64 protein-coding genes (2 of these 64 cut by a window edge) are annotated in these 55,137 nt (G+C 67.7%); 28 read left to right on the plus strand and 36 right to left on the minus strand.

The annotated features are described in order from the left end of the window. Positions 1-766, plus strand: partial view of a DUF1214 domain-containing protein gene (locus CQY20_RS09345; RefSeq protein ID WP_097939804.1) — the 3' portion only. 344 nt of this gene lie to the left of the window's left edge; the window shows 766 of its 1,110 coding nt (coding positions 345-1,110); its start codon lies beyond the left edge, outside the window; its stop codon occupies positions 764-766. Between the two features lie 93 nt (positions 767-859). On the opposite strand, the gene CQY20_RS09350 is transcribed toward CQY20_RS09345, so the two are convergent. Continuing rightward, on the minus strand, positions 860-1,726 hold the full coding sequence (locus CQY20_RS09350) for a 1,4-dihydroxy-2-naphthoate polyprenyltransferase (protein WP_097939805.1): 867 nt from the start codon (positions 1,724-1,726) through the stop codon (positions 860-862). Between the two features lie 82 nt (positions 1,727-1,808). Between CQY20_RS09350 and CQY20_RS09355 the strand changes: the two genes are divergently transcribed. The 6 genes from CQY20_RS09355 to CQY20_RS09380 all read left to right on the plus strand — a co-directional run bounded on the left by CQY20_RS09355 (position 1,809) and on the right by CQY20_RS09380 (position 7,208). Beyond that, positions 1,809-2,024, plus strand: coding sequence for a hypothetical protein (locus CQY20_RS09355; protein WP_097939806.1), 216 nt, complete (start codon positions 1,809-1,811; stop codon positions 2,022-2,024). Further along, on the plus strand, positions 2,021-2,800 hold the full coding sequence (locus CQY20_RS09360; protein WP_174814752.1) for an S-methyl-5'-thioadenosine phosphorylase: 780 nt from the start codon (positions 2,021-2,023) through the stop codon (positions 2,798-2,800). Before CQY20_RS09355 ends, CQY20_RS09360 begins: the two co-directional genes overlap by 4 nt. After that, complete coding sequence (locus CQY20_RS09365; RefSeq protein WP_097939808.1) at positions 2,797-3,828, plus strand: NAD-dependent epimerase/dehydratase family protein; 1,032 nt, start codon at positions 2,797-2,799, stop codon at positions 3,826-3,828. Before CQY20_RS09360 ends, CQY20_RS09365 begins: the two co-directional genes overlap by 4 nt. Before the next feature lie 126 nt (positions 3,829-3,954). Beyond that, positions 3,955-5,250 (plus strand): PE-PPE domain-containing protein, encoded by a 1,296-nt coding sequence (locus CQY20_RS09370; protein WP_097939809.1) that lies wholly within the window; start codon positions 3,955-3,957, stop codon positions 5,248-5,250. A 40-nt stretch (positions 5,251-5,290) separates the two neighbouring features. After that, a complete protein-coding gene (locus CQY20_RS09375) occupies positions 5,291-6,076 on the plus strand; it encodes an alpha/beta hydrolase (protein WP_097939810.1) in 786 nt (261 codons plus the stop codon). A gap of 13 nt (positions 6,077-6,089) precedes the next feature. After that, complete coding sequence (locus CQY20_RS09380; protein WP_097939811.1) at positions 6,090-7,208, plus strand: NAD(P)H-dependent flavin oxidoreductase; 1,119 nt, start codon at positions 6,090-6,092, stop codon at positions 7,206-7,208. Here CQY20_RS09380 and CQY20_RS09385 read toward each other — a convergent pair. The 5 genes from CQY20_RS09385 to CQY20_RS09405 form a co-directional block, all read right to left on the minus strand. After that, entirely contained in the window at positions 7,197-7,637 is a 441-nt protein-coding gene (locus CQY20_RS09385) for a DUF5990 family protein (protein WP_097939812.1), read from the minus strand. The genes CQY20_RS09380 and CQY20_RS09385 overlap by 12 nt on opposite strands. Positions 7,638-7,707: 70 nt before the next feature. After that, a complete protein-coding gene (locus CQY20_RS09390) occupies positions 7,708-8,145 on the minus strand; it encodes a nitroreductase family deazaflavin-dependent oxidoreductase (protein ID WP_174814690.1) in 438 nt (145 codons plus the stop codon). Between the two features lie 101 nt (positions 8,146-8,246). Then, positions 8,247-8,894: a cytochrome b gene (locus CQY20_RS09395; protein WP_097939814.1), complete on the minus strand. Its 648-nt coding sequence runs from the start codon at positions 8,892-8,894 to the stop codon at positions 8,247-8,249. 20 nt (positions 8,895-8,914) lie between these two features. Next, entirely contained in the window at positions 8,915-9,940 is a 1,026-nt protein-coding gene (locus tag CQY20_RS09400; protein WP_097939815.1) for a sensor histidine kinase, read from the minus strand. Next, complete coding sequence (locus CQY20_RS09405) at positions 9,927-10,610, minus strand: response regulator transcription factor (protein ID WP_097939867.1); 684 nt, start codon at positions 10,608-10,610, stop codon at positions 9,927-9,929. The genes CQY20_RS09400 and CQY20_RS09405 overlap by 14 nt, the downstream gene beginning before the upstream one ends. Before the next feature lie 99 nt (positions 10,611-10,709). Between CQY20_RS09405 and CQY20_RS09410 the strand changes: the two genes are divergently transcribed. The 3 genes from CQY20_RS09410 to CQY20_RS09420 are packed head-to-tail and all read left to right on the plus strand — an operon-like array spanning position 10,710 to position 12,650. Next, entirely contained in the window at positions 10,710-11,366 is a 657-nt protein-coding gene (locus CQY20_RS09410) for a glycosyltransferase family 2 protein (protein WP_371871028.1), read from the plus strand. Further along, positions 11,363-12,019 (plus strand): TIGR04282 family arsenosugar biosynthesis glycosyltransferase, encoded by a 657-nt coding sequence (locus CQY20_RS09415; RefSeq protein ID WP_097939817.1) that lies wholly within the window; start codon positions 11,363-11,365, stop codon positions 12,017-12,019. The genes CQY20_RS09410 and CQY20_RS09415 overlap by 4 nt, the downstream gene beginning before the upstream one ends. Position 12,020: 1 nt before the next feature. Further along, entirely contained in the window at positions 12,021-12,650 is a 630-nt protein-coding gene (locus CQY20_RS09420; protein WP_097939818.1) for a methyltransferase domain-containing protein, read from the plus strand. Here the strand turns inward: CQY20_RS09420 and CQY20_RS09425 are convergent. From CQY20_RS09425 to CQY20_RS09435, 3 genes are all read right to left on the minus strand, one after another. After that, complete coding sequence (locus CQY20_RS09425; RefSeq protein WP_097939819.1) at positions 12,647-13,147, minus strand: hypothetical protein; 501 nt, start codon at positions 13,145-13,147, stop codon at positions 12,647-12,649. The genes CQY20_RS09420 and CQY20_RS09425 overlap by 4 nt on opposite strands. After that, complete coding sequence (locus tag CQY20_RS09430) at positions 13,147-14,406, minus strand: molybdopterin-dependent oxidoreductase (RefSeq protein ID WP_097939820.1); 1,260 nt, start codon at positions 14,404-14,406, stop codon at positions 13,147-13,149. The genes CQY20_RS09425 and CQY20_RS09430 overlap by 1 nt, the downstream gene beginning before the upstream one ends. A gap of 75 nt (positions 14,407-14,481) precedes the next feature. Then, positions 14,482-15,837, minus strand: a complete 1,356-nt coding sequence (locus CQY20_RS09435; protein ID WP_097939868.1) for a hypothetical protein — start codon at positions 15,835-15,837, stop codon at positions 14,482-14,484. 63 nt (positions 15,838-15,900) lie between these two features. Between CQY20_RS09435 and CQY20_RS09440 the strand changes: the two genes are divergently transcribed. The 3 genes from CQY20_RS09440 to CQY20_RS09450 all read left to right on the plus strand — a co-directional run bounded on the left by CQY20_RS09440 (position 15,901) and on the right by CQY20_RS09450 (position 18,255). Then, on the plus strand, positions 15,901-16,740 hold the full coding sequence (locus CQY20_RS09440; RefSeq protein WP_097939821.1) for a GNAT family N-acetyltransferase: 840 nt from the start codon (positions 15,901-15,903) through the stop codon (positions 16,738-16,740). 50 nt (positions 16,741-16,790) lie between these two features. Continuing rightward, positions 16,791-17,381 (plus strand): TetR/AcrR family transcriptional regulator, encoded by a 591-nt coding sequence (locus CQY20_RS09445; protein ID WP_097939822.1) that lies wholly within the window; start codon positions 16,791-16,793, stop codon positions 17,379-17,381. A 112-nt stretch (positions 17,382-17,493) separates the two neighbouring features. Next, positions 17,494-18,255, plus strand: a complete 762-nt coding sequence (locus CQY20_RS09450) for an SDR family NAD(P)-dependent oxidoreductase (protein ID WP_097939823.1) — start codon at positions 17,494-17,496, stop codon at positions 18,253-18,255. On the opposite strand, the gene CQY20_RS09455 is transcribed toward CQY20_RS09450, so the two are convergent. The 3 genes from CQY20_RS09455 to CQY20_RS09465 are packed head-to-tail and all read right to left on the minus strand — an operon-like array spanning position 18,242 to position 20,724. Next, positions 18,242-19,705, minus strand: a complete 1,464-nt coding sequence (locus CQY20_RS09455) for a lipase maturation factor family protein (RefSeq protein ID WP_097939824.1) — start codon at positions 19,703-19,705, stop codon at positions 18,242-18,244. The two genes, CQY20_RS09450 and CQY20_RS09455, sit on opposite strands and share 14 nt — an antisense overlap. Positions 19,706-19,738: 33 nt before the next feature. Next, positions 19,739-20,065 (minus strand): hypothetical protein, encoded by a 327-nt coding sequence (locus tag CQY20_RS09460; protein ID WP_097939825.1) that lies wholly within the window; start codon positions 20,063-20,065, stop codon positions 19,739-19,741. 44 nt (positions 20,066-20,109) lie between these two features. Further along, positions 20,110-20,724 (minus strand): pyridoxamine 5'-phosphate oxidase family protein, encoded by a 615-nt coding sequence (locus CQY20_RS09465; RefSeq protein WP_097939826.1) that lies wholly within the window; start codon positions 20,722-20,724, stop codon positions 20,110-20,112. 95 nt (positions 20,725-20,819) lie between these two features. Between CQY20_RS09465 and CQY20_RS09470 the strand changes: the two genes are divergently transcribed. After that, entirely contained in the window at positions 20,820-21,164 is a 345-nt protein-coding gene (locus CQY20_RS09470; protein ID WP_097939827.1) for a DUF3140 domain-containing protein, read from the plus strand. Positions 21,165-21,172: 8 nt separating this feature from the next. On the opposite strand, the gene CQY20_RS09475 is transcribed toward CQY20_RS09470, so the two are convergent. From CQY20_RS09475 to CQY20_RS09505, 7 genes are all read right to left on the minus strand, one after another. Further along, positions 21,173-21,685 carry a hypothetical protein gene (locus CQY20_RS09475; RefSeq protein ID WP_097939828.1) on the minus strand — a complete coding sequence of 171 codons (513 nt, stop codon included), beginning with the start codon at positions 21,683-21,685 and terminating at the stop codon, positions 21,173-21,175. Between the two features lie 23 nt (positions 21,686-21,708). Beyond that, positions 21,709-22,806, minus strand: coding sequence for an o-succinylbenzoate--CoA ligase (gene menE / locus CQY20_RS09480; protein WP_371871027.1), 1,098 nt, complete (start codon positions 22,804-22,806; stop codon positions 21,709-21,711). Between the two features lie 47 nt (positions 22,807-22,853). After that, entirely contained in the window at positions 22,854-23,156 is a 303-nt protein-coding gene (locus tag CQY20_RS09485; RefSeq protein ID WP_097939830.1) for a DUF3349 domain-containing protein, read from the minus strand. 14 nt (positions 23,157-23,170) lie between these two features. Continuing rightward, positions 23,171-23,461: a hypothetical protein gene (locus CQY20_RS09490; RefSeq protein ID WP_097939831.1), complete on the minus strand. Its 291-nt coding sequence runs from the start codon at positions 23,459-23,461 to the stop codon at positions 23,171-23,173. After that, positions 23,458-24,669 (minus strand): inorganic phosphate transporter, encoded by a 1,212-nt coding sequence (locus CQY20_RS09495; protein WP_097939832.1) that lies wholly within the window; start codon positions 24,667-24,669, stop codon positions 23,458-23,460. Before CQY20_RS09495 ends, CQY20_RS09490 begins: the two co-directional genes overlap by 4 nt. A gap of 95 nt (positions 24,670-24,764) precedes the next feature. Continuing rightward, a complete protein-coding gene (locus CQY20_RS09500) occupies positions 24,765-25,136 on the minus strand; it encodes a VOC family protein (RefSeq protein ID WP_097939833.1) in 372 nt (123 codons plus the stop codon). Positions 25,137-25,188: 52 nt separating this feature from the next. Continuing rightward, the gene (locus CQY20_RS09505) at positions 25,189-26,073 is read right to left on the minus strand and encodes an SDR family oxidoreductase (protein WP_097939834.1); all 885 of its coding nucleotides are present in this window, start codon (positions 26,071-26,073) and stop codon (positions 25,189-25,191) included. 300 nt (positions 26,074-26,373) lie between these two features. Here CQY20_RS09505 and CQY20_RS09510 point away from each other — a divergent pair, with 300 nt between their 5' ends. Next, positions 26,374-27,360: a TerC/Alx family metal homeostasis membrane protein gene (locus CQY20_RS09510; protein ID WP_234816166.1), complete on the plus strand. Its 987-nt coding sequence runs from the start codon at positions 26,374-26,376 to the stop codon at positions 27,358-27,360. A gap of 48 nt (positions 27,361-27,408) precedes the next feature. Here the strand turns inward: CQY20_RS09510 and CQY20_RS09515 are convergent, their stop codons facing one another. From CQY20_RS09515 to CQY20_RS09525, 3 genes are read right to left on the minus strand one after another with little or no spacing between them, the layout of a single operon-like run. Next, positions 27,409-28,320: a 1,4-dihydroxy-2-naphthoyl-CoA synthase gene (locus tag CQY20_RS09515; RefSeq protein WP_097939836.1), complete on the minus strand. Its 912-nt coding sequence runs from the start codon at positions 28,318-28,320 to the stop codon at positions 27,409-27,411. After that, entirely contained in the window at positions 28,317-28,760 is a 444-nt protein-coding gene (locus CQY20_RS09520) for a nitroreductase family deazaflavin-dependent oxidoreductase (protein ID WP_097939837.1), read from the minus strand. The genes CQY20_RS09515 and CQY20_RS09520 overlap by 4 nt, the downstream gene beginning before the upstream one ends. Before the next feature lie 56 nt (positions 28,761-28,816). Then, positions 28,817-29,524: an HAD family hydrolase gene (locus CQY20_RS09525; RefSeq protein ID WP_097939838.1), complete on the minus strand. Its 708-nt coding sequence runs from the start codon at positions 29,522-29,524 to the stop codon at positions 28,817-28,819. 36 nt (positions 29,525-29,560) lie between these two features. Between CQY20_RS09525 and CQY20_RS09530 the strand changes: the two genes are divergently transcribed. After that, on the plus strand, positions 29,561-30,259 hold the full coding sequence (locus tag CQY20_RS09530; protein ID WP_234816168.1) for a PIG-L deacetylase family protein: 699 nt from the start codon (positions 29,561-29,563) through the stop codon (positions 30,257-30,259). Here the strand turns inward: CQY20_RS09530 and CQY20_RS09535 are convergent. Both CQY20_RS09535 and fadD8 read right to left on the minus strand, forming a co-directional pair. After that, the gene (locus CQY20_RS09535; RefSeq protein WP_097939869.1) at positions 30,256-31,497 is read right to left on the minus strand and encodes an RNA polymerase sigma factor; all 1,242 of its coding nucleotides are present in this window, start codon (positions 31,495-31,497) and stop codon (positions 30,256-30,258) included. The genes CQY20_RS09530 and CQY20_RS09535 overlap by 4 nt on opposite strands. Positions 31,498-31,576: 79 nt before the next feature. Then, the gene (gene fadD8 / locus CQY20_RS09540; RefSeq protein WP_097939840.1) at positions 31,577-33,178 is read right to left on the minus strand and encodes a fatty-acid--CoA ligase FadD8; all 1,602 of its coding nucleotides are present in this window, start codon (positions 33,176-33,178) and stop codon (positions 31,577-31,579) included. A 101-nt stretch (positions 33,179-33,279) separates the two neighbouring features. Here fadD8 and CQY20_RS09545 point away from each other — a divergent pair, with 101 nt between their 5' ends. Then, complete coding sequence (locus CQY20_RS09545) at positions 33,280-33,540, plus strand: DUF3253 domain-containing protein (protein WP_097939841.1); 261 nt, start codon at positions 33,280-33,282, stop codon at positions 33,538-33,540. A 39-nt stretch (positions 33,541-33,579) separates the two neighbouring features. Here CQY20_RS09545 and CQY20_RS09550 read toward each other — a convergent pair whose 3' ends face one another. Next, complete coding sequence (locus CQY20_RS09550) at positions 33,580-34,047, minus strand: YciI family protein (protein WP_097939842.1); 468 nt, start codon at positions 34,045-34,047, stop codon at positions 33,580-33,582. Between the two features lie 200 nt (positions 34,048-34,247). Here CQY20_RS09550 and CQY20_RS35135 point away from each other — a divergent pair, with 200 nt between their 5' ends. Beyond that, entirely contained in the window at positions 34,248-35,015 is a 768-nt protein-coding gene (locus CQY20_RS35135; RefSeq protein WP_109789721.1) for a hypothetical protein, read from the plus strand. 73 nt (positions 35,016-35,088) lie between these two features. Continuing rightward, entirely contained in the window at positions 35,089-36,693 is a 1,605-nt protein-coding gene (locus CQY20_RS09560) for an amidohydrolase (protein WP_097939843.1), read from the plus strand. On the opposite strand, the gene CQY20_RS09565 is transcribed toward CQY20_RS09560, so the two are convergent. Further along, positions 36,681-37,310: an SOUL family heme-binding protein gene (locus tag CQY20_RS09565; protein WP_097939844.1), complete on the minus strand. Its 630-nt coding sequence runs from the start codon at positions 37,308-37,310 to the stop codon at positions 36,681-36,683. The two genes, CQY20_RS09560 and CQY20_RS09565, sit on opposite strands and share 13 nt — an antisense overlap. An 8-nt stretch (positions 37,311-37,318) precedes the next feature. After that, the gene (locus CQY20_RS09570) at positions 37,319-38,170 is read right to left on the minus strand and encodes a PPE family protein (RefSeq protein ID WP_097939845.1); all 852 of its coding nucleotides are present in this window, start codon (positions 38,168-38,170) and stop codon (positions 37,319-37,321) included. Between the two features lie 119 nt (positions 38,171-38,289). Here CQY20_RS09570 and CQY20_RS09575 point away from each other — a divergent pair, with 119 nt between their 5' ends. Beyond that, entirely contained in the window at positions 38,290-39,264 is a 975-nt protein-coding gene (locus CQY20_RS09575) for an o-succinylbenzoate synthase (protein WP_371871026.1), read from the plus strand. On the opposite strand, the gene CQY20_RS09580 is transcribed toward CQY20_RS09575, so the two are convergent. The 3 genes from CQY20_RS09580 to CQY20_RS09590 are packed head-to-tail and all read right to left on the minus strand — an operon-like array spanning position 39,235 to position 40,573. After that, a complete protein-coding gene (locus CQY20_RS09580; protein WP_163701382.1) occupies positions 39,235-39,486 on the minus strand; it encodes a hypothetical protein in 252 nt (83 codons plus the stop codon). The genes CQY20_RS09575 and CQY20_RS09580 overlap by 30 nt on opposite strands. Before the next feature lie 5 nt (positions 39,487-39,491). Then, positions 39,492-40,352: an oxygenase MpaB family protein gene (locus tag CQY20_RS09585; RefSeq protein ID WP_097939847.1), complete on the minus strand. Its 861-nt coding sequence runs from the start codon at positions 40,350-40,352 to the stop codon at positions 39,492-39,494. Then, entirely contained in the window at positions 40,349-40,573 is a 225-nt protein-coding gene (locus tag CQY20_RS09590; protein ID WP_097939848.1) for a hypothetical protein, read from the minus strand. The genes CQY20_RS09585 and CQY20_RS09590 overlap by 4 nt, the downstream gene beginning before the upstream one ends. A gap of 120 nt (positions 40,574-40,693) precedes the next feature. On the opposite strand from CQY20_RS09590, the gene CQY20_RS09595 reads away from it, so the two are divergent. Both CQY20_RS09595 and CQY20_RS09600 read left to right on the plus strand, forming a co-directional pair. Then, the gene (locus CQY20_RS09595) at positions 40,694-41,668 is read left to right on the plus strand and encodes a GlxA family transcriptional regulator (RefSeq protein ID WP_174814689.1); all 975 of its coding nucleotides are present in this window, start codon (positions 40,694-40,696) and stop codon (positions 41,666-41,668) included. A gap of 22 nt (positions 41,669-41,690) precedes the next feature. Further along, positions 41,691-42,428, plus strand: coding sequence for a DJ-1/PfpI family protein (locus CQY20_RS09600; RefSeq protein ID WP_097939850.1), 738 nt, complete (start codon positions 41,691-41,693; stop codon positions 42,426-42,428). 37 nt (positions 42,429-42,465) lie between these two features. Here CQY20_RS09600 and CQY20_RS09605 read toward each other — a convergent pair whose 3' ends face one another. Further along, positions 42,466-43,629 (minus strand): FAD-binding domain, encoded by a 1,164-nt coding sequence (locus tag CQY20_RS09605; RefSeq protein ID WP_097939851.1) that lies wholly within the window; start codon positions 43,627-43,629, stop codon positions 42,466-42,468. Between the two features lie 83 nt (positions 43,630-43,712). Between CQY20_RS09605 and CQY20_RS09610 the strand changes: the two genes are divergently transcribed. From CQY20_RS09610 to CQY20_RS09620, 3 genes are read left to right on the plus strand one after another with little or no spacing between them, the layout of a single operon-like run. Next, the gene (locus tag CQY20_RS09610; protein WP_097939852.1) at positions 43,713-44,489 is read left to right on the plus strand and encodes an alpha/beta fold hydrolase; all 777 of its coding nucleotides are present in this window, start codon (positions 43,713-43,715) and stop codon (positions 44,487-44,489) included. A 9-nt stretch (positions 44,490-44,498) separates the two neighbouring features. After that, positions 44,499-46,139: a 2-succinyl-5-enolpyruvyl-6-hydroxy-3-cyclohexene-1-carboxylic-acid synthase gene (menD, locus tag CQY20_RS09615; RefSeq protein WP_097939871.1), complete on the plus strand. Its 1,641-nt coding sequence runs from the start codon at positions 44,499-44,501 to the stop codon at positions 46,137-46,139. After that, complete coding sequence (locus CQY20_RS09620) at positions 46,136-46,678, plus strand: DUF3592 domain-containing protein (RefSeq protein ID WP_234816169.1); 543 nt, start codon at positions 46,136-46,138, stop codon at positions 46,676-46,678. Before menD ends, CQY20_RS09620 begins: the two co-directional genes overlap by 4 nt. Here CQY20_RS09620 and CQY20_RS09625 read toward each other — a convergent pair. Further along, positions 46,636-47,343, minus strand: a complete 708-nt coding sequence (locus CQY20_RS09625; protein WP_097939853.1) for a DsbA family protein — start codon at positions 47,341-47,343, stop codon at positions 46,636-46,638. The genes CQY20_RS09620 and CQY20_RS09625 overlap by 43 nt on opposite strands. A gap of 132 nt (positions 47,344-47,475) precedes the next feature. Here CQY20_RS09625 and CQY20_RS09630 point away from each other — a divergent pair, with 132 nt between their 5' ends. Continuing rightward, the gene (locus CQY20_RS09630) at positions 47,476-48,603 is read left to right on the plus strand and encodes a glycosyltransferase family 4 protein (RefSeq protein ID WP_097939854.1); all 1,128 of its coding nucleotides are present in this window, start codon (positions 47,476-47,478) and stop codon (positions 48,601-48,603) included. Here the strand turns inward: CQY20_RS09630 and CQY20_RS09635 are convergent. The 3 genes from CQY20_RS09635 to CQY20_RS09645 form a co-directional block, all read right to left on the minus strand. Then, positions 48,561-50,567: an aconitate hydratase gene (locus tag CQY20_RS09635; RefSeq protein WP_097939855.1), complete on the minus strand. Its 2,007-nt coding sequence runs from the start codon at positions 50,565-50,567 to the stop codon at positions 48,561-48,563. The two genes, CQY20_RS09630 and CQY20_RS09635, sit on opposite strands and share 43 nt — an antisense overlap. A gap of 69 nt (positions 50,568-50,636) precedes the next feature. Continuing rightward, positions 50,637-51,593, minus strand: coding sequence for an esterase family protein (locus CQY20_RS09640; RefSeq protein WP_097939873.1), 957 nt, complete (start codon positions 51,591-51,593; stop codon positions 50,637-50,639). Between the two features lie 117 nt (positions 51,594-51,710). Next, the gene (locus CQY20_RS09645; protein ID WP_097939856.1) at positions 51,711-52,535 is read right to left on the minus strand and encodes an SDR family oxidoreductase; all 825 of its coding nucleotides are present in this window, start codon (positions 52,533-52,535) and stop codon (positions 51,711-51,713) included. 70 nt (positions 52,536-52,605) lie between these two features. Between CQY20_RS09645 and CQY20_RS09650 the strand changes: the two genes are divergently transcribed. Continuing rightward, complete coding sequence (locus CQY20_RS09650; protein ID WP_097939874.1) at positions 52,606-53,295, plus strand: demethylmenaquinone methyltransferase; 690 nt, start codon at positions 52,606-52,608, stop codon at positions 53,293-53,295. 469 nt (positions 53,296-53,764) lie between these two features. Here the strand turns inward: CQY20_RS09650 and menJ are convergent, their stop codons facing one another. After that, the gene (gene menJ / locus CQY20_RS09655) at positions 53,765-54,985 is read right to left on the minus strand and encodes a menaquinone reductase MenJ (protein ID WP_097939857.1); all 1,221 of its coding nucleotides are present in this window, start codon (positions 54,983-54,985) and stop codon (positions 53,765-53,767) included. Between the two features lie 21 nt (positions 54,986-55,006). Between menJ and grcC1 the strand changes: the two genes are divergently transcribed. Then, a protein-coding gene (gene grcC1, locus CQY20_RS09660; protein ID WP_174814688.1) for a nonaprenyl/(2E,6E)-farnesyl/geranylgeranyl diphosphat synthase crosses the window boundary here: on the plus strand, positions 55,007-55,137 show its 5' portion. It continues 877 nt past the right edge of the window; the window shows 131 of its 1,008 coding nt (coding positions 1-131); its start codon is at positions 55,007-55,009; its stop codon lies off the right edge, out of view.

Here is a 55,137-nt window from a genome sequence, read left to right on the forward strand (position 1 = left end):
ATACAACGAGCCGTCGCCGGGCGCATGGTCCGACCGCATCGTCGCGCACATCCGCGACGACGACATCGACGTCGACGCCGAGGGCAACTTCTCCTTCGATCTCGGCCCCACGCCCGAGGCCGCCGTGCTGATGACCCGCGACTACCAGGCCGACCCGCGCGCCGGACGCCAGGTGCGCTGGGAGATCGAGGCGCTCGACGCGCCAGACCCGTTCCGCCGCAGCGATGCCGAAACCGCCGTCGCCCTACGCGCGAGTGCGGCGTGGATGAAGACGATGTTTGCGATCCTGCCGCTGGCTGTCGGCGCTCGTGTCGACGACGCGCACTCCCACGGCCACGAAATCTCGCAGGCCGCAAACGAATTCGCCGAGCCGTATCAGGTGCCCGACGCCAACTTCGGCTGGTCGGCGCGCGACGCCTGCTACGCGTACGGCAGCTTCGTGCTGGAGGAGGACGAGGCGCTGGTCATCACGCACCGGCCGCCGCCGTGCCGGTTCTGGAATCTCGTCGTGTGGAACCAGTTCATGGCCACCCCAGGCGTCGACGACGCCCGCAGTTCGGTCAACGGTCACACCGCGGTGCCCAACTCCGACGGCTCGGTGACGGTCGTGCTGTCGCGCAGCATCACCCAGCACCCGAATTCGCTTACCACGCTTGACTATCCGCGCGGCAACCTCGCATTCCGCTGGTTTCTCGCCGACGAGCTCCCGGCCCGGCCGACAGTGCAGCTGGTCAAGCTGGCCGACGCGCCGACGGCCGTCACCTAGCGCACAGGGGCGCCAAACCCCCCGCGAGCAGACACTAAGGCCCGCAAAACCCCAGGAACAAGCGGACACGAGCGTCTGCTCGCGCGGGAAAAATCACAGGCCCAGCGCCAGCGCCACCGCGATCGCCCACACCAGCATCGTCAGCCCGGTGTCGCGCAGCACGGGGATCAGCGCGGGCCCGACCTGGCCGCCGCGCACCGGACGCGCGGCCCGCCACGCCAGCGGGGCGGCGAGCAGGCCGACCGCACACCACGGCGTCGCGAGCATCAGCACCAGCGTCATGACCAGGGCCAGCGCCAGCAGCCCCTGATACAGCAGCCGAGTGCGCGCGTCGCCCAACCGCACGGCCAGCGTGATCTTGTCGGCCTCGCGGTCGGTGGGAATGTCGCGCAGATTGTTGGCGACCAGCACCGCCGACGACAGCGACCCGATCGCGACGGCCGACGCCAGGCCGACCCAGTCGACCCGCAGCGCCTGCGTGTACTGCGTGCCCAGCACCGCGACGAGGCCGAAGAACACGAACACCGCGACCTCGCCGAACCCGAGGTAGCCGTAGGGCTTCGAGCCGCCCGTGTACAGCCATGCACCCGCGATGCAGACGCCGCCGACGATGATCAGCCACGGCGCGCTGGCGAGTGCGAGCGCCACCCCGGCCACGCCGGCCACGCCGAAGCTCACCAGCGCCGCCGTCAGCACGGAACGCGGTGTGGCCAGCCGGGATCCGACCAGACGCAGCGGGCCTGCGCGCACGTCATCGGTGCCGCGGATGCCGTCGGAGTAGTCGTTGGCGTAGTTGACGCCGACGATCATCGCGACGGCGACGACCAGCGCCAGCAGCGCCTTCCACCACACCGCGGCCTCGAGCCAGGCCGCCGCGCCGGTGCCGGCGATCACGGGAGAAATGGCGTTGGGCAGGGTGCGCGGGCGGGCGCCCTCAACCCATTGCGCGACACTGGCCACGGCCTCATCGTTTCATGACGCCCGCGCGGAGTGACGACAGACACATTGTCGGGCCGTCGGTCGCGGGTCGAAGCTGAAACATATGGGACAAGACCGACTGAGCATGGGCGAGATTCGCAAGGATGCCGTCCAGGAGACTGTCCAGTCCGTGGCCATGACCATCGGTGAGGTGACCACCATCGTCACCACCGCCGTCAAGGACGTCGCCGACGCGATCGGCGGCCTGGCCACCGACGTCTTCGAGATCCGCGAAGGGGTCCGCCGGGCACGGGAGCGCGCCGAAGCCACAATGGACTGATGCTCGGAGTCATCGGCGGCAGCGGTTTCTACTCGTTCTTCGGCTCGGACGCGCGGACCGTCAACCTCGACACCCCGTACGGACCGCCGAGCGCTCCGATCACCGTCGGCGTCGTCGGCGAGCATGAAGTGGCGTTTCTCCCGCGCCACGGCGCCAAGCACGAGTTCTCGCCGCACACCGTGCCGTATCGGGCCAACATGTGGGCGCTGCGCGCGCTGGGCGTGCGGCGCGTCTTCGGGCCGTGCGCTGTGGGCAGCCTGACGCCCGACCTCGGGCCGGGCGCGATGGTGGTGCCGGATCAACTGGTCGACCGCACGCGCGGCCGCGAGGACACGTACTTCGATTCGGGCGGTATCCATGTGGAATTCGCCGATCCATACTGCCCGACGCTGCGCGCCGCGGTCACCGGTCTGCCCAGTGTCGTCGACGGCGGCACCATGGTCGTTGTGCAGGGCCCGCGGTTTTCCACCCGCGCCGAAAGCCAATGGTTCGCGCAGCAGGGTTTCACGCTGGTGAACATGACCGGCTACCCCGAGGCGGTGCTGGCGCGGGAACTGGAAATGTGTTATGCCGCAATCGCTTTGGTGACTGACGTGGATGCCGGCGTTGCCGTCGGCAGCGGCGTGCGGGCGGTCGACGTGTTCGCCGAGTTCCAACGCAACCTGGTGCCGTTCAAGAAGTTGGTGCACGAGGCGATCGACCAGGTGGCCTCGGAGAGGGCGTGCACGCACTGCCTGCCCCACGAAGGCGTCGAGCTCCCGTTCGACCTGCCATGAAAGTCCTCGTCACCGGCGCGGCCGGCTTCATCGGATCGCGGGTCGTGGCCGCCCTGACCGACCGGGGTCACGACGTCGTCACGGTCGACGCGATGCTGCCCGCCGCGCACGGCCCCGGAGCCGAGCCGCCCGAAGGGGTGCAGCGCATCGACGTGCGCGACGCCCGCGCGGTCGCCAAGCTGCTCGACGGCGTGGACGTGGTCTGTCACCAGGCCGCGGTGGTGGGCGCCGGGGTCGACGCCGGTGATGCGCCGTCCTACGCCAGCCACAACGACTACGGCACGGCGGTGCTGTTGGCGGAGATGTTCGCGGCGGGCTGTCAGCGGCTGGTGCTGGCGTCGTCGATGGTGGTGTACGGGCAGGGCCGGTACCGCTGCGTGGAGCACGGCATCGTCGACCCGCTGCCGCGCACGCGCGCCGACCTCGACGCGGGGGTGTTCGAGCATCGCTGCCCGATCGGCGGCGAAGAATTGAAGTGGCAGCTGGTCGACGAGGATGCGCCCCTGCGGCCGCGCAGCCTCTATGCCGCCAGCAAGGTCGCCCAGGAGCACTACGCGCTCGCGTGGGCCGAGTCGACGGGCGGCTCGGTTGTGGCGCTGCGCTACCACAACGTCTACGGGCCGTACATGCCGCGCGACACCCCCTATTCCGGTGTCGCGGCGATCTTCCGGTCCGAGCTCGAAGCCGGCGATGTGCCAAGGGTTTTCGAGGACGGCGGACAGATGCGCGACTTCGTCCACGTCGACGATGTCGCGGCCGCCAACGTCGCCGCCATCGAAGCCGACACCACCGGTTTCGCCGCGGCGAACGTGTGCTCGGGCAAGCCGATATCGATTCTCGAGATGGCAACCGAGTTGTGCGAGGCGCGCGGAGATGCCGCACCGGTGGTGACGGGCCAGTACCGCAGCGGCGACGTGCGGCACATCGTCGCGAGCCCGGCGGGTGCCGCCGAGTTGCTGGGATTTCGAGCCGTGGTGGACCCGCGCGACGGTCTGCGCGAGTTCGCATACGCGCCATTGCGGGGCTAACCAGCGCGCTTACCAAAGTGTGCGCTAGATGGATGGCCGCGAATCTGCGGCCGTGCTAGTTTTTGCCAGTCTGGGCCACTCGTTGACCAGCGTTTCCATTGGGTTGGGTTGAGGAGAGGCGCTCCCGTGTCAGGTAAGCACCACAAAAAATCGCGCATCCGGTCGACTGCCGCAAAGCGCGCAGGCACTGGTCTGGCCGCCGTCGCCGTCGGCGCCACCAGCGTGGCCACCGCCATCGTCACCGGGACTGCGCCGGCGATCTCGCCCGCGGTAGAGCTGATGGCGCTGATCACACCGGCCAACTCGACGTCGCAGATCTTCGCCGGCACCGAGTATTACGGAACCGATTACGCGAACTCGCAATACGTTCCGCCGCGCGTGCTGGTCCCGTTCTTCTTCGGCCCGCGCGGTATCGCTGACGCGATCGCCGCCGCTGACGACGACCCGAAGCGCACGGCCGTGATCTCGTCGGGTTGGGGCGCCGGACAGACCGGGACCGCGCTCGGGCTGCTCGGCGACGACGGACTCGAGAACGTCGATCTCGTGATCCTGGACAACAACACCAACCGTGCCGGTGGCGGCTTCTGGACGACGTACTGGCCGTTCGCGCCGCTGCTGCTGACGTCGAAAGCTGCGTCACCGAACGACTTGGACGTCACCGTCTGGGACGTCGGCTACGAATACAACGTCAACGGCAATGCCGTCACCTACCCGCTCAATGTGGTGTCGGACGTGAACAGCCTGGTGGCATATGTCTACGGATACGGCGCGCAGGGATCGGCGCGGCTGCCAGACGACCTCCAACCGGGCGTGCACTACATCGTTTCGCCCAACGGCGCCGTCAGGGAAGTGGCGCTTGGTCCTGGTGTCACAACCACATACGTGACGTTCGAATCCGATGGCCTGCCCGTGGTTCGGCCGCTGCGGCTGATCCCCGGTGGCGACATCCTGGCTGACACCCTCGAACCCGCACTGACCGAGATCGTGAACGCCGGATACAAGGACAACACACCCATTCCAGACGATCCGACGGTCGAGCGGCCGATGGGCCTGGGCATCTCCGAGAGCACCACGGCGCTGAACAACCTCCCCGGTGCAGTGCGAACGGGCCTGCGGGACGGCGCGCAGACCGCCGCCGAGGACGTCGCGAACCCGAGCAACTTCGTCACCAAACCGCTCGACGAGTTCCGCAAGCTGCCGCTGATCTCGACGCTGCCGAATTCCACGGTGTCGAACAACAACTCGACGCTGCGCTCGACGGATCCCGACGCCAAGAAGACCACCACCACGTCGTCGAAGCAGCGGCCGCGGCCGTTGAAGAAGATCGCCGAGAACGTCCGTTCGTCGCTGCGCAAGCTCACAGGTGCGGACAAACACAACCCGGCGGCGCAGTCGGAGAACGCGGGCAGCGACGACTCGTAGACGGCGGCGGGTTCTCGCCACAGCGCTTATCGTCGCGCTTGTGGTAACCGCACTGATCGTCGCGATCCGCGCCCAGCAGCGGCGGCTGATCTATTTCCCGTCGCCGGGTCCCGTGCCGTCGGCGGCGACGCTGCTGCCGCGTGGACGCGACGTCGTTCTCGAAACCGAGGACGGAATCCGTTTGGGCGCATGGTATCTGCCCGTGCGGGAGCAGCCTGGACCTGCGGTCGTGGTGTTCAACGGCAACGGGGGAGACCGGTCGCTGCGGGCCGGGCTGGCCGCCGGCCTGGCGCGTCTCGGCCTGTCGGTGCTGCTGTTCGACTACCGCGGCTACGGCGGCAACCCCGGCACGCCGTCCGAGAAGGGCTTGGCCGCCGACGCCCGCGCGGCACAGGCATGGCTGGCCGAACAGCCCGCCGTCGACCCGGCCCGAATCGTGTACTTCGGCGAATCGCTCGGCGCCGCAGTCGCCATCGGTCTGGCGATGGAACGACCGCCGGCCGCCCTGGTACTTCGCTCGCCGTTCACGTCGCTGGCCGAGGTCGGCCGCGTGCACTACCCGTGGCTGCCGGTCGGCTGGCTGCTCGTCGACCGCTATCCGTCCATCGACCGGATCGCGTCGCTGTCGGCACCGATCATGATCATCGCCGGCGACCGCGACGACATCGTCCCCGAGCGTTTGAGCAGGAAACTCTACGACGCAGCGCCCGACCCCAAACGCTATTTCGTGGTGCCCGGCGCCAACCACAACGATCCCGAACTCGTCGACGGCGACCGCATGCTGGAGGAGGTCGGCAGGTTCCTGTCGGAAGCGGGCCTGCGATAGTGATACTGGACGGATGAAGCCCGCAATCTGTGAGAAGTTCGGCATCGACTTCCCGTTGTTCGCGTTCAGCCACTGCCGCGACGTCGTCGCCGCGGTGACCAACGCCGGAGGCTTCGGCGTTCTCGGCGGAACGGCGTTCACCCCCGAACAACTCGACAAGGAACTGTCGTGGATCGACGAACAGGTCGGCGGCAAGCCCTACGGCCTCGACCTGATCGTGCCCGCGACCTACGAAGGCAAGGGCGAGAAGATCACGTCGTCCGATCTCGCTGCCCGCATTCCCGACGACGTGCGCGGCTACATCGCCGACGTGCTCGCCGCCCACGACATCGAGGCCGACCCGAAGCCGTTCGCCGGCGGCTCCTCGCTGGCGGGCACCACCGGCCGGGAACTGCTCGAGGCGGCGATGAGCCACCCCATCAAGCTGATCGCCAACGCGCTCGGGGTGCCGCCGGACTACATGATCGAGGCGGGCAAGGCGAACGGCATACCCGTGGCGGCGCTGGTCGGCGCCAAGGAGCACGCCGTCAAGCAGGTCGCCGCTGGCGTGGATCTCATTGTCGCGCAAGGCACAGAGGCCGGCGGCCACTGCGGCGAGGTGACGACGATGGTGCTCGTCCCCGAAGTCATCGAAGCCATCGACGGCGCGGTTCCCGTTCTTGCCGCCGGCGGCATCGTCACCGGCAGGCAGATGGCCGCGGCCGTCGCGATGGGCGCCGACGGCGCGTGGACGGGATCGGTGTGGCTGACCACCGAAGAGGCCGAGACGGCGCCGTACACCGTGCAGAAGTTCCTGGCGGCGTCCTCGCGCGACACCATTCGGTCGGCCGGTCGCACGGGAAAGCCTGCGCGGCAACTGAAGTCGGACTGGACCGACGCATGGCTGCCCAATGACGGCGGCCACAAGCCGTTGCCGCTGCCGCTGCAGTCCATGGTGGCCGAGCCCGTCATCCGCCGAGTCGACATGCTTGCGGCACAAGGGCATCAGGGCGCCCAGGCGCTGGCGACCTATTTCGTCGGCCAGGGCGTCGGGCTGATGAACAAGGTGAAGCCGGCGCGGGAGGTCGTCCGGGAGTTCATCGAGGACTACCTCGCCGCGACGGAGCGGCTGAGCAACTCGCTACCCGACTGACCACTCGATCACCGGCGGCCGTACAGCCGCGCACAGCGGTTGCCCCTTGCCGTCGGTGAGCCGCAGCCGCCCGATCAGCAATCCCGACTCGATCACCTTCCGCCATACGTCGTCCGGCACGTCGGCCAGCATCAGCTTGGCGCGACGGAACATGTCCATGCCGCCGTCGGCGTCGAGGCTGCCCCAGTTGAGGTAGATGAAGCGATCGCCCGGCGGCCCCTGGATGTACGGGCCGCGGATGTCGTCGCCGCTGACCGTGCAGTCGATCGTCCACGACACCTCGGCAGCGTCGCCGGGTTGCAACTCCAGCAGCGACGGCGGCCTGCGGCTGGTCTGCACGCCGACGTGGACGTTGGAATAGCCGGGGAAGTTGTGGCCGGGCGGGCACTCGCGACCGGGCAGGTCGGTGCCGACGATGCGGATCTGCACCCGTCCATTCTTGCGATTTCGGCGCGCAAACGTGCGCTCAGCGCCGTTTTGCGCGCCGAAATCGCCGAAATCATGTGTAAGTGATGCGCACCGAGATGGGGTCGCTCTGCAGCGCCCGCATGCCCAGCGCCGTCGCCGACTGGCTGAGCTTGCTATGGCCGCCGAAGCTGCGGGCCCTGGCGACGACATCGTCGTCGGGTACGAAAGCGGCTGTGCCCGTGCGCCATTCGTTCCCTACGCGCACGTTGGGGTTGGCGGTGATGTTGTGTGCCCAGCCGGCGCGGCGGCCGTGTTGAGAGATGACCCAGACGCCGGTGTCGTCGGCCCGGCCGGTGAGCGGTACCCGCCGCGGTAGCCCGGTCTTGGCGCCGACGGTTTCGAGTTCGACCACCGACGACGCCCGCACGCCGATCTTGTCGAGTGCGGCCACCAGCGGATTGAACATCAGGCGACCGAGCTGTCGTTCGAACCGGAACTTCCGCACTGCTTTGCGAGTATCGACGGCCATGAGCTGCACCCTCCGATGGACCATTCTTGGTTAACGACAATAATAGAATAATCTATCAAGAACAAGTGTGAGCCGCACCACGACCAATAAGGAGCGAAAACTCAGACCATCCGCCACAGCTGCCCGTCGCGCCGCACCACCGTGTGCCGCAGCACCAGTCCCACGTGCACCGCGATCACGAGCAGAAGCACCACCTGCGCGCCGATATGTGCTGCCAGCCAATCGATATCGCCGAAGATCAACAGCAGACCCGTGAACGGCACCACGAACAGCATCGTCAGCAGCAGTTTCTCCAGCACCGTCTCGAGCCTGCGTTCACCTGGCTCGAGATACGGCGCCCACGGCGGCAGCGGCGTGAACGCCCGCCACAGCACCCGCGCCATTCCGAGCAGCAGGATCGAAAGCCCCAGCAGCACATGGATTTCCGGCAGCGACACCCCGTCGGTCAGAAACCTGCCGGAGAACACATCGGTGAACGCCGCCGACATGTACTCGTCGCGGCGGGCATCGAGGTCTTCCTCCAGGCGCTCGATCTCGACCTCGAACAGCTCCTCGAGGCCGCGGTCTTTTGCCACGTCCTTGCCGATGTCCTCCAACGCGTCGATGCGGGCCTTCTCGCGGTCCAACGCCGCGTCGTCGGCCTCCATCGTCAACCCGACCAGGAACTGCCCCACGATCGCGAACACCGTCAACCAATGCAGGAACTTGGTGACGGCGCCATAGCCGTGTTCGCCGTTCCGCAGGCGCATACGCCCGAAGCTAGCCGAATTCAGTCGGCTGCCAGCGGCAATCGCACCTCGAAGCGCGCCCCGGTGTCGAGGTTCCTCGCCGACAGGGTGCCGCGATGCGCCTGCACCAGACCCGCCGCAATGGCCAGCCCGAGTCCCGACCCGCTCGGCAGCGACGAGTCCTCGCGCGGCACCCGCCCGTTGGAACCCCGATAGGAGACGTCGAAGACCCGCGGTAGATCGGCCTCGTCGATGCCCACGCCGGTGTCGTCCACGCGGGCCCACGCACACTCCTCATCGGAGCCCAGCGCCAACGCGACCCTGCCGCCCTCCGGTGTGTGCGCGATCGCATTGGCCACCAGATTCGACAGCACCCGCACCAGCGCGCGGTCGCTGCCGACCACCCGCACCGGTTCTGCGGGCAGGTCCGCCGTCAAGACCACGCCCGCCCGCTCGGCGGCGATGCGGTGTGCATTCATCACATCGTCGACAACCTCGTCGAGCGCCACCTTGTCGAACGCCGGCTGAATCGCGCCTGCGTTGATCTTCGACATCTCGAACAGGTCGTCGACCATCTCCGACAGTCGAATCGACTCCTGCTCAATGTGTTTGGCGTGCGAGCGGATCTCGTCGTCGGGTACCAGCCCGTCGGCGATCGCCTCGGACACCGCGCGGATCCCGGCCAACGGCGTGCGCAGGTCGTGGCTGACGAACGCGACCAGCTGTCGGCGCGACTGCTCGGCGGCGCGTTCGGAGTCGAGGATCTCTTGCTCCCACACCGTGCGGCGGGCCTGGAAGCGGGCCAACATGACGGCCGCAGGGATCGTCACGACTGACACGATCACCAGCACCACGGCCGTGCGCTCGAACGTCTCGGTCACCATGAACCCGCTGGCGCCAAGCACACCGGTGAATGTCGCCAGCGTCGGGATCAGCACCAGCGCTCCCATGCTGACCGCCAGCGACCAGGACCGCGCGAGCCGGATGATCAGCGCGCCGGCGACCACCACCGGCACCGAACACGCCAGCGCCCAGCCGACGATCTCCCAGATCTCATGCGACGGCACTCGAGCTCCACAGGTAGCCGCGGCCCCACACCGTCTGCACCCGGTGCTGGTCGCCGAGTTTGGTCCGCAACCGCTTGACGTGCACGGTCACCGTGGACAGGTCGCCGAACTCCCACCGCCACACATGCTTGAGCAGTTCCTCGCGGGAGAACACCGTGTCGGCGTGGGTCATGAAGAACAGCAGCAGGTCGAACTCGCGGTTGGTGAGGCTGACCGGCTCGCCCTTGACTGTCACCGCCCGCGACGCGGTGGACACCGCCAGCTCGCCCGCGTTCAGCTCCACCGGTGTGACGCCGAGCGGCGCCGGTGCGCGGCGTAACACCGAGCGCACCCGAAGGGCCAGTTCGCGCGGGCTGAACGGCTTGGTCAGGTAGTCGTCGGCGCCGGCCTCCAATCCGGCGATCCGGTCGTCCTCCTCGCCGAGCGCGGTCAGCAGAATGACCGGCACCGTGTAGTCGCCGCGCTGGCGCAGGCTGCGGCATAACGCCATACCGTCCGGACCGGGCATCATCACATCGAGCACCGCGACGTCGATCCGCTCGGAGCCGAGCAGCCGCAGGGCCTCGTTGCCGTCGCGCGCGATCGCGACTTCCAGGCCGTCCCGTTCCAGATAGCGGCGCACGACGTCGCGAACGACGGCGTCGTCGTCGGCGATCATCACGCGCGTCACAATCTCCGAGATTAGCCGGAAGCCATCTGTCACCTGCACGGATGTCACGCTTTCGTCACCGTTGGCGTTGGTAACCGCCAGCCACCTCGCCTAGGTTCGATGGGTATGGCCGATGTGACGGTGGTGTTGCCCTGTCTCAACGAAGCGGCCTCGTTGCCGGGTGTGCTTGCCGCCGTGCCGTCGGGGTATAGCGCCTTGGTGGTCGACAACAACAGCACCGACGGCACCGCCGACGTGGCCCGCAGGCACGGAGCGGCGGTGGTCTCCGAGCGCCGTCCCGGCTACGGGTCGGCGGTGCACGCCGGGGTGGAGGCGGCGACGACGCCGATCGTCGCGGTCATCGACGCCGACGGGTCGCTGGATCCCGCGGAGCTGCCTGCGCTGGTCGACGAGGTCGACCGCGGCGCCGACATGGCGATCGGGCGACGACGCCCGGTGCCTGGTCTGCGCTGGCCCTGGCATGCGCGGCTGGGCACGGCGGTGGTGTGCTGGCGGTTGCGCAGTCGTTACGGCCTGCCGGTGCACGACATCGCCCCGATGCGGGTGGCCCGTCGCGATGCCCTCCTGGGGCTTGGGATCGCCGACCGTCGCGCCGGTTACCCTGTCGAACTGATGGTGCGTGCAGCGAAGGCTGGATGGACGGTTGTCGAACGCGACGTGCCCTACGGACCGCGCACAGGCGGAAAGTCAAAGGTAAGCGGATCGCTTCGCGGCAGTATCAATGCGGGACTGGACTTTTGGCGAGCGATCACGTGATCCCCGTCACGCTCGTGGTCATCGCGAAGGCGCCGGTTGCGGGTTTCGCCAAGACCCGCCTGGCGGCGTCCGTGGGCGATCATGCGGCTGCCGACATCGCCGCGGCGGCCCTGCTGGACACGCTCGACGCCGTCGACGCCACTCCCGTGCAGGACAGAGTGGTGGCGCTCACCGGTGATCTGGATGCCGCCAGCGGTAGCGCCGAAATCCGTTCGCGCCTCGATGATTTGCGGGTTGTCGATCAACGCGGCGACGACTTCTCGGCGCGGTTGGCCAACGCGATCATTGATGCGGCGGCTGAGCGTCCGGTGTTGCTGATCGCATCCGACACGCCGCAGGTGACCGCGGGCCTGCTGACCGACTGCGCACAGGCATTGACCCACACCGACGTCGTCTTCGGCATGGCCCGCGACGGCGGCTGGTGGCTGCTCGGTGTCGCCGAGCCGTCGATGGCCGACTGCCTGCACACCATTCCGACATCACGCTCCGACACCGGTCCCGCCACCCTGGAAGCATTGCGCGAGAGGGGTTTAGCCGTGACGCTGGTGGCAGAACTGTCCGACGTCGACACCGTCGACGACGTCGACATCGTCCGCGCCGACTGCGCACCCGACAGTCGATTCATCAACGCGATCAAGGCCGCGGGGCTCTGACATGCTGGGCAATCTCTACGACCGCGCGCTGGACGGTGAGCGATGCTGGGTGCGGCATGACGACGGCCGGCTGCGCCAGTTGCCGGTCCGCAGCTGGCTGGGCGGCCACCACGCCGACCGCCAGTTCGACAACGCGGTGCTGAGACTGTGCTCGGGGCCGACGATCGACTTGGGTTGCGGTCCAGGTCGTTTGGTGGCGCGCCTGATCAAGCGGGGTGTGCCCGCACTCGGCGTGGACCAGTCGGCCACTGCGGTGGGATTGGCTCGCCGCAGCGGGGCGCCTGCGCTGCTGCGCGACGTGTTCGATCCGCTGCCCGCCACGGGCCGCTGGGAGACCGTGCTTCTGGCCGACGGCAACGTCGGGCTCGGCGGTGACCCGTGGCGAGTGCTGCGCCGCGCCGCGGAATTGCTCAGACGCGGCGGCCAGTGCATCGCCGAATTCGATTCGACGAGTTCGGGAGTCAACTCCGGATGGGTGCGGTTGGAATCGGCGCGCACGATCGGTCCGTGGTTTCGGTGGGCGTCGGTCGGCATCGATTGCGCGGCGCGGTTGGCCGACGACGTCGGCATGGCGCTGACCGGCATCCATCCGATCGGCGGCCGCGTCGTCGCCAGCCTGGCGCAGGCCTAGCCTCTACTCCTTCGCGCCAAGGTGAGCCGGATCGCGTAGGTCACCGCGGAAGCCGCGAACATGGCCGCGGTCAACAACAACCAGCGGCCAAGGAACGGTTCCTGTGTCTGGCCGGTCGCGGCCGCATACGTCGGTGCGCCCTGCTCGATGATTCCGGGCAGAAACATCAGCAGCGTCAGCCCGGCGCCCAGCAGCGGTGTCCGCACATAGTTCAGCACCGGCACCGCCGACGTGCGCGGTGCGGGCCGAATCCTGTTCGCGGCGACGAGGATACGGTCGATCAAAGCGTAGATAGGGAACAGCACGAGGTCGTGGGCGATGATCGCGGCGGCGAACCACACCACAATCGACTGCCACCAGGTGTTCGGGTTCCACAGCGTTATCGGCTTGATGGTGATCACGACATAGGCGAACAACGCGAATCCGGCGACGAGCGTCAACAGGTGCAACGGGTTCGAGCCGTACACCGCGCGGAACCGATCCAGTGCGGTGCGCATCAGGCGGGCCGAAATTCGATGGACGCCACCCATTTGGTGTTGTGTACACCGGGCAGACCGGGAACGATGATCCGCGCCGGGTAGCCGTGGTCCGGCGAAAGGTCTGCACCGTTCACACCAAGGGCCAGAAGCGAATCCGGATGCAGCACCTGGTTTGCCTGCAGGGTGGCGCGGTTGAATGCGCCGAAGCGCTCGACGGACCGCACGAACGCCGACGCCGGGTTCGACACGCCGGCGAGTTCAGCCAAGTCGCGCAGCCGCACACCGGACCAGGTCTCCGTCGTCGACCAGCCCTCCACGCAGGCGATCGGCAGTCGGGCGGTGTGTTGGGGCATCGCGGCAAGCGCGGCGCGGTCGAGCGTGACCGCAGAGGGGCCACCGCTCAACGTGACTCGCCACTGCGGACCGGTGGCCTCCGGCCTGATTCCCGCAGCCCACGCGGTCCGGTTCACCTGGAAGTCGTTCGGCCCGTCACCACGGGTGCGGCCGCGCGGCAACAGGATCGCCGCTTTCCGCGTGACGCCGCCGATGGTCTGGCCCGCCGTGATGGCCGCGATGAACAGCGCTCCGCCGCCCACCAGTGCGAGCGCGCCGCGGCGGCTGACCGTAGGCGGTGTCGGATCGGCGGCCACCAATCCGTCGGGCTCGTACGGCTCGGGAAGCGTATCGGTTCGGTTGGTGCGCAGCACCTCTCGCATGGACATCGACCGCAGGCCGGCCCACATGCGGGGAAGCTTGATCGCGATGTGCGCCAGGAAGCCGGCGATGAATACCCACGCCCCGTAGTAGTGCGCGGTGTAGAAGCTGAACCCGAAGATGTAGTCGTATTGGATGTTCAACACGCCGGTGATGATCTCGAACAGGATGCCGCCGACCAGCATCACCAGCGAAATACGTTCCAGCAGTTGGGCGATCGACCGTGCCGGCGGCCAGGCGAAGAGCCGCGGGATCACCGACCACAGCTTGGCCAGCACGACGGGAATCAACACCAGGCCGAGGCCGACGTGCACGCCCTGGTTGAGGCGGTAGATCCACGCAGGTTCGGTCGGCCAGTCGAACGTCGGCAATTTCAACCATCCGACGTCGCCGGGAATGGCCTGGCCGAACTGCGGGCCGTAGGCGATATAGGACAGCAGGCCGGTGATGATCACGATCGGCAGCGCGACCAACAACACCGAGCCCAACACCGACGTCAGCCACGGTCCGCGCAACGGGCTGCGCCAGCGCGCAATCCGCTGGACCAACCGTGGGCTCGCCATTCCCCGATTATCCCGACGCAGCGCGCCCGGAGCTGGGATCGTCACGGTTTGGTAAGAACCGTTGGTAAGAACCGGTCACCAGTTGGTCAGGATGAAGCTGTTCAACGCGATCGCCCCGACGACGTTGAGGCTCAACCAGAAGCGGTGCGACTGTGGCGGCAGCAGGGCGCCTGCCGCCGTCAGCCAGATGGTGAACGGCAGCCAGATGCGTTCGGTCTCGGCCTTGCTCAGCATGCTCAAGTCGGCGCACAGGATCGCCAGCAGCGCACCCAGTATCAACAGCCGCAGCCCGGGACTCCTGCGCATGGCGGCGATGTCGAACGCGCGGCCGATGCCTGCCACGCTGCCGAGGCCGATTGCGCACACCACCGACGCCAGGTTGGCCCACGACCAGTATTGGAACGGCCGGTCATTCGCGATGCCCTGCCAATACCGTTCCTGCACAAGCTGATAGCCGTCGAACCACCAGAAGCCGAACGCGAAGAACACTCCGACGACGAAGCCGGCCGTCAGCGCGGCGGGTATCAGGGTGCGCAGCGCGGTCTGCCAGTCGACGGAGGTGGCCATCACGGCCAGGGCCAGAAACGAAATCAACGCCAGGCCGTAGTTCAGAAACAACGCCCAGCCGAGCAACAGGCCGGCCCCGCCCGCGACCAGCAGGGGCACCCGCACCTGCTGTTTGACCGCCAGCGCCAGCAGCGCGATGCCCCACGCCGCGACTCCGGCGAAATAGCCGTCGGCCGATACCGCGATCCAGATGGCGGTCGGGGCCACCGCGACAAACGGTGCGGCCATCCGAGCGGTGGCGTCGTCGGTGAGGGCGCGCACGGCGACGATCACGGCCGCGGCCGCGCTCGACCCCACCAGCAGGCACAGCAGCCCTGCCCAGGCGCCGCCGCTGAGCCCGATCCGGTCGAGCCAGACGAATGTCAGCAGCGCGCCGGGCGGATGCCCGGACACGTGGGTGATCCAGGAATCCGGCTGGTAGTCGAGGATCCTGCGGGAGAAGCTGCTGAGCGCCTCGGGGATGTCGGTGACGGTCGGCACCTGCCGCAGATACTCATGGCGCGAAGTGAGCCGGCCCGCGAAACCGCGCTGCCAGCCGTCGATCATGGCCAGCGAGAACGCCCACGCGCACGAGGTGGCCCAGGCGACCAGCACCAGCGCGCGCCACGGCAGCCGTTGCGCGCCGGCGGGCCCCCACATCACCGCGGCGATGCCGATGAGAATCGCCGCCGGTGTGCCCCACCCGACGTGGGCCTTCCACCAGCCGAAGATCGGAGCGGTATCGGCAAAGCTCTGAAACCGGGCCGGGCTGGCGTTGATCAGCGGCGTGACGATCCCGAGATGCAGGTGCGGCACGACGAACGCGGCCACCACCAGCACCACGGCGACGGCGACCGCCACTGTCTCCTTGCGACCGATCTGCAGCCTGGACACGACCGCCAGCGTAGGGCGTGGCGCGCAAAACATGTCGCGTTGATCGGGCCGCTGATGTCTCATAGTCGGGTGCCCGATCCCCTGTTCTGCAGTGTCGCGTTGGCTGCGCGCATCGAGCGCGCCGAGGCCCAGTCGATCGCGGCGGGCACCGACGCAGCCCGCCGTCGAAATCCGGTCGGCGCGTTCGTGACACCCGTCGCGGGCGGCTTCGCGTGTTTCGGCGAGGACGGTCTGCCGTTCAACAAGGTGGTGGGTCTGGGCTTTGACGGCGTGCCAAGCCCGCAGGAACTCGAGCAGATCGAGCGCGCGTACGCGGCGCGGTCCGCCGCGACGCAGGTCGAGTTGGCCAACCTCGGCGACCCGGAGATCGGCGCTTTGCTGACCGAGCGCGGCTATCACCTTGTGGCGTTCGAGAACGTCCTGGGCAGGACGCTGGACGACGTAAGACCCGGCGTCGACGTGATCGAGGTGCGTCGTGGCCTCGACGACGAACTCGACGCCTGGGTCGAGGTGGTGACGACCGGCTTCGCGCATCCCGACGACCAGGGCGTCGCCACGCACGAGGACTTCCCCCGCGACATCGTGGAGCGCGCCGAACGCGACATGGTCGCCACGGGCGCGCAGACGTATCTGGCGCTGCGCGACGGCGTCATCGCCGGCGGGGCAGGGTTGCGCGTGACCGACGGGGTGGCGCAGCTGGTCGGAGCGGCCACCGCGCCGGAACACCGCAGGCGTGGCGTGCAGTCCGCGCTGCTGGCGAAACGGCTCGCGGATGCGGCCGCGGCCGGCTGTGACATCGCCGTCGTCACCACGGCGCCGGGATCGAAATCACAACAGAACGTGCAACGCCAGGGATTTCATCTGCTCTACACGCGAGCGGTGCTGGTGAAGTGAACGCGTCTAGATACGGAATAATCGTTCCACAATCGACGTAACGTGGTGGTATGGCACGTCCACGCAAGTTCGACGAAGACGACGTCGTCGCCGCCGCCCGCGAAACGTTCTGGACCCGCGGATACACCGCGACCTCGGTCGACGACCTGACCGAGGCCACCGGATTGGGAAAGGGCAGTCTCTACGGCGCGTTCGGTGACAAGCACGGCCTGTACGTGCGCGCGCTCGACGACTACATCACCTCGGCCCTGCGGGGCGTGCAAGCAGAACTGCGCGACCCCGACGTCAGCGCCTTCGAGCGACTGACACGACACATCCGCGGCCAGCTGAAGGCGATAAACGCCGACAAGAACCGTCGCGGCTGCATGATGGCCAAGGGCGCGGCCGAACTGGCCGCCGTCGACGACGTCGTCGAAAAGAAAGTTGAACGCGCATACACGATCTGGCGCAACGAACTGGTCGCCTGCATCAAGGAGGCGCAGCGCGACGGCGCAATCGCCGCCGAACGCAATCCGCAAGCGCTGGCCACCGCGCTGCTGGCCTTCATGCGCGGCCAGGAAGCCCTGCACAAGGGCGGCGCCAAGCCGACTCAGCTCAAGGCCGCCGCCGAAGAGATGATCGCGCTGATCTCGGCAGCCTGACCACCGAACGCAAGTTTTTCCGAACAACGAAGGAATAACCGGACCCCGCACGGTGTCCCTACCTTTGTCCATGTTCTTGACCGAATGGTCCATAACACAGAGAGGCCCGACGATGGCACTTCTGGAAGGCAAGACGGCAGTCATCACCGGCGGCAGCACCGGAATCGGATTCGCCACCGCGAAGCGTTTCGTCGATGAGGGCGCCTACGTCTTCATCACCGGCCGCAGGCAAGCCGAACTCGAAACCGCGGTGAAGGAACTCGGCGACAACGCCGTCGGTGTGCAGGGTGACGTCAGCAAGCCCGAAGACCTCGACCGGCTCTACACCGCGGTGGCCGACAGCGGCCGTCGCCTCGATGCGGTGTTCGCCAACGCCGCGATCATCGACACGGCCTTCATCGGCCAGATCACCGACGAACACCTCGACACGCTCATCGACATCGACTTCAAGGGCGTCGTCCACACCGTCCAGAAGGCGCTGCCGCTGCTCAACGACGGCGGGTCGATCATTCTCAACGCGTCGACCGCCGCCGCCCGCGCCGCCGACGGCACCGGGGTGTACGGCGCGATCAAGGCCGCGGTCCGTTCGTTGGCCCGCACCTGGGCAAGTGAGCTGCGGGGCCGCATGATTCGCGTCAACGCGGTCAGCCCCGGCGCAACCGACACGCCAGGCATGGACGGGTTCGCCCAGATGATGTTCCCCGGACCTGACGCGTACAAGCGGCTCACCGAGAGCCAAATCAGCGGCGTGCCGATGGGCCGCTTCGGAACACCCGAAGAAGTCGCCAATGCCGTCGTCTTCCTGGCCTCAGACCTCAGCAGCTTCACCACCGGGGCCGACATCCCCGTCGACGGCGGGCTCAACCAAATCTGAACAACCGTCGCAGCGTCCGCGTTTCGTCGAGGGACAGCGGCGCCAGATACACACCGATGAGTTCGCGTTGCCACCACACGCGCTGGGACATCAGTTCGCGGGCCGTGCTGAAGCGGTACCGGTACAGCAGGCCACGCACATAGGTCGGCGGCTCGTCGGGGAACGGGTTGGTCCGCAGCAACTTCACGATGCCGCGCTCGTTGGTCAACAGGCCGCGGCACAACGGAATCAGCCACGGCTGGGCGTAGGCCGGTGAGAGCGGTACGAACCACATCAGCCAGTCGAGCCGCAAGTGGTACGGGCTCCACTGGCGGGGCATCCGGCGCACGTTGCCCGGTTTGCCCTTGAATTCGTACTCCTTCCAGACGGTTTCGTCGGAGACGACGGTGTCGGAGGTGCCTTCGAGGATCAACTCCGCGCGTGTGCGGGTGATGCTGCCGAAGGCGCCGTAGGCATTGACCATGTGCAGCGGGTCGAAGGTGGTGTTCATGCGTTGCCTGCGGGAGACCAGGTTCTTGGCCGGATTCCAGCTGAGCACCACCACCACCGCGGTGTAGGCGATGACCAATGCGGCGTACCAGTAAGGCTGGCCCGCAGGCACATTCGTCGGCTCGGCGATGCGGAACACCTTCGCGGCGGTCGAGGTGTCGATGACGCTGGCGGCCAGGATGATGGTCAGCCAGTTCAGCCACGCGTAGTTACCCGAGAGCACCAGCCAGAACTGCGTCACCACGATGATCGCGGCGGCCGCACTGGCGATGGGCTGCGGCGCAAACAACCCGAACGGCACGATCAACTGCGCGAAGTGGTTGCCCGCCACCTCCACCCGGTGCAGCGGGCGCGGCAGCCGGTGGAAGAACCAACTCAGCGGGCCCGGCATGGGCTGGGTCTCGTGGTGGTAGTAGAGGCACGTCAGGTCGCGCCAGCACCGGTCCCCGCGCATCTTGATCAGGCCGGCGCCGAACTCGACACGGAACAGCAGCCACCGCGTCAACCACATCGGGAGCACCGGCGGGGCCACCTCGTCGTTGCCGAGGAACGCCACCAGCAGGCCGGTTTCCAGCAGCAGCGACTCCCAGCCGAACGAGTACCAGATCTGGCCGACGTTGACGATCGACAGGTACATCGCCCACAGCAGCAGCCACAACAGGATGGCGGCCCACAGCGGCACGAGGTCGGCCAGGCCCACCACCATCGCGGCCGACAGCGCGGCCCCCGTCCAGCACACGGCGGCGAAGAACCGGTCCGAGTAGTACAGGTGGAAAACGCTCGGCGCAGACCGAAAAGACCGCAGCGCCAGGTACTCCCGCACGGGCAGCATCCCGCGCTCGCCGATCAATCCGCGGAACTGCCGGGCCGCGCACACGAACGCCAAGACGTAGACCGCGGCCACGCCGCGCTCCAGGATCAGCCTGCCCCACCACCATTCGGGCGCCGTCAGCCAGTCCATCGGTCAGCTCCCAGCAGCTACTCGAGCCACTCGTCAACCTTGAAAGGTCACCGCCAAAATGATGAACCCGATAATGAAAAGCGTCCAGGAGATCGCAGGCGCCACCCACCCGCGGGGGTGCCGTGCCGTGAAGAACGCGAGCGCGATCGTGACGATCGCCAGCACCGGCGCACCGTAGGTGATCAGGCCGAACAGGAAATCCCCTGGTCCAGGGGGGCACGTCTGGTCGGTGCACCCTGCGGTGCCCATCACCTGCATCAACGAATAGACCTCGACGACCGCGGCACCGATGATCGTCGACAGCGCGAGGACCCAGTTGACCACGGTCCGTTTACGGTCCGTGCCAGTGTCTGACGTCATGATCGCCGCGTACCCGCAGCCACGACGCCGAAACAAGCGGCGCGCTAGTACAGCACCTTGCGCACGTTGTCCTCGTCGTAGTGCTTCTGCAGCTCCTCAAAGCTCATGTCGGACCGCATCGCCTTGACGATCTGTGCGACCGACGGCACCGCGGCGGGATTCCAGCTGTCCGGATTCCACGCGTCGGCCCGCAGAAACGCCTTGGCGCAGTGGAAGAACACCTCTTCGATGTCGACCTCGAGCGCCAGGATCGGCCGCTTGCCCTGCACCGTCATCGCATCGAAGTAGTCCGCCTCGGCGACGATGCGCGCCGACCCGTTGATCCGCAGCGTGTCCCCTCGGCCGGGGATCACGAAGATGGTGCCCACCCGCGGGCGCGCCAGGACGTTGAGGTAGCCGTCCACCCGCTTGTTGCCAGGCCGCTCGGGGATCGCGATCGTGGTGTCGTCGATCACGTGGACGAAGCCGGGAGGATCACCTTTCGGGGAGACGTCGACGCGGCCGGCGTCGTCCGTCGTCGCCACGAATACCAGCGGGGTGTGCGCCACCCAGTCCCGCTGCACGGCGGACAGTCGGGGCGCCACTTTGTTGGCCACATAAGTGTTCGGGTGTCCGACGATGGCCCGCAGTTCATCGATCGTGCTCACTTCTCGGCGCATCGCTCCATTCTGCGCAATCGTCGTCCTGCGGCGGGCGCTACCCCTGATTAGCGCTGCTGGGACGCGGGTAGCCGGGCCGTGAGTGGAGGTGAATCATGGGCAAGCATGTCGAGGTAGACCCCGCGCTGTGGGAGGAGTTTCACCGCGTGGTCAACATGACGTCGCGTGAGCTGATGGAGTGGCTGCGCACGCGGTCGGCCGGCGAGGACACCGAACTGTTCCCCGACCAATCCGGCTCGCAGACCGCCAGACACGTCGTCGAGATCCTGCAGAAGCGCCGCGGCGACATGACCGCCGACGACGAGCGGATCATGCGCAAGGTGGTCGACCGCATCCACGCCGAGCGCAGCGCCGACATGGAACCGACCGCGGGCGATGAGGCCTGGCGGCACCGGATGATGACCATCGGGCACGACCCGCTCAAGCCGGTCCCGTCCTGACGGGCGGCCTACAGCGGACGGCAGGTAGGGATCAGGCCCGAATAAGCAACGGCGGGCATGCCGTCCACCGTGACGAATTCGGTTCCCGGCGACCAGGTGTCGCCGGGCTGAATCCACGGCGGTGCGTCGTGCGGATAGGCGATGGTCAAATCGGTGAAGAATTGAACGTTCCGCGGGCACTCGGCGTTCGGCGCCGTGACGGGGTTCCACGCGTGCACGACGATCGGGTTCCTCAGCGTGCGACCCTGCGCGCAGTTCGGTTGGCATTCGACCGCGACGTCGGTGCCGGTGCCGCGCGCGCCGTCGGATCCCCAGCTGGTCCACGTCATGTCCGTCATCACGCCGGTGCCGTCGCAGTTGTAGGCGAACGACGCGGGCCGCTGCTGCGGCGGTTTGGCCGGGTCGTAGCACATGCCGATGGCGAAGGTGGTGCCGTCGTCGTCGGCGGGCTCGGCGAGCGCGGCAGGGGAGCCGATGAGCAGGGCGAGCGCGGTGGCGGCTATCGCAACTGTGCGGACCATTTCCGGATGCTAGCTCAGCGGGCTCAGCGGCCGAACTGCGCGGCCAATCGGCGGCGGTCGATTTTGCCGATGCCGCGCCGCGGCAACGCGTCGACGAGGTGCACCTCGCGAGGCGCGGCGGTGGGGTCCAGCAGCGCCCCGACGTACTTGCGCAGTTCGACCAGCGTCGGTGGCGGATAGTTGGCGGCCGCGACTACGGCGGCGACGACGCGTTGACCGAGCCGGTCGTCGGGCACACCGAACACCGCGCATTCGGCCACCCGCGGATGTGACGACAACGCGTTCTCGACGAGATGCGGGAAGACGGTCAGGCCGCCGGTGCTGATCGCGTCGTCGGTGCGGCCCAGCACGCGCAGTCTGCCTGAAGTGTCAAGGGCGCCAACGTCATCGGTCAGGAACCAGCCGGGCTCGGCGAAGGGGTCGTTCTCGGGCGGGTTGCGGTAGCCCTTGGCCAGCGTGGCGCCGCCGAGCGCGATCCGCCCGTCGGAGCCGACCCGCACTTCCACACCGTCCAGCGGCACACCGTCATAGACACAGCCGCCTGCGGTCTCACTCATGCCGTACGTCCGCACGACCGAAATCCCTGCCGCTGCGGCCTTTTCGGCGATCTTGGTGGGCATCGGCCCGCCGCCGATCAGCACCGCGTCGAGTTCGGCCAGCGCGGCGCTGGCCGCCGGGTGCGACGATGCTTTGTCCAGTTGCGCGGCGACCAGTGAGGCGTATCGGCGCCCGCTGCCCATCGCCGCGACCGCCGCGGGCAGGTCGGCCGGATCGAATTGGGCGGGCAGCGCGACCGGCGTGTTGCCTGCCAGCACGCCGCGCACCAACACCTGCAGGCCTGCGATGTGGTAGGCGGGCAGCGCGAGCAGCCATTGTCCGGGCCCGCCGAGCCTGCGGTGGGTGGCCTCGGCGCTGGCCGTCAGCGCTGCCGCGGACAGCATCGCGCCTTTCGGTGTACCCGTGGTGCCCGATGTCGATACGACGACGGCGATGTCGTCGTCGATATCCTCACCGACGCGCAAAGCCGTTGTCAGCAGCTGGGTTTGACGCTCGTCGTTGGCCGGGACCGGCAGCATCGCGGGGATTCGGCCTGCCAAAATGCCTTCCACCGTCGGCAGCACCGACAAAGCCGACGGACCCGTCGGGACTGCGACAGGGTGTAGGACGGCTATTCCGGCTCCTCTACGTCTCGCGGGTCGTCAAGCGGCCACCCCTTGGTGGCCAGCCGCTGCCGTACCCGCTCGACATCGCTGGGTGACGGCAGCTCGTCGGTGATCTGGGTGATCAGCACGCCGATGTCGATGTGGTCGAACTCGCCGCGGTCCATCAAGTCCTGGGCGACGGCCTTCACCTCGTCGTCGGTCAGCCGTCGCTTCAACAACGCAAGCAGCGGGACGCGGTCGGGCCCCGGAACCCCTTCCGGATATCCAGCGTTCAACCAAGCCACGATCTTTGAGAGAAATGCGTTCACAACTGCCTGCGAGTTTACTTCGGTTCCGCGCCGAGGATGTACCAGCCGGTTTGGTGGCCGATGAAGTCACGGGCAATGAACAACACACCGATGACGACGGCGGCAAGGACGACGGCGAAGATCGCCCAGGAGACCGCGATCAGCAGCGGATGGCGCTGCTCGGCGGTCCCGTCGTGCCGCAGCGTGCCGACGCCCTCGGCGTTGATGCGGACCGCCAGCGCGAACAAAGCAGGCAATCCGGCGCCGACCAGCAGACCGGCGACGACGATCTGGGAGACGGCGGTGTAGTTGAACCAGGCACTCACAGCGCTTGCCTCTCATGCGCTTCGGGCTCTGCCACCGCTGGCAACACGGTGGGCAGCGGCAGTTTGTCGGCCGCGGTCCCGGAGGTCAGGGTGCCGTCCCAGTCGGCGTTGACGTTGGTCGGCTCGATGGGCGCCTTGCGCGACTGCAGCCAAATCGCGAGGGCGACCGCAATGAGCATTGCGAAGCCGATCGACGCGCCCGCGAACCCGCCGATGCCGTGCACGACGAAATAGGTGACGGCGCCGACGAGACCGGCCGACGGCAGCGTGATCAGCCATGCGGTGGCCATCCTGCCCGCGACGCCCCAGCGCACCTCGGCGCCGGGCTTGCCGACGCCGCTGCCCAGGATCGAACCGGTGGCGACGTGGGTGGTGGACAGCGAGAAACCGAAATGGCTGGACAGCAGAATGATTGCCGCAGAAGAGGTGTCGGCCGCCATGCCCTGCGGGGACTTGATCTCGACCAGGCCCTTGCCCAGCGTGCGGATGACCCGCCAGCCGCCGAAATACGTGCCCAACGCGATCGCGACCGCGCAGGACACGATCACCCACAGCGGCGGCATGTGATCGGATTTCTCGGCCGCGCCGTAGGAGATCAGCGCGAGGAAGATCACGCCCATCGTCTTCTGAGCGTCGTTGGTGCCGTGGGCGAGTGAGATCAACGACGCCGAGCCGATCTGGCCGTAGCGGAACCCGCGGATGGCCTTCTCCTCCGGGATTCCGCGGACCGCGCGGTAAACCAACCAGGTGCCGACACTGGCGACGAGGCAGGCGATCAGCGGGGCGCACAGCGCAGGGATGATGACGGTGGACACCACGCCCTTCCAGATGACGCCGTGGCCGCCGACCGCGGCGATCATCGCGCCGACGATGCCGCCGATCAGCGCGTGCGACGAGCTGGACGGGATGCCCAGCAGCCAGGTCAGCAGATTCCACACGATGCCGCCGACCAGGCCGGCGAAGACCAATTCCAGCGTCACCAGCCCCGACTCGACCAGGCCCTTGGCGATGGTCGCCGCCACGGCGGTGGACAGGAACGCGCCGACCAGGTTCAGCGAGGCTGAGAGGGTGACGGCGGCCTTCGGCTTGAGGGCGCCGCTGGCGATCGATGGGGCCATCGCGTTCCCGGTGTCGTGGAAGCCGTTGGTGAAATCGAACGCCAACGCCGTGATCACGACGATGATCAGCAGGAACAGCTGAAGGTCCACGGCTGAATTCTCTCGTTAGGCGAGATCTTTTGTCGAACTAACCGACAAAGAAATCCCTGGTCAACGCTAACTAGACGGTTGATGTTCGCCTCCCGTTAACCTCGGCTGTCCCGTCGCAGCGGATGTGTGTCGGGAACCTGCACGAATATCAGGGTCACTCCGTCGGGATCGGTTAGGTGCATCTCATGTAAACCCCATGGCTCCTGGCGGGCTTCCCGCGTGATGGGAACCCCGCGGTCAGCCAGTTCCCTTTGGACGGCGTAAAGGTCGCGCACCTGCAACCACAACGTGCCGCCGGCGTTGGGTTCGCCGTGGTCGGCGAGTTCGATGAGCGATTGACCTGCGTAGAAGACCGTTCCGCCGCTGTATTCGCGGGCGATGGCGAGTCCGAGTTCGTCGCGGTAGAAGCGCAGCGAACGTTGGTAGTCGGCCGGCCGGAGGAGCATCCGGCTGGCCAGGATCTCCATGGTGTTTTGTTTATCACGTCGCCCGCCCGATGCGGCCGCGACACGGTCGGCCTCACCGGCTCGGCTGCACGCGTTGGCGCCGCATCAGGGCGGTGACCCAGCCGGGGGCGACGGTGTCGAGCGCCTTGGCGGTGACGGCCATCCGCGGCGCGATGCGGATCGGCCGGGTGCGCGCCGCAGTGACCATCCAGTCGGCGGCCTCGGCCGCGGTGAGCGCCGGCAGCCCCTCGTAGGCCTTCGTCGGCGCGATCATCGGGGTGGCCACCAGCGGGTAGTACAGCGTCGTCGAGTGCACACCCTTGTGCGCCCATTCGGTTTCGATGACCCGACTGACCGCCGACAGCGCCGCCTTCGACGCGTTGTAGACCGAGAACAGCGGCGAGGACTCGCTGAACACGCCCCAGGTGGAGACGTTGATGATGTGGCCGTCGCCGCGTTCGAGCATGCCGGGCGCCAGCGCGCGGATGAGCCGCAGCGGGGAGTAGTAGTTCAGGCTCATCGTGCGTTCGACGTCGTGCCAGCGGTCCAGCGACTCGGCCAGCGGGCGGCGGATCGACTTGCCTGCGTTGTTGATCAGGATGTCGACCGCGCCGATCTCCTTTTCGACGCGGGCGGCGAGCGCGTCGACGGCGTCGAGGTCGGACAGGTCGCAGTCGATGGCCAGCGCGTCGCCGCCGTCGGTGAGGATGCGGTCGGCGACCTCGTCGAGCAGGGCTTTGCGCCGAGCCACGAGCACGACGGTGGCGCCGCGGCGGGCGAACTTCTGGGCGGCCGCTTCGCCGATGCCCGATGAAGCGCCGGTGAGCAGGATGCGCTTGCCCTCGAGGTCGACCTCGTCGCGGTCGGGCCGGTACAGCATCAGTTGCGGGGCGATCGGCGGCCGCATGCTGGCCAGTACCAGCTCGTCGGCCAGCCGCCGCAGCGGGCTCTTACTCACCCGAGGAGTGTATGGACCGTCGGCACCCGTGCAGTGTATGGACCGCCAAACGGCATTCCCGCAGGCCCCTACCCGCACTTCTGCTGCATGGATTCCGCCTCGCGACGTTAGGGCGTGCCCCAACGCGACAAGTTCTGCTTCGTGGACTAAAGTTCTGCCAGTCAGTGAAGGGGAGTATTCCTCCCGCGGCACGCGTCGTCATCACGGAAGGCCTGGCCTTCCCGGCGGTGCCGGTCGCAGGTAGCGCCTGCGGCGGAAGAGACCTTCGGACCGATGCAGCATGCCGTCCGGAGGTCTGTCGTGATTTCTGTTGTCTCGCCGCTGGTTTGGGCCATCACCGTGGTCGCGTTGGTCGCCATCATCGTGGTCGACCTGGCGGTGATCGGCCGTCGACAACGGACCGTCAGCGCCAAGGACGCCGTGCGCTGGGTGACGGTGTACATCGGGCTGGCCGTGGCGTTCGCCGTGGGGCTGTTCATCTTCGCGCCGGGCGCGAGCGGGCAGGAATTCGTCGCGGGCTACATCACCGAGTACAGCCTCAGCGTCGACAACCTGTTCGTCTTCATGATCATCATGTCGCGCTTCGCGGTGCCCGCGCTGGCGCAGGACAAGGTGCTCTACATCGGGATCGTGTTGTCGCTGCTGCTTCGCGCCGCGTTCATCTTCGCGGGCGCCGCGGCGATCGCCGCCTGGAGTTGGGTGTTCTACATCCTCGGCGGTTTCCTCGTCTACACCGCGGTGCAGCTGGCGATCGAGAACTCCGACGACGAGCCCGACTTCCACCAGAACCCCGTGTTGCGGCTGCTGCACCGATTCCTGCCGCTGAGCGAGGATTACGACGGCAGGCGGTTGATTACCCGCGTCGAGAAGCGCCGCATGTTCACCCCGCTGGTGATCGTCATCGCCGCGATCGGCATGGCCAACGTCGTGTTCGCCCTCGACTCGATTCCGGCGATCTTCGGGCTGACGAACGACGCCTACATCATCTTCACCGCCAATGCACTGGCGCTGATGGGCTTGCGGCAGTTGTACTTCCTGATCGGCGGACTGCTCGACAGGGTCGTCTACCTCAGCAAGGGATTGGCGGTCATCCTCGGCTTCATCGGCGTCAAGCTCATCATCGAGGCGTTGCACCACAGCCATCTCGACCAGGTCGGCAATTTCCATCTGCCCGAGATCGGCATCGTGACCTCACTGCTGTTCATCGTCATCACGCTGACCATCACGACGGTGCTCAGCCTGGTGAAGACCAGCCGCGACGCCCGTCGCGCTGCCGAGGCCGAGTGATTTCGGCGCGCTAACGTGCGCTGAGCGCCGGTTAGCGCGCCGAAATCGCTAGAAGTAGCGCGGGAACCGGCTCCAGTCGGGGTCGCGCTTCTCCAGGAACGCGTCGCGGCCCTCGACGGCCTCGTCGGTCATGTACGCCAATCGCGTTGCCTCACCGGCGAACAGCTGTTGGCCGACGAGCCCGTCATCGGTCAGGTTGAACGCGTACTTGAGCATCCGGATGGCCTGCGGCGATTTGCCGTTGATCGCCGCGGCCCACTCCAACCCGACGGACTCGAGCTCGGCGTGGTCGACGACTTCGTTGACCGCGCCCATGGCGTGCATCTGCTCGGCGGTGTAGGGCCTGCCCAGGAAGAAGATCTCGCGGGCGAACTTCTGGCCGACCTGCTTGGCCAGATACGCGCTGCCGAAACCGCCGTCGAAGCTGCCGACGTCGGCGTCGGTCTGCTTGAAGCGGGCGTGCTCGCGGCTGGCCAGGGTCAGGTCGCACACCGCGTGCAGGCTGTGCCCGCCGCCGGCGGCCCAGCCGTTGACCAGACAGATGACGACCTTAGGCATGAACCGGATCAGTCGCTGCACCTCGAGGATGTGCAGCCGTCCGGCGCGCGCGATGTCGACCGTGTCGGCCGTCTCCCCGGATGCGTACTGATAGCCGGTGCGGCCCCGAATACGTTGGTCCCCACCGGAACAGAACGCCCAGCCGCCGTCCTTCGGCGACGGCCCGTTGCCGGTCAACAGCACGACGCCGACGTCGGGGGACATGCGGGCGTGGTCGAGCACGCGGTAGAGCTCGTCGACGGTGTGCGGCCGAAAAGCGTTGCGTACCTCGGGTCGGTCGAACGCCACCCGCACGGTGGGCTGCGGCGTCCCGTCGACGACGTGGCGGTGATACGTGATGTCAGTCAGCTCGAAACCGTCGACCGGCTGCCAGATCTTGGGGTCAAAGGGGTTGTCGCTCATGCGTTTACCGGTTCGACTCGGAAGACGGGGCAGGTGCCGGCCAGCGCCTCGAACTCGTCTGGGTTCGGTCCGGTGACCAGGCCCGCGTTCTTGATGAAGCTGACGCCGGTCGGCACCCTCACCGGAAACTCCCGCAGCAGCGGACGCGCCTCCTCGGCAGGCAGTTCCACCATCCGGACGCGCTCGGCGCGGCGGCCCTGATGCAGGGTGGCCTCTCCCGCGGCGCGGACGTTGGCGGCCCAATCGGAGCCGGGAACGCCGCCGACGACGTAGCGCTTGCCGTCAACTTCCATCGGGGTCACGGGTGTCGACCGCGGCTTGCCGGTCTTGCGGCCAGGAACAGTCAGCACCACAGGGCCGGGGCTGAGCCCCAGCTTCTGCACGGCGATCATCACCTTGTTGACGTACTTCAACCACCACGGCAACGGAGTGTCGGACATGAGGGAAACGCTACGCGATCGGGCGCGGCGGCTTGTCACACCGATATGGCGGCTTGTCACACCGATATGTCGTAGCGAGCCAACGCGCGCCGCAGGCCGTCCGGCCGCTGCGTCGTCGGCAACGGATCGACCAGCACGAATCCGCAGCCCAGCGCGCGGGCGCCGCCGTCGGCCTCCTCGCTGTCGCCGACCATCACGGTGTACTCGGGCGCCACTTCCAACCGCGTCAGCGTGGTTTCGAAGATCGCAGCGCTGGGCTTGATCGCGCCGACTTCGAACGACAGCACGAACTCGTCGACGTCGTCGGCCGCGCCGATCGCCTCGAACGCGGGCCGGACATCGAACGCGATGTTGGAGACGACCGCCGTCTTGATCCCCTGCCGGCGCAGGGACTTCAGCACCTCGGCGGTGTCCGGGTAGGCCGTCCACGACGCCGGGTCGATCACCCGCGCGTACAGGTTCTCGGCGTGATGGTCGGGCATCCCGGACTGTCGCAACACATGCAGGTAGGCCTCCCTGTGCAGATGCGGTTCGAGGTCGCGGTTGACCCAGGCCTTGTACGCCTCCGGCGTCATCTCGACCGATCGGCCGGTCGGCGCGGTCAGGCGTCGCATCAGTTCGGCCTGGACGTGCCCGTCGACCTCGCGCTCGTCGACTTGCATGCCCTCGAACCAGCTGTCGTCCTCTTCGAGGCGAAACAGAGTGCCGGAGAAATCGAATAGCACGGCACGCGGTTGCACACTTCGAATACTGTCACGCTCCATGCGAATGAATTCCGCCGCACCGGCTATCCCATGGCCGTGGTCGAGCCATTGACCAACACCGCGCGGCTGGCCGAGCGGCCGATCAGCAGCGGCGGAACTCCGATGCAAGCATGGACGAGCTGGCATCGCCAGTTTCCTCCGCTGCACCTTGAACACTGCCCTGCGCTGGTCTTGGTCGCTGCGCATCCCGATACCGAGACCATGGGATTGGGGGCGACGGCGGCGTTGCTGGCCGGACACGGCGTCGTCGTACAGGTGGTCGCCGTGACCGATGGCGAGACGCCGGGCGCGCAGCAGCGCGACGAACTCATCGCCGCGGCCAAGCGTCTCGGTTTGGCGCGACCCATCTTCCTCGGCATTCCGGCGGGCGAGGTCGCTGACAACGAGGAGCGGTTGGAGATCGAAGTCGAAGCCTTGCTGGCGGAAGCTGCTCCCGGCGCGTGGTGTGCGGCGAACTGGCGCGCCGACGGGGACGCCGACCACGAGGCGACGGGCCGCGCCGCCGCGGAGGCCGCAAAGGACACGCCCGCGGTGTACATCGAGTATCCGATGTGGATGTGGCACTGGGCGATTCCGGACGACGGCGCTGTGCCGTGGCACCGTGCCAGGCGTGTGCACTTGACGACCAACGCCGAGGTAGCGAAAGTCACTGCGCTGCAATGCTACTCGAGTGGCATGTTGACACGGGATGTCATTCAGCGGCAGATGGCCGTCGGCGAGATCGTGTTCGTCTAGCCCGCCTGACGGGCACGAGCGGCTTTGGCCAGCAACACTTCTCGCTCGCGGTCGTTGTCGGTGAGTTCGGCGGCGCGGCAGAACTCGTCGGCGGCCTCGGCGTTGCGGCCGAGCCGGGCCAACAACTCGCCCCGCACACTGGGCAGCAGGTAGGACCCGTCAAGGCCGGTCAGTTCGTCGACGATCGCCAGCCCGGCGGCAGGCCCGGACGCCATCGACACCGCCACGGCCCTGTTCAGCGCCACCACCGGCGACGGCGCGATTTGGATCAGCCCGTCATACAGCGACACGATCCGCTTCCAGTCGGTGTCGGCGGCGGTCGGCGCGGTGGCGTGGCATTCGGCCAGCGCCGCCTGCAACGCGTACGGGCCCCAGCCGGTGCCGCGCTTGTCGATGGCGTCGGCGGCGCGCTGCAGCGCGGCGACCCCGCGATTGATCTGGGCGCGGTCCCATCTGGTGCGGTCCTGGTCCTCCAGCAGGATCGGTTTCCCGTCGGCGTCGGTGCGCGCACCGAACCGTGACGACTGAAATTCCATCAGCGCCACCAGCCCGTGCACTTCGGGTTCGTCGGGCACCAGCGCGGCCAGCACCCGGCCCAGGCGCAGCGCCTCGCTGCACAACTCGTCGCGCACCCACCGCTGCCCGAACGACGCCGAATAGCCCTCGTTGTAGATCAAATAGATCACCGACAGCACCGCCGACAGCCGCTGCGGGTATTCCGAGCGGTCCGGCACCTCGAACGGCACGTCCGCGGCGGCCAGCGCCTTCTTCGCGCGGGTGATCCGCGCCGCGATCGTCGGCGTCGGCGACAGAAATGCCCTCGCGATCTCCTCGGTGGTCAGCCCGCCGACGATCCGCAGCGTCAACGCGATCTGCGCCTCCCGCGACAACACCGGGTGCGCCGCGATGAAGATCAGCCGCAGCACGTCGTCGTCGATGCGGTCGGGATCCCAAGGGGGCTCGTCGATTTGGGTTTCCAGATCGCGGGCCAGCGTCGCGTACTTGGTGTCGAGATTCTCTTGGCGACGCCAGAAGTCGATGGCCTTGCGTTTGGCGACGGTGGTCAGCCAGGCGCCGGGGTTGCGCGGCACGCCGGCGTCGGGCCACTGCATCAGCGCGTCGACCAGCGCCTCCTGCGCCAGATCTTCGGCCAGGCCGACGTCGCCGACGGTGCGCGTCAGCGTCGCGACGATCTTGGCGGCCTCCATCCGCCACACCGCGTCGACGGTCTGGCGCATCTCGGTCGTCGGCACGTGCCCATTGTGCCTACGCCCGCTTTCAGCGACGGTCACCCTTCCACCGCTCGCGAGAAAAGAATCAGCCGACGGCGCGGTCGGCGCCCTGCCAGAACTGCGCGCGCACGGCCTTCTTGTCCGGCTTGCCCAGCGCGGTCACCGGCAGCGAGTCGACGACGATCACCTGCTTGGGCGACTGCACCGAACCCTTGCGTTCCTTGACCGCGGCCTGAATCTCGGTCGTCAGCGTCGCGATCGCCGCGTCGTCGTTGGGGGCCTCCGGCCGCAGCACGACGACGGCCGTCACCGCCTCGCCCCACTTCTCGTCGGGTGTGCCGATGACGCACACCTGCGCGACCGAAGGATGTTCGGCGATAACGTCTTCCACCTCGCGCGGGAAGACGTTGAAGCCGCCCGTGACGATCATGTCCTTGGTGCGGTCGACGATGTACCAGAAGCCGTCCTCGTCTTCACGGGCCAGATCGCCGGTGTGCATCCACCCGTCGCGGAAGGTCTCGGCCGTCGCCTCCGGCTTGTTCCAGTACCCGCCGGCGACCAGCGGGCCGCTGACGCAGATCTCGCCGACTTCACCTTGGGGCACCGGCTTTCCGTCCTCGCCGAGCAGCGCGGTGCGGCAGAACACGGTCGGGCGTCCGCACGAGGTGAGCCGCTTCTCGTCGTGGTCGCCCTTGGCCAGATAGGTGATCACCATCGGCGCCTCGGACTGGCCGTAGTACTGCGCGAAGATCGGGCCGAACCGGTCGATCGCCTCGCGCAGCCGCACCGGGTTCATCGCTGAGGCGCCGTAGTACACGGTCTCCAGCGACGACAGGTCGCGGGTGTGCGAGTCGGGATGGTCGAGCAGCGCATAGATCATCGACGGCACCAGCATCGTCGCCGTGATCTTCTGCTCCTCAATGGTTTTCAGCACTTCGGCCGGATCGAACTTGGTCAGCACGAACAGCTGTCCGCCCTTGATGATGGTCGGCACGAAGAACGCTGCGCCCGCATGCGACAGCGGGGTGCACATCAAAAAGCGGGGCCGCTCGGGCCATTCCCATTCGGCGAGCTGGATCGTCGTCATCGTGGTGATCGACTGCACCGTGCCGATCACGCCTTTCGGCTTGCCCGTGGTGCCGCCGGTGTAGGCCATGCCGCCGATGTGGTCGGGCGGCAGGTCGGCGGCGACCAGCGGCCGCGGCGGATACTTTGCGGCCTCGGCGGTCAGGTCGACGCCGCCGCCCTCCAACTCCTGCGGCACCGGGCCGATCGTCAGGATCTGCTTGAGCCCCGGCACCTTGTCCAGCAGGCCGCGGGCCCGCTCGACGAACATCGGATTCGGGTCGATGATCAGCGACGACACCCCGGCGTCGTTCAACACGTACGCGTGGTCATCCAGCGAACCGAGAGGGTGTAGTGCGGTGCGGCGATACCCCTGCGTCTGGCCCGCGCCGATGATCATCAGCACCTCGGGCCGGTTGAGCGAGAGCAGGCCGGTCGCGGTGCCGCTGCCCGCCCCGAGCGCCTCGAACGCCTGAATGTACTGGCTGATGCGGTCGGCTAGCTCGCCGCCGGTCAGCGTGGTGTCGCCGAGGAAGAGGACCGGTTTGTCCCTGTTCCGCTTCAGCGCTCCCACCGTCAGGTGGCCGGAGTGCACGGGATGGCGCAGCAGCGAGTCGCTCATGCCTTCAGATTAGAACGTGTTTCAATTCGCCTAATCAAGTCCCTTGCCGAGGCGCCGTCGTGAACTGTGTGGGAAGCGGCCGCACCGGGTAGGCACGACTCGTGAGCACCGACACGGGCCAGCGGCTGCGCGACACGATCCTGGAGCTGTCGCGCGACCGCGGCCCGGACAAGACGATCTGCCCGTCGGATGCCGCACGGGCCGTCGACGCCGACAACTGGCGGGAGCTGATGGATGAGGCTCGCGACGCCGCCCGCGCACTGGCTCGCGAGGGCAAGGTCGTCATCACCCAGGGCGGCGAGGCCGTCGACCCCGACGTCGAGTGGCGCGGACCCATCCGAATATCGATTTCGGCGCGCTAACCGGCGCTGAGCGCACGGTAGCGCGCCGAAATCACTCGTTCAGCGGGCGAACTGCTCGGCCTCTGCCCGGGCTTTTGCCGCGATCTTCTCGGCGACCTCGGCCTTCCACTGGACTTCCTTCTGGACCCACGGGTTGTCCTGCGGAAACTCCGAGGTTTCCGAGACCCGGCGCACCTCGACCTTGACGCCCTTGCCAAGGGGAATCTTCTGCGCCCACTGCTTGGCCTCTTCTTTCGACGAGACCTCGATGATCCAGAACCCGTTGAACAGCTCCTTGGCCTCGGTGTACGGGCCGTCGGTCACCACGGGCGGATCGGAGTCGAAGTCGACGACGAAGCCCTCCTCGGGACCGGTCAGACCTTCACCGGCCAGCAGGACACCGGCCTTGATTAGCTCTTCGTTGTAGCGGCCCATCGAGGCAATGATCTCGTTGAAATCGACGTTCGCCTCCTCCATCGCGGCTTCGGCTTCGGGGGTGGACCGCATGATCATCATGTAGCGCGCCATCTCTGTCTCCTTCTTCAGTGGGGAAGGGGCCCGTCCATCGTGCCCTCGTTGACACGTCGAACGGCAGATGCCGCCAATCGACACGGACCCGAAAAAACTTTTCAGAAATTTTCCCCAAAAAGTGTGCGACCGCAGCGCCCTCGTCGCTCCTACCCGTGAGAGCAGCCCAAACCGGGACGCCACGACCTTCAGGAGAGACCATGGACAGCAACTACGGCCGCCAGCACAGCTACTACGGCTACCCGCAGCCCACCTACGCGCCGGCGCCGCAGCCGCAGAACGCCGGATCCGGGATGAAGCTGGCCGCTGGCGCCCTGGGCGTGCTGGCTGTCGGCATCGTGGCGGGCGCCCTCGCCTTCGGGATGACCAAGAACTCGACCCCGGAGACGACGGCCGCGCAGTCGACGCCCTCCACCGTCGTCAACCTCCCCTCGGAGATCACCCTGCCGACGCTGGGCGATTCGACTTCGAGCGGGCCGGTGGTTGTGAACAACCCGGCGCCGGTGCGCATCACCGTTCCGGGTCAGGGCTCGGTGCAGCTGCCCGCGAGCCCGGCCCCGGCGCAGATCAACCCGGTCCCGGCCAACAATCCCGCTCCGGCCCCGAACAATCCCGGCCCGGCTGGAAACGCCGGTGGCGAGCAGAAGCAGGGTGACGGGCAGAAGCAGACCGACGCGCAGAAGCAGGCCGAGGAAGAGGCCAAGAAGCAGGCCGAGGAAGAAGCGAAGAAGCAGGCCGAGGAAGAGGCGAAGAAGCAGGCCGATGAAGAAGCCAAGAAGAAGGCCGAAGAAGAGGCCGCCAAGAAGAAGGCCGACGAAGAAAAGGCCCAACAGAAGGCACTGCTTCTGCAGCAGGCTCAGTTGCTCCGTCAGAACGCGTCGATCGCCAGTTCCTTTGGTCAGTCGCAGCAGGCGGCTCAACTCATAGCGCAGGCGCAGGCGTTGGAGGCACAAGCCGCAGCGCTGTAGAACCAGGCCCTTCACAGGTCTGGGCCGGGCGCGTCTTGGCCCGTCACGACCGCCGTTCGACCAAGATGTCCTTGTGCCGAACGCTGACCTCGTCGTTCACGGAACAGTGCTCACCGTCGACGAGACGCGACCGACCGCGGAGGCGTTGGCCGTCGCCGACGGACGTGTGGTCGCCGTCGGCGACCGGTCCGACATCGACACCTGGATCGGGCCCAGCACCGAGGTGCACGACATCGGCGCCGGCGCTGTGATGCCCGGGCTGGTGGAAGCACACGGCCACCCGCTGATGGAGGCGATCGTTTTGTCCGACCGCATGGTCGACATCCGGCCGGTGACGCTGCGCGACGCCGACGACGTAATCACCGCGATCCGCGCGGAGGTGACCAACCGTGGCGCCGACGGCGCATATTGCAACGGCTGGGATCCGCTGCTGCAGATCGGACTTCCAGAGCCGACGCTTGCGTGGCTCGACGGCATCGCCGCCGACAGTCCGCTGGTGATCATTCACAACTCGGGCCACAAGGCGTATTTCAACTCTGCGGCCGCCGCGAGGGTGGGGCTGAACCGCGACTCGCCCGATCCGAAGGGCGCCGCTTACGGCCGTGACGCGTCGGGCGAGTTGGACGGCACCGCCGTCGAGACGGGCGCGGTGTTTCCGTTGTTGGCCGGCGCCATCGACCCCAGCGACTACCCGGCGATGCTGCTCGCCGAATGCTCGCGGCTCAACCGCGCCGGATTGACGACCTGCTCGGAGATGGCGTTCGACCCGGTCTTCCGGCCCGTGCTCGCGCAGCTACGCGACAAGCTGACGATAAGGCTTCGCACCTACGAAATGTCCACCGCGGCACTGCATACCGACGAAACCATCGACAACGGTGACGACACGGTGCGCCAGGTCGGCATCAAGATCTGGGTCGACGGCTCGCCGTGGGTGGGCAACATCGACCTGTCGTTTCCCTATCTCGACACCGAAGCCACCCGCATCATCGGTGTCGCGCCGGGCTCATGCGGACATGCCAACTACACCCGCGAGCAGCTCACCGAGATCGTCGAGGCCTACTTTCCGCTGGGCTGGCAGATGGCGTGTCATGTGCAGGGCGACAAGGGCGTCGACACCATCCTTGATGTCTACGAGGAGGCACTGCGCAAGCATCCGAGAACCGATCACCGGCTGCGGCTCGAGCATGTCGGCGCGATCACCGACGACCAACTCCGCCGCGCCGCCGAACTCGGCGTCACGTGCAGCATCTTCGTCGACCAGATCCATTACTGGGGCGACGTCATCGTCGACGGTCTGTTCGGCGCCGAGCGCGGAACCCGGTGGATGCCATGCGGATCGGCCGCCGCCACCGGCATGCGCATCTCGCTGCACAACGACCCGCCCGTCACACCGGAGGAGCCGCTGCGCAACATCAGCGTCGCCGCCACGCGCGTTGCGCCGAGCGGTCGCGTACTCGCACCGCAGGAACGGTTGACGGTCGAGCAGGCGATCCGGGCGCAGACCATCGACGCGGCATGGCAACTGTTCGCCGACGACGTCATCGGTTCGCTCGAAGTCGGCAAGTACGCCGATTTGGTTGTGCTGTCGGGTGATCCGCGCACCATTCCACCCGAGCAGATCGCCGACCTCGAGGTGCGCGCGACGTTTCTGGCCGGCAGGAAGGTCTACGGCGACTGAGCCTTCACCGGGACGGCGATCTCGTTGCGGCGCAGGAACGGCAGTGTCCACGGCGGATCGTAGAACCACGCGACGGGCTCACCGTCCGCCTCGATGCCATTGTCCCGCAACACAGTCAGCAACTGAGAACTCCGTGCCGTCACGGCTGTAGGGCTGCGGTCGCCACCGAACCGCAGCACCGCGACCGTCTGTCCCGGAACCGTCACCAGCGCGACGTTCTCGTCGTCGGGTTCCGGCAGCGTGTCCATCGTCCACTTCGACGGCATGAAGAACCGGATGGTCCACCGATCGCCGGCTGCGCGCGATTGCGCGACCGGCGTCGTCATGGCGATCTCTTCGCGGCCGGACTGCGCCACCGGCGCGGTCATCGCAATGGATTCGGCGCGGTGGTTGGCCCCGAAGATGTAGTTGGCCAGGCGGCGGAAACCGATGTTGCGGGCGCGGTCCTCGTCGGCGGTCACCGTCGTCTCCGCCGCCATCCGCGGACCGTATCGTCGCAACTCGACTCCGTCGCCCAGCGCACTACCGACGTAATGCGGCTCTTCCGTCAGGATCCGGATACCGACCAGCGACAGCGCCGACTCCGCGATCTGGCTGGCTATCTTCGTGATTCGCAAGAGCGGCCTTAATCCTCGACGGACGTCGTGGTCGAAGCCGGCTCGTTCGTCGTCTGCGACCGGACCGGGCTGGGGTAGCGCACGCCGACGTTGGCGACGCCGATGCGATTGTCGCCGTTGTTGAACAGGCCGATGTTGCCGTTACCGGTGTTGCCGACGCCGACGTTGAAGTTGCCGGTGTTGTTCACGCCGAAATTGGCGCTGCCGCTATTGCCGGCGCCGACGTTCAGCCTGCCGTTGTTGCCTGCGCCGACGTTGAGTGTGCCGGTGTTCCGGAGTCCGACGTTGAGCGCGCCGACGTTGTCGGCGCCGAAGTTGCGGACACCGGTGTTGTTGAATCCAACATTGAAGTCGCCGTCGTTGCCGTTACCGATGTTGGCAACAGCGCCGTTGGTGAGGTCGTCGGCGTCGACGTTGTTGAAGCCGATGTTAAAGCTGCCTTCGTTGTCACCGCCGATATTGAAGTTGCCCTCGTTGGTGGTGCCGATGTTGAAGTCGCCGTCGTTGTTCACGCCGATGTTGAAGTTCCCTTCGTTGCCCGCGCCGAGGTTCGGCGTGCCGATCAGCAGGCTGAGCTGGACGCCGGGCGGGACGAACGGTGTGGGCGGAAGCTCCTCGCGCACGCCGACCACCGGGGCGATCGCAGCGTCTGCGCCTGCCGCAATGGCGCGGCCGACCGCGGGCAGCGCGCGTGCGCCCAGATCGGGCGCGGGCAGCGGCAGGACGGCGGCGCCCAGTGAGACGTCGGTCGCGGCCGGCGCCTGCATCGGGGCCGGTGGTGCGACGGAACCTGCGACGACAATTCCGGCGCCCACGGCGGCGACACCCGCGACGAGCCAAGAACGAAGGGAAATATGCATGGGACACCTCACGGCTTGAAGTAGTTAAGTAGCGGGAGGTTGCCCGTACACGAGAGTTCCTAACCCACCAATTTTCGGCCGTTCTCGGATGCCCTCGGCGGTGGTGGATCATGGACGCCGTGCCGTCCATCGGAGACATCGTCGACCGCCTTCACGTCGTCGCCTTGCCGATGCGAGTGAAGTTCCGTGGCATCACCGTGCGCGAGCTCGCGCTCATCGAGGGTCCCGCGGGTTGGGGTGAGTTCGGCGCCTTCCCCGAATACGAGCCCGCGGAAGCGGCGGCGTGGTTGGCGGCGGGGATCGAGGCGGCGTACACAACGCCACCGCCGACCCGGCGCGACCGCATCCCCATCAACGCGACCGTGCCCGCGGTCGACGCAGCGCAGGTGCCCGAGGTGCTCGCGCGTTTTCCGGGGGCCCGCACAGCCAAGGTCAAGGTCGCCGAGCCGGGCCAGACCCTCGCCGACGACGTGGCCCGCGTCAACGCGGTCCGCGAACACGTGCCCACCGTGCGCGTCGACGCCAACGCAGGCTGGAGCGTAGATGAGGCCGAGCAGGCGGCCCGTGCGCTGACCGCCGACGGCCCACTGGAATACCTCGAGCAACCCTGCGCGACGGTGCCCGAGCTGGCCGAGCTTCGCCGGCGAATCGACGTGCCCATCGCCGCCGACGAGAGCATCCGCAAGGCCGACGACCCGCTGCACGTGGTGCGGTCGAAGGCCGCCGACATCGCCGTGCTGAAGGTCGCACCGCTCGGCGGGGTCGCCAAGCTGTTGAGCATCGCCGCGCAGATCGACGTGCCCGTGGTGGTGTCCAGCGCGCTGGATTCGGCGGTCGGCATCGGGCGGGGCCTGCTGGCCGCGGCTGCGCTGCCCGAGCTGCGGCATGCCTGCGGGTTGGGCACCGGCGGCCTGTTCGTCGAGGACGTCGCCGAACCGGTGACGCCCGTGGACGGTCACCTGCCCGTCGTCGCCGTCACTCCGGACCGGGACCGGCTCGCGGCGCTGTCGGCCTCGGCTGAGCGTCGCCAGTGGTGGATCGAGCGCGTCAAGGCCTGCTACGCGTCAGGCCATGCAGATCTCGTGGCCGAGTAGCAGAAACGGCCACAACACCGTCGTCGCGCCGAACGCCGCCAGGTCCGCACCGGCGGGAAGTCTTGTCTCCCAAGCAGTTTCGATCCGCGCGACGTCGTCGACGTTGACGAACGTGAAGACGATCCCGATCAGCAGGTAGGGAATCGACAGCCACATCGCGGTCTCGATGATCGCTTCGACGCTCACCTTTCGGCTGAGCATTCGACGCAGACCGGTCAGCATGGCCGTCACACCAAGCTGCTGCGCGCGCGGACCCGCCGCCGCACGTCGGCCAGCAGGATGTGGCTGCCGCCCTGCCGGATGAACACCGGTATGAAGCGGTTGACGAACGCCACGAAAAGAAACAGCCATTCGAACAGGCGCTGCCTGCCCGGTCCCCATCGCACACCCAAGGCGTCACGGAACACCGGGGCGAGAAAACCGATCGTGAGGAATTTCAACAGCGGCCGGAACGGCAGTCCGACAAGGGGATTGATCATCTTGAGGTTGATCAATTCCATCAGGTAGTCGCGCACGGACGGGTCGATGGCGACCTGCTTGCACGCCTCATCCCAGTAGGCGTCGAAATCGGCGCGGGTCGGCGGCCACTGATCCTCGGTCACCTGCAGCGTCGTGCCGAGCGTCCATGACGAGCGATAGAACCGCTGGGCCTGCTCCGGTGTCATCTCGCCGCGCAGCAGCGTGTAGGTGTCTTCCAGCCCGACGAAAAGGCATGCGGCCACCCACATCTGCAGGTCTCGGTCGAATGCGTTGTAGCGCACCGGGCTTCGCGGAGTGGAGATCACCTGGCGGTGTGCCTCGTCGACCGCCTCGCGGAAGGCGGCGCGGTCCTCGTCGGTGCCGAACACCGCGACGGCCAGGTACTGCGAGGTCGTGCGCAGGCGCTTCCAGGGGTGCTTGAGGATGCTTCCGGAGTCGACCTTGCTCTCCGCGACGCCGTAACCGACGCCGGGCCGCGCCAACTGCATGACGACATTGGCCGCCGCGGCCGCGAACGACCAGAAGTCCATCGCGTCCTTGACCGAGAGCTCGGCGTCGGGATCCCAGCGCGCCGTGCGCCTCGTGACCGAGATGCGGGTTTCGGTCATGCCATGCACACATCCGAAAACAGCAGCACGGGCCAACTCACGATCGACCCGAGAAACGACACCAGTCGATCGACGTCGCTCATGTCGTCCAGGTGGTCGGTGTGCGTCAACGACCAGATCACCCCGATCACCAGGTAGGGGATGGCGGCGAGCACCGCCGTCCCGATCCATTCGGCAATCGTCATGTCGAAGCCGAGAAACTTGCGCAGCGTCGCGAGCACCCTCCTATGTTAATGAGCATTCCGCGCTGGGCAGGGCGTTTAGCAACATCGTGACGATGTCCTAATTTGTGGGGTACATGGCGTAGACGACATGGGCGGCGGTGGCGAACACTTATCAGCGTGATGCGATCGGTGGTGATCCTCGGCTATCCCGGCATCCAGGCGCTCGACGTCGTCGGGCCGTTCGACGTGTTCACCGCCGCGACGCTGAACCTCGCAGCCACCGGACGCCCCGACGACGGATACGCGGTGACGCTCGCGGCGGCAGGCGGCGGCACCGTCACCACCGGAACCGGGCTCGCGCTCGTCGCCGAACCGTTGCCCGCGCCCGACGGCGGCATCGACACGGTGGTGCTGCCCGGCGGCTGGGGCGTCGACGACGCCCGCAAGAACCCCGACGTCGTCGACTGGGTCAAGGCCGTCGCGGGCAGCGCGAGACGCATCGTCACCGTCTGCACGGGCACCTTCCTGGCCGCGCAGGCCGGGCTGCTCGACGGCTGCCGGGCCACCACGCACTGGGCGTACGCCAATCGGCTGGCCCGGGAATTCCCGTCGGTGACAGTGGATTCCGACCCGATCTTCGTACGTAGTTCGCCAACGGTGTGGACCGCGGCCGGCGTCACAGCGGGCATCGACCTCGCGCTGTCGCTGGTCGAGGAGGACCACGGCACAGAGGTCGCGCAGACCGTCGCACGCTACCTGGTGCTGTACCTGCGTCGGCCCGGCGGGCAGAGCCAATTCGCCGCCCCGGTGTGGATGCCCCGCGCGAAACGCCCGACGATCCGCGACATTCAAGAGGCCATCGAGGCCGAACCCGGTGCAGCGCACAGCATCCCGGAACTGGCACGCCGCGCGGCGATGAGCCCGCGGCATTTCACCCGCGTCTTCACCGAGGAAGTCGGCGAAGCGCCGGGTGCCTACGTCGAACGCATCCGCACCGAGGCTGCCCGTCGACAACTGGAGGAGACGGATGACACCGTCACCGTCATCGCGGGCCGCTGTGGCTTCGGTACCGCTGAAACACTGCGCCGCAATTTCGTTCGGCGGCTGGGCATCTCGCCCGACCAATACCGCAAGGCCTTCGCCTTCGCCTAGCGGAGGTTAGAGGAGAATTCGCATGCAGATCGCCATCGTGATGTACCCGGGCTTCACCGCGCTGGACTTCATCGGCCCCTACGAGAGCCTGCGCTGGTTGCCCGACGCCGAAGTGCGGTTCGTGTGGCATCAGCCGGGTCCGGTCACGGCCGACTCCGGCGTGCTCGTCATCGGCGCCACCCATTCGTTCGACGAAACCCCGTCGCCCGACATCATTCTGGTGCCCGGCGGCATGACGACGCTGGAGCATGCCCGCGACGAGAAGGTGCTCGACTGGCTGCGCCGCGCGCACGAGACCGCGACCTGGACGACGTCGGTGTGCTCGGGCTCGGTGCTGCTTGCGGCGGCGGGTCTGCTGAAGGGCAAGCGGGCCACCTCGCACTGGGCGGCGCTGTCGGCGCTGAAGGCCCTCGGCGTCACCGCTGTCGGCGACGAACGCATCGTGCACCAGGGTGAGATCGTCACCGCCGCGGGTGTGTCGGCAGGCATCGACCTCGGGCTGTGGCTCGTCGGCGAGATCTCCGGCGAGAACCGCGCCAAGGCAATTCAACTGTCCATCGAGTACGACCCGCAGCCGCCGTTCGACTCCGGCCACATGTCGAAGGCGTCGGCGGCCAGCAAGGCGATGGCCACCGCGTTCATGTCGAAGGATCTGGTCAAGCCCAAGCAGCTGAAGGCCGCGACGGGCCTGATGTGGGACCACGCCATCGAGCGCGCCCGCGCCAAGCGCCGCCGCGGCCGCAAGGCGGTTTCGGCGTGAACAGTGTCGCTCAGCGATACAAACCGCGCCGAGATCGCTAAAGCTGGAAATCGTCGCGCAGCGCGCGCGTCAGCACGGCGTCTCCGACGGGTCGCCAGTTCATCGCCCTCATCGCGGCGTTGCGCAGCCAGATGCCCCACGCCGTGCGCGCGGCGAAGAACGCTATGAATTTGGTTGCGCCGTCCTGCTTTTTCTCGATGAAGCGGTGCAGCCGCGACTCGTAGGCCTGAAAGGCCGAGGCCAGGTCGTTGTCGGTGCGGGCGAGTTCACCGGCTAGCACGTATGCCTCCACCAACGCCAGTCCGGTGCCCTCCCCGGCGAGCAGTGACACGCACGCCGCGGCATCACCGATCAGCGCCACCCGTCCCGCCGTCCAGCGATTCATCCGGATCTGGCTGACCACGTCGATGTAGATGTCGTCCACATCGTCGAGTGCGGCGAGGATCTGCGGCGCCTCCCAGCCCGCGTCGCTGAACTGGTTTCGCAGCAACGCCTTGCCGTCGTCGAGGGTGGTGGGGATGGTCGGTGTCGACGATCGGAAGATGAACAGCACGAGAGTGCGGTCGTCGTTCATCGAGAACCGCCCGATCTGGCGGCCGGGCAGGTTGTGGGTGACGTAGACGAGCTCGTCGCGCGGGCGGTAGTCGTCGAGCACGCAGGCCGCAACCTGACAGCCCAGATAGCGCGCGAATTGAGACTCCGGCCCGAACACGAGTTCCCGCACCGTCGAATGCAGGCCGTCGGCGCCGACGACCATGTCGAACTCGCGTGGACGGCCGTGCCGGAACGTGACCGACACCCCGTCGGAGTGATCCTCGAGTGACGTGATCGAATCGGAATAGATTGTCTCGGCGTCGTTTTCGATTGTCCGATAGATGATCTCCGCTAGATCGCCGCGGGCGACGCTGGTGTAGCGCTCGCCGAGCGTGCGCCGGATCGCGCCGGTGTCGAAGCGCGCGAGGATGCGACCGTCGCCGCCGACCGAGCGCAGTTCGTTGACGCGGTAGCCGACCTTGGTGATGTCGTCGATGACGCCCATCTTCTCGGCGATGTCGTAGCCCAGGCCCCAGAAGTCGACGATGTAGCCGCCGGTGCGGAACGTGGGGGCCGCTTCGATCAGCGTGACGTCGTGGCCGGCTCGCCGCATCCAGTAGGCGAATGCGGGTCCTGCGACACCGGCTCCGCTGATCGCGACTCTCATTCCCGCCACAGTACGATTTCGGCGCGCTCAGCGGCGCGGAGCGCACGTTAGCGCGCCGAAATCGCTTTAGTAGCGTCGTCGGGGTGAACCTCGCTTACGACGATCGTGGCAACGGCGACCCGGTGCTGTTCATCGCGGGTCGCGGGGGAGCGGGCCGCACCTGGCATCTGCACCAGGTCCCGGAGTTCCTGCGGGCCGGTTACCGGACGATCACGTTCGACAACCGCGGCATCGGCGCCACCGAGCAGGCCGACGGCTTCGGCATCGAGCAGATGGTCGCCGACACCGCGGCGCTGATCGAGAAACTCGACGCCGCGCCCGCCCGCATCATGGCCGTGTCGATGGGCTCGTTCATCGCCCAGGAGCTCATGGTGGCCCGCCCCGAGCTGGTGCGGTCTGCAGTGCTGATGGCCACCCGCGGCCGCCACGACCGCATCCGCGACTTCTTCCGCATCGCCGAGCGCGACCTGGACGCGTCTGGCATCGAGCTGCCGCCCACCTTCGACGCCAAGATCCGGCTGCTGGAGAGCTTCTCGCCGAAGACGCTCAACGACGACAACGCCATCCGCGACTGGATCGACATGTTCACCATGTGGCCCACCAAACCGACGCCGGGGCTGCGGGCCCAGCTGGAGGTCGGGCCGCAGGAGAACCGGCTGCCGGCCTACCGCAGCATCACGGCCCCGGCGCTGGTCATCGGGTTCGCCGACGACATCGTGCTGCCGCCGCACCTGGGCCGCGAGGTCGCCGAGGCCATGCCGAACGGGCGCTATCTGGAGATTCCCGACACCGGCCATCTCGGATTCTTCGAAAAACCGCAGGTGGTCAACGCGGCGGCCCTGGAGTTTTTCGCCGAATAGGCTGTAGTGGTGAACCCGTCCACTGCGCAGGCGCGCGTCGTCGTCGACGAACTGATTCGCGGCGGCGTGCGCGACGTCGTGCTGTGCCCTGGGTCGCGCAATGCGCCGCTGGCGTTCGCGCTGCACGACGCCGACCGCGCCGGCCGGATCCGGCTGCACGTGCGCATCGACGAGCGCACCGCGGGTTACCTCGCGATCGGTCTCGCGGTGGCCGAAGGGGCCCCGGTGTGCGTGGCGATGACGTCGGGCACCGCGGTGGCCAACCTCGGCCCCGCCGTCGTGGAGGCCAACTATGCGCGGGTGCCGCTGATCGTGCTGTCGGCCAACCGGCCATACGAGCTGCTGGGCACCGGCGCCAACCAGACCTTCGAACAGCTCGGGTACTTCGGCACCCAGGTGCGGGCCAACATCAGCCTCGGCCTCGCGGAAGAGGCGCCGGAGCGGATGGACGAGCTCAACGCCCAATGGCGGTCGGCGACGTGCCGAGTGTTGGTGGCCGCCACCGGTGCTCGCACGGCGAACGCGGGTCCCGTGCAGTTCGACATCCCGCTGCGCGAGCCGCTGGTGCCCGACTCCGAAACGGGCTCGGCGCAGCCCTACGCGCCGGAGGGCAGGCCGGGCGGCAAGCCGTGGACCTACACCCCGCCGGTGACGTTCGACCAGCCGCTCGACATCGACCTGACGCAGGACACGATCGTCATCGCCGGGCACGGCGCGGGCAGGCATCCGAACCTCGCGGGGCTGCCGACGGTTGCCGAGCCGACCGCGCCGCCCGCGGACAACCCGCTGCATCCGCTGGCGCTGCCGCTGCTGCGCCCGCAGCAGGTGATCATGCTGGGCCGCCCGACGCTGCACCGGCCGGTGTCGGCGCTGCTGGCCGACCCGTCGGTGCCGGTGTACGCGCTGACCACCGGCCCGCGTTGGCCCGATGTGTCGGGAAACTCGCAGGCCACCGGCACCCGCGCGGTGACCAGCGGCGAGCCGAACCCGGCGTGGCTGCGCCGCTGCGCCGCGGTCAACGAGCACGCCTACAACGCGGTGCGCAGCCAGCTGGCGGCCCATCCGCTGACGACGGGGCTGCACGTGGCCGCCGCGGTGGCCGACGCGCTGCGGCCGGGTGACCAGCTGGTGCTCGGCGCGTCCAACCCGGTGCGGGATGCGGCCCTGGTCGGGCTGCACACCCACCACATCAAGGTGCGCTCCAACCGCGGGGTGGCAGGCATCGACGGCACCGTCTCGACGGCCATCGGCGCTGCGCTCGCGCACGACCTGACCGGCGGGCGGACCGTCGCGCTGATCGGCGACCTGACGTTCGTGCACGACAGCTCGGGCCTGTTGATCGGGCCGACGGAGCCGACGCCGCGCAACCTGACGATCGTGGTGTCCAACGACAACGGCGGCGGCATCTTCGAGCTGCTCGAGCAGGGCGACCCGCGGTTCTCCGATGTGTCGTCGCGGATCTTCGGCACCCCGCACGACGTCGACGTCGGCGCGTTGTGCCGCGCCTATCACGTGGAAAGCCGGCAGATCGAGGTCGGGGATTTGGGGGCCGCCCTCGACGAGCCGTTCGAAGGCATGCGGGTGCTGGAGGTGAAGGCGGACCGGTCGTCGTTGCGCGCGCTGCACGCGTCGATCAAGGCGGCGCTGTGATCAAGCGCTTCACGGCGTGGGTCAAAGGCGTTGTCACGCTATTGATTCCGCACCTGTATGGCCAGCCCGGCGAAACCCGCACCGAACGCATCTTCCGGCGCATCCGCATCGGCGTCGTCATCGCGGCTTGCCTGGTGACGTTGCAGTCGCTGCTGCTCGTACTCGGCGCGTGGCGCAACGACCGGCAGATCGAACACAACATGGGCGTGGCCGCCGCCGAGGTGCTCAGCGCAGGGCCGCGACGTTCCACGATCGAGTTCGTCACGCCGGACCGCGTCACGTATCGGCCCGAGTTGGGTGTGCTGTATCCCTCCGAATTGGACACGGGGATGCGGATTTACGTCGAGTACGACAAGAACAATCCCGACCTGGTGCGGGTGCAGGACCGCAACGCGGCGCTGGCGATCATCCCGGCAGGCTCGATCGCTGTGGTGGGCTGGCTGATCGCCGCGGCGGCGTTGACGGGGTTGGTGTTTCTGGAACGACGGCTGACGCGTCAGGCCGACGACATCAAGGTGTCGAGCCAGTCGTCGTCTTGAATGTTGATTTTCTCTTGCATGTCGAGGTCGTAAACCGTTGGGGTGCCGGTGGTTATCGGGTCCACGCCGATCAGCGCCCCGTAGTTGAAGATGGCGGCCTCCGCGATGTCGACGTTCGGCGCGACTTCGCCGTCGCCGATCTGGGCTGCCACGTCGTCGGGCATACCGGCGGCCTTGGCCATGTCTGCCATGTCAGCGTCGCTCGGCCCAGGCCCACCGGGATCCTGGTTGGCCCATAGTTCTTGCACGAACCGCTGGAACTCCGGGCCCGTCGCGAAGTCGCCGTCGGCGGCTTCCGCGGGTACGCCGACGGCGAGGAACATCGCGTTGGCCACCCGCGCGGAATGCCCGTCGGTGTAGCCCTCGTCGAGGAACGTCAACGGCCGATACGTGACGGCGAGCTGGCCGAGGTTGATGTAGCGGTGGATGTCGTCGCCGAACTCGGCCTGGAAATCGGCGCAGTGCGTGCACTGCGGCTCGGTGTACACCTCGAGCTGCACGGGGGCGTCGGGGTACCCGGCGACGATGCCCGAGCCGTCCTCGCTCAACCCCAGCGGAGGCTGCCGCAGATCCTGCACCGCGGTGCCGGTGACCTCGGTGGTGCAGCCCGCCGCGGCGAGCAGCACGGCTGCTGCCGCGGCCACCACCGCACGAGGTAATCGCATGTCAACCGCCCTTCCCTGGTGCGCAGAATACCGCCGAAGCGGGTCGATGTTCCGGCTGCCGGGCACGAGAACTTTATGTGCCGGATGCCCCGTCGCAACCTCGGGGACAGCCGGCGATGAAACCCTTGCGGTGTGCGCATCGCCATCGTCGCAGAGTCCTTCCTCCCGAACGTCAACGGCGTCACCAACTCGGTGCTGCGGGTGGTCGAGCACCTGCGCCACCGCGGGCATGAGGTCCTCATCATCGCCCCGGACACGCCGCGCGGGCAGCCGCCGGCCGAGCGGCTGCACGACGGAGTGCGCGTGCACCGGGTGCCGTCGCGGATGTTCCCGAAGATCACGTCGCTGCCGCTGGCCGTGCCGCGGCCCCGGCTGGTCGGCGTGCTTCGGGGATTCGACCCCGACGTCGTCCACCTCGCTTCGCCGGCGCTGCTCGGCTTCGGCGGCCTGCACGCCGCCCGGCATCTCGGCGTACCGACCGTAGCGGTGTTCCAGACCGACGTCGCGGGCTTCGCGGCCAGCTACGGCATGGGCGTCGCCGCGCGGGCGGCGTGGGCGTGGACCCGCCACCTGCACGGCCGGGCGGACCGGACGCTGGCGCCGTCCACGGCGGCGATGCAAAGCCTTGCGCAGCAGCGCATTCCGCGGGTGTACAAGTGGGCCCGCGGCGTCGACATCACCGGTTTCGTGCCGTCGGCCCGCGACGGGAACCTCCGCAGGGCGTGGTCACCCGACGGCAAGCCGATCGTCGGGTTCGTCGGCAGGCTGGCGCCCGAGAAGCACGTCGAACGGCTGGCACCGCTGGGCCGTCGCGAAGACGTGCAACTGGTCATCGTCGGCGACGGCGTCTCGCGCGCAAAGCTTGAAAATGCCTTGCCGACAGCGGTGTTCACCGGTGCACTCTACGGCGAGGACCTGGCCGCCGCCTACGCCAGCATGGATGTCTTCGTCCATCCCGGCGAGCACGAGACGTTCTGTCAGGCCGTGCAGGAGGCTTTGGCGTCGGGCGTCCCGGTAATCGCACCGGATGCCGGCGGCCCGCAAGATCTGGTGGCGCCCATGCACACCGGGCTGCTGCTTCCTGTCGACTCGTTCGAGGCGCTGCTGTCGGGAGCGGTCGACCACCTGCTCGCCGGGCGGGCGCGGTATTCAGCCGCGGCGCGCCGCAGTGTGCTCGGCCGGACCTGGCCGGCGATCTGCGACGAATTGATCGGCCACTACGAGTCGGTGCTCGGCGTCCGCGGCCGGGTCGCGGCCTGAGCATCGTCGCCGTCCTTGTCACGACTCAGCTGCGGTATCAGCCCGCCGGCCAGGATGTACTTCGCCTGCCGCGGTGAAAGCCGGTGGCGCACCTGGAAGGACGAGTTCTTGGTGACGTTCTCCACCGTGATCGGATCGGTGCCGTTGACGGCTTCGTGGAGATTGCTCAGCTTCAACGTGTCGTCCTGGTCGATACCGTCATAATCGGCGCTGTCGATGAATTCCAGGGCCAGGACGCCGAAGTTCGCGAGATTCTGCCAGTGGATGCGGGCGAACGACTTCGCGATGACCACGCGTAAGCCCAAGTGCCGCAGGGCGATCGCGGCGTGCTCGCGCGACGAGCCCTGGCCGTAGTTTTCGCCGCCGACGACGATGTGCCCGGTGTCCTGCGTGTCCAGCGCCCGCTGCGGGTAGGTCTCATCGATCTGGGTGAAGCTGAAATTGGCCAGCTTCGGGATGTTGGATCGGTAGGGCAGCGCTCGCGCGCCCGCAGGCGAGATCTCGTCGGTCGAGATGTTGTCGCCCACCTTGAGCAGAACCGGCGCCTCGAGTTCGTCGAGCAGTGGCTCCGGGTCGGGCAGCCGCGAGATGTTCGGACCCTTGACGGGTGTGATGCGTTGCGCCTCTTCGACTTCCAGCGGCGGCACCAGCATCGCCGTGTTGACGCTGTGCTTCTTCGGCAGGTCCAGCGTCGGGTACTTCACACCCTCGGCGCGGGCCCATTCCCGCGGGTCGGTGATCACGCCGGTCAGCGCCGACGCAGCCGCGGTTTCCGGCGAGCACAGCCACACCTTGTCCTCTTTGGTGCCCGACCGGCCGGGGAAGTTGCGGGGCATGGTGCGCAGCGAGTTGTGCCCCGTCGCGGGCGCCTGACCCATGCCGATGCAGCCCATGCAGCCGGCCTGGTGGATGCGCGCGCCACCGACGACCAGGGCTGTGGTCGCGCCCATCAGCGTCAGGTCGGTCAGGATCTGCCGCGACGTCGGGTTGACGTCGAAGCTCACCTCGGGTGAGGTCTGGCGGCCCTCGACCATCGCGGCCGCGATGGCGAAGTCGCGCAGGCCGGGATTGGCGCTCGACCCGATCACCACCTGCCCGATCTTCTCGCCCGCGACCTCGCGCACCGGCACCACGTTGCCTGGCGATGACGGCTTGGCGATCAACGGTTCGAGGTCGGACAGGCCGATCGCCTCGTCGATGTCGTACTCGGCCCCTTCATCGGCGACGAGCTCGACCCACTCGTCCGCGCGGTCCTCGGCCCGCAGAAACTCGCGAACCGCGTCGTCGCTGGGAAACACCGTGGTGGTGGCGCCGAGCTCGGCGCCCATGTTCGCGATGACATGCCGGTCCATCGCGGTCAGGCTGGCCAGCCCCGGCCCGTAGTACTCGATGATGCGGTTGACTCCGCCCTTGACGTCATGGCGGCGCAGCATCTCGAGGATGACGTCCTTGGCCGAACACCATTCCGGCAGCGCACCGTCGAGCCGCACGCCCCACACCTCGGGCATCCGGAAGTGCAGCGGCCTGCCGGTGATCGCGACGGCGACCTCCAGACCGCCGACGCCGATCGCGAGCATGCCCAGCGACCCGGCGGCCGGGGTGTGCGAGTCGGACCCGACCATCGTCTTGCCGGGGATGCCGAAGCGCTGCATGTGCGTCGGATGCGACACCCCGTTGCCGGGTTTGGAGAACCAGAGCCCGAACCGCTGCGCGGCGGTGCGCAGATACTCGTGGTCTTCGGCGTTCTTCTCGTCGGTCTGCAGCAGGTTGTGATCGACGTACTGCACGCTGACCTCGGTGCGCGCGGTGTCGAGGTCGAGCGCCTCCAGTTCCTGCATCACCAACGTGCCGGTGGCGTCCTGGGTCAGCGTCTGGTCGATGTGGATGGCGATCTCTTCACCGGGCGTCATCTCGCCGGACACGAGATGCGACTCGATCAACTTCTGGGTGACATTGGCGGGCATCGAGAACTCCTACCGCTTTTGGTTGGCCCTGTTCTCGTCTTGCCCGATTGAGCCGCCGTCAAACGATGACTACGCCCCCAGCGTGCGCTGAATATCGGGCTTCATCGCGTTCAGCTGCGCAGTCCAGTAGGCCCAGCCGTGGATGCCGTTGGGCGGGAAATTGAACGTGCCGTTGTGTCCGCCTGCTGACTGGTAGGCCTGCTCGAAGGCGTGGTTGCTGTCCTGGGTGAGGCCTTCGAGCACCTCGCCAGGGACGTCGCCTGCGCCGCCGAGGTCGCCGGGCGTGCCGTTGCCGGTGTACACCCAGATCCTGGTGCCGTTGGCGGCCAGGCGGCCCGCCTGCAGTGTCGGGTCGTTACGCTGCCATGCGGGACCGCCGCCCGGTCCCCACATCGCGTTTGCGTCGAAACCGCCCGCATCGCGCATCGCGAAGCCGACCAGGGTGGGCCAGATGCCTTGGGACAGGTTCAAAAAGCCTGACAGTGAAGCCGCGTAGCTGAATTGGTCGGGATGGTAGGCGGCCAGAATGAGCGCCGCGCTACCCGACATCGACACTCCCACCACGGCGTTGCCGGTCTGCGAGATGCCCTTGTTGGCGGCCAGGTAGGCAGGCAGCTCCGATGTCAGGAACGTCTCCCACTGGTAGTTGTACGTCGTGCCGTTGCCGACTGCCGGCGCCTGCCAGTTGGTGTAGAAGCTGGACATGCCGCCGACGGGCATGACCACGGAAAGCCCTGAGTGGTAATAGCTTTCGAACGCCGGTGTCTCGATGTCCCAGCCGTTGTTGTCGTCGCGTGCCCGCAGGCCGTCGAGCAGGTAGACCGCATGCGTGCCGCCGCCCTGGAAACGCACGGGGATGTCGCGGCCCATCGCGGTAGACGGCACCATCAGCGTTTCGACCGGCAGGCCGGGACGCGAATACGCCGATGCCGTCGCCGAGCCGCCGGCGATCGCGATGAGCGCCGGCAGCATCAGCGCCGCCGAAATGCCCGCCGTCAGCCGACTCACCCACCTGGGAACATTCATCGTTGTTGCACATCCTTCGTCGGCGGACAGCACGGCCCGCGCCTTCATGGGTTGAAATGACATGCCAGCGTGGGCTGGGCATGCGGAACGGGGACGCGGCGTTGCGCCGGAGCGGGTTCAGCCCTGCGCGAGAACCGCGACGGGCTGCCACTCCTCCCACGTCTTGAGCCGGTTCTCGTAGTCGGCCTTGGCCAGCGTCAGCGGCAGCTCACCGAAGAACACCCGCAGCGGCGGGTTCTCGGCGTCGACGACCTTCATCAGCGCCTGCGCCGAGGCCTTCGGGTCGCCGGACTTCGACACCCGCTGGGCGCGGGCCCGCTCGGCTTCCTCGCGGGCTTCGTTGTAGTCGGGCAGCTGCTGTGACCGCTTGGCCGACGGTCCGGCCCAGTCGGTGGAGAATCCGCCCGGCTCGATCAACGTGACGTGGATGTTGAACGACGCGACTTCCTGCGCCAGCGTCTGCGAGAAGCCCTCGAGCGCCCACTTGGAGGCGTGGTAGATGCCGACGTTCTGGAACGCGACGATGCCGCCGATCGACGACACCTGGATGATGTGCCCGCTGCGCTGGGCGCGCAGGTAGGGCAGCGCCGCCTGGGTGACCCACAGCGCGCCGAACACGTTCGTCTCGAACTGGTCGCGGGCCTCCTGCTCGGTCAGCTCCTCGATGAAGCCGAAGTGCCCGTAGCCGGCGTTGTTGACGACGATGTCGAGCCGGCCGAAGTGGTCGTGGGCCTGCTTGACCGCGGCGAAGTCGGCCTCGCGGTCGGTCACGTCCAGCTGAATCGGCAGCAGCGCGTCGCCGTACTTGTCGACGAGATCAGCCAGGGTCGCGGTGTCGCGTGCGGTCGCGGCGACCTTGTCGCCCCGCTCGAGGGCCGCGATCGTCCACTCACGGCCGAAGCCTCGGGATGTACCGGTGATAAACCAAACTTTGTCAGCCACGTGTAGGTGAATGCCCGCTGCGGCACTCCCCATTCCCGAAGTCAGCATGTTCACAGGTAGCGTCGCGGTCGTGAGCAGGGCGTCGCTGGACAAAGACCCGCGGGAAGTGGCGTCGATGTTCGACGCCGTGGCACGCCGCTACGACCTGACCAACACGGTGTTGTCGCTGGGGCAGGACAGGCTGTGGCGGCGCGCGACGCGGTCGGCGCTGGGCATCGGCCCCGGCGACAGGGTGCTCGACCTGGCGGCGGGCACGGCGGTGTCGACGGTGGAACTGGCGCGGTCGGGCGCGTGGTGCGTGGCCGCGGACTTCTCGGTGGGCATGCTCGCGGCCGGCGCGGGCAGGCCGGTGCCGAAGGTGGCCGGTGATGCGACGCGGTTGCCGTTCGCCGACGAGGTGTTCGACGCGGTGACGATCAGCTTCGGGCTGCGCAACGTCGTCGACCACGCCGCGGCGCTGCGCGAGATGGCGCGGGTGACGCGGCCGGGCGGGCGGCTGGTGGTGTGCGAGTTCTCGACGCCGACGAACCGGCTGTTCGCCACCGGGTACAAGGAATACTTGATGCAGGCGCTGCCGCGGATCGCGCGGCGGGTGTCGTCGAATCCGGATGCGTATGTGTATCTCGCAGAGTCGATTCGCGCCTGGCCGGATCAAGCCGCCCTGGCGCGCCAGATCTCGGATGCGGGTTGGTCGGCGGTGCGCTGGCGCAACCTGACCGGCGGCATCGTCGCGCTGCACGCCGCCGTCAAGCCGCAATAACTCTTCCCCCTTTTTCGGCGAGCCCCTTTCCCCCTCTTCCGGCGAGCGTGCGTGTCTGCAGGCGACACGCCGTACAAATAGCGACGTTTGCGCACGCTCGCGCGAGCTCGTTGCGCACAGGTCCCTTGCGGTCAGCCACTGAACATTTGCGCACCGTCGGGAGAGAACTTCGAATAGCTCTGCCAGGCAATGCAATTGGCGCGCATGCACTAACTTCTCTGGCTGCGACGTGTCGACGGCTTTCATCGCAAGGGCACCTCCGCGCGTACATCGCCATCGCCGAGACTGCAGAAGCCTTGAAGAGTTTCCCGAAAAACGGTTGCGCCACAATTGATGTCGCAGCGTGACCGCATTTGAGCCGATACACCGCGACCGCTGCAACCAACCTCGCGTGAGCGTGCGCAAACGCCGGAAAATCAACGGCGTGTCGGCTTCAGACACGCACGCTCGCGCAAAAAAAGAAACGGGGTCAGGTGAAGGGGGGACGGTGGTCCAGGCGGCGCGAACCTGCGCCCGCGGTCCGCCATACCCGCGCGATCCAATCGGCGTCCTCGTCGGTGACGAGGTTGCCCATCACCCGTACCGCGATGTTCATCAACAACTTCGATCGCATCGACACTCCGCCGAACGACGCCAGGAATCGGGGCATCATGATCAGCAGCGCGAGGCGGCGCGCGACGGAGAAGCTACGGCCATAGTGCTGCTGCAGGACCGACGGCCATGCCGTCGTCAGGTCGCGGGTGTCGAGCATCTCGGCGGCGAGCCTGCCGGTCTCCAACCCGTAGTCGATGCCTTCGCCGTTGAGCGGGTTCACACAGGCGGCGGCGTCGCCGATCAGCATCCAGTTGGGGCCCGCGACGCCTGACACGGCGCCGCCCATCGGCAGCAGCGCCGACAGGCCGAGTTGCGGGTCGCCGACAAAGCCCCACTCCTCGCGGCGCAACGACGCGTAGTACGACATCAGCGGGCGCAGCGCGGCATCCGCGGGCCGCTTGGAGGTGGCCAGCGCGCCGACGCCGATGTTCACGTTGCCATTGCCCAATGGGAAGATCCATCCGTAGCCGGGCAGCACCGAACCCTCGGGCGACCGCAGCTCCAAGTGCGACGTGATCCACGGCTCGCCGGCCCGCGGCGAGGCGATGTAGCCACGAACGGCCACCCCGTACACCGTGTCCTTGTGCCACCGGCGACCCAGCACGCGGCCGAGGGTCGAGCGGGCCCCGTCGGCGACGATCAACTGCGAGCACGCGACCTCGCCGCCGGAATCCAAGAGCACCGACGCCACCCGCCCCGCCGAATCATGCTGAACCGAAACGGCTTTGACGCCCAGCATCATCTTCGCGCCGTCGTCGACGGCCACCAGGCGAATGCGGTCGTCCAGCTCGGTGCGCGGCACCGCGCTGCTGGTGGCCGGAAACGACGGGCCGGGCCACGCGATCTCCACGTCGGCGCCGAATCCCGACATGCGCAGCCCGTGGTGGGCGATCCTGCCGTCGAGCCACGGGCCCAGGCCGAGCAACCGCATCTCGGCAACGGCGCGCGGGGTCAGGCCGTCGCCGCAGGCCTTGTCGCGCGGAAACTGCGCGGAGTCGATCACCAGCACGTCGCGCCCGTTGCGGGCGGCCCACGCGGCCGCCGCCGAACCCGCGGGTCCCGCCCCGACGACCACCACGTCGGCCCTGATGCTCATGGTTCCCAGTATGTTGGCAGGGTGAGGACACCGGCGAGCGTGGTCGCAGGCGTGGACTTCGGAGACCCCGCCTTTGCGCAGGAAGTCCGCGACGGCGTGGCCCGCATCGAGGATCTGATGGCCACTGAGCTCGGCAAAGCCGACGAGCTGAT

This window comes from Mycolicibacterium agri (genome assembly GCF_002553505.1).
Classification (GTDB): Bacteria; Actinomycetota; Actinomycetes; order Mycobacteriales; family Mycobacteriaceae; genus Mycobacterium; species Mycobacterium agri.

Coding starts and splice junctions, on each gene's coding strand:
- CQY20_RS09585 (WP_097939847.1), bottom strand. CDS start 40,352: ATGACCGAAACCCGCATCTCGGTCACGAGGCGCACGGCGCGCTGGGAT.
- CQY20_RS09580 (WP_163701382.1), bottom strand. CDS start 39,486: ATGCTGACCGGTCTGCGTCGAATGCTCAGCCGAAAGGTGAGCGTCGAA.
- CQY20_RS09520 (WP_097939837.1), bottom strand. CDS start 28,760: ATGTCCGACACTCCGTTGCCGTGGTGGTTGAAGTACGTCAACAAGGTG.
- CQY20_RS09365 (WP_097939808.1), top strand. CDS start 2,797: ATGAAAGTCCTCGTCACCGGCGCGGCCGGCTTCATCGGATCGCGGGTC.
- CQY20_RS09500 (WP_097939833.1), bottom strand. CDS start 25,136: ATGGAGATCCTGGCCAGCCGGATGCTCCTCCGGCCGGCCGACTACCAA.
- fadD8 (WP_097939840.1), bottom strand. CDS start 33,178: ATGAGCGACTCGCTGCTGCGCCATCCCGTGCACTCCGGCCACCTGACG.
- CQY20_RS09465 (WP_097939826.1), bottom strand. CDS start 20,724: ATGCGCCGAGAAGTGAGCACGATCGATGAACTGCGGGCCATCGTCGGA.
- CQY20_RS09390 (WP_174814690.1), bottom strand. CDS start 8,145: ATGGCCGTCGATACTCGCAAAGCAGTGCGGAAGTTCCGGTTCGAACGA.
- CQY20_RS09355 (WP_097939806.1), top strand. CDS start 1,809: ATGGGACAAGACCGACTGAGCATGGGCGAGATTCGCAAGGATGCCGTC.
- CQY20_RS09425 (WP_097939819.1), bottom strand. CDS start 13,147: ATGCGCACCGCACTGGATCGGTTCCGCGCGGTGTACGGCTCGAACCCG.
- menJ (WP_097939857.1), bottom strand. CDS start 54,985: ATGAGCATCAGGGCCGACGTGGTGGTCGTCGGGGCGGGACCCGCGGGT.
- CQY20_RS09450 (WP_097939823.1), top strand. CDS start 17,494: ATGGCACTTCTGGAAGGCAAGACGGCAGTCATCACCGGCGGCAGCACC.
- CQY20_RS35135 (WP_109789721.1), top strand. CDS start 34,248: ATGGACAGCAACTACGGCCGCCAGCACAGCTACTACGGCTACCCGCAG.
- CQY20_RS09430 (WP_097939820.1), bottom strand. CDS start 14,406: ATGGCGAGCCCACGGTTGGTCCAGCGGATTGCGCGCTGGCGCAGCCCG.
- CQY20_RS09525 (WP_097939838.1), bottom strand. CDS start 29,524: ATGGAGCGTGACAGTATTCGAAGTGTGCAACCGCGTGCCGTGCTATTC.
- CQY20_RS09455 (WP_097939824.1), bottom strand. CDS start 19,705: ATGGACTGGCTGACGGCGCCCGAATGGTGGTGGGGCAGGCTGATCCTG.
- CQY20_RS09535 (WP_097939869.1), bottom strand. CDS start 31,497: ATGCGCCAGACCGTCGACGCGGTGTGGCGGATGGAGGCCGCCAAGATC.
- CQY20_RS09410 (WP_371871028.1), top strand. CDS start 10,710: ATGGGTATGGCCGATGTGACGGTGGTGTTGCCCTGTCTCAACGAAGCG.
- CQY20_RS09470 (WP_097939827.1), top strand. CDS start 20,820: ATGGGCAAGCATGTCGAGGTAGACCCCGCGCTGTGGGAGGAGTTTCAC.
- CQY20_RS09395 (WP_097939814.1), bottom strand. CDS start 8,894: ATGCGCCTGCGGAACGGCGAACACGGCTATGGCGCCGTCACCAAGTTC.
- CQY20_RS09420 (WP_097939818.1), top strand. CDS start 12,021: ATGCTGGGCAATCTCTACGACCGCGCGCTGGACGGTGAGCGATGCTGG.
- CQY20_RS09635 (WP_097939855.1), bottom strand. CDS start 50,567: ATGCCCGCCAATGTCACCCAGAAGTTGATCGAGTCGCATCTCGTGTCC.
- CQY20_RS09550 (WP_097939842.1), bottom strand. CDS start 34,047: ATGGCGCGCTACATGATGATCATGCGGTCCACCCCCGAAGCCGAAGCC.
- CQY20_RS09515 (WP_097939836.1), bottom strand. CDS start 28,320: ATGAGCGACAACCCCTTTGACCCCAAGATCTGGCAGCCGGTCGACGGT.
- CQY20_RS09445 (WP_097939822.1), top strand. CDS start 16,791: ATGGCACGTCCACGCAAGTTCGACGAAGACGACGTCGTCGCCGCCGCC.
- CQY20_RS09380 (WP_097939811.1), top strand. CDS start 6,090: ATGAAGCCCGCAATCTGTGAGAAGTTCGGCATCGACTTCCCGTTGTTC.
- CQY20_RS09460 (WP_097939825.1), bottom strand. CDS start 20,065: ATGACGTCAGACACTGGCACGGACCGTAAACGGACCGTGGTCAACTGG.
- CQY20_RS09640 (WP_097939873.1), bottom strand. CDS start 51,593: ATGAATGTTCCCAGGTGGGTGAGTCGGCTGACGGCGGGCATTTCGGCG.
- CQY20_RS09600 (WP_097939850.1), top strand. CDS start 41,691: ATGCAGATCGCCATCGTGATGTACCCGGGCTTCACCGCGCTGGACTTC.
- CQY20_RS09475 (WP_097939828.1), bottom strand. CDS start 21,685: ATGGTCCGCACAGTTGCGATAGCCGCCACCGCGCTCGCCCTGCTCATC.
- CQY20_RS09570 (WP_097939845.1), bottom strand. CDS start 38,170: ATGCATATTTCCCTTCGTTCTTGGCTCGTCGCGGGTGTCGCCGCCGTG.
- CQY20_RS09605 (WP_097939851.1), bottom strand. CDS start 43,629: ATGAGAGTCGCGATCAGCGGAGCCGGTGTCGCAGGACCCGCATTCGCC.
- CQY20_RS09440 (WP_097939821.1), top strand. CDS start 15,901: ATGTCTCATAGTCGGGTGCCCGATCCCCTGTTCTGCAGTGTCGCGTTG.
- CQY20_RS09625 (WP_097939853.1), bottom strand. CDS start 47,343: ATGCGATTACCTCGTGCGGTGGTGGCCGCGGCAGCAGCCGTGCTGCTC.